Source organism: Pseudomonas sp. NPDC090752, from assembly GCF_055584805.1.
In genome coordinates this window covers 1-55,177 of the sequence record NZ_JBVJLI010000007.1, presented here as the reverse complement: position 1 = coordinate 55,177, position 55,177 = coordinate 1, and the positions used below count along the sequence as shown (strand labels likewise).

Genomic DNA, 55,177 nt, shown 5'->3' with positions numbered 1-55,177 from the left:
GGCGCGCCTGGTGGTACCGCAGGTGCTCGATGGCAACCGCCTGATGCTGGAGGGGCGAGCGCTCGATGTCATGGGGCTGGATGGCCCACAACCTGAGCGCAGCTTTGTCTGGATCCCCTCGATCAAAGCGGTGGTCGGTGGCGTGGTAGTTTCCGAAAACATCCACGTGTGGATGGCCGATACCCAGTCGGCCAAGTCCCATGCCGACTGGTTGGGCACGCTCACGCAGATCGAGCAGTTGGCGCCGCGCACCGTGGTGGCCGGGCACTACCTGGGCCAGAGCAAGCATTCGCTCGATGCCGTGCATTTCACGGCAGGCTACATCCGCGCATTCGATGCTGAAGCGGCCAGGTCCAAGGATGCCAATGCACTGATCCGCGCAATGAAAAAACGTTACCCGGACCTGGCTGACGAAAGCTCGCTGGAGCTCGGTGCGAAGGTCGCCAAGGGCGAGATGAAGTGGTAATTCCATCCAATTGAAGGAGCGTTTCTCATGAGCAAGATTGCAATCATCGGTGCCACTGGCCGTGCCGGCAGCCAGCTGCTGAAAGAAGCCCTGCGTCGGGGGCACAGTGTAGTGGCCATCGCTCGCAACCCTGCAGCCCTGCAAGTGCGCGATGGCGTCACCTTGCAAGCACTCGATGTGAAAGACAGCGACGCGCTGAAACAGGCTGTAGCGGGTGTGGACGCCGTGCTGAGTGCGGCGCATTTCTCGACCATCGAGCCGCACGCGATCATCGAGCCGGTCAAGCGTGCCGGGGTCAAGCGCCTGTTGGTGGTGGGCGGTGCCGGTAGCCTGCTGTTGCCTTCCGGACATCGAGTGATCGACAGCCCGGACTTCCCTGAAGCTTACAAGGCCGAGGCCAGTGCTGGGGTGCGTTTTCTCGATGTGCTGCGCCAGGAGCAGAACCTGGACTGGACCTTCCTGTCGCCATCGGCAGAGTTCGTCGAAGGGCAGCGCACAGGGCGCTACACCTTGGGCAAGGACCATCTGCTGATTGGCGCTGATGGCAAAAGTTGGATTACTTTTGCCGATTTCGCGATTGCCATGCTCGATGAACTGGAAAAACCAGCGCATTCAAGACAGCGGTTTACGGTCGGCTATTAAACCTGTCCTTGTCCAGCACGCCCTTCCAGCCAGTCCATCAGCTCGACCAGCCCCGCTGGCAGGCTCTTGGCCTGGCTGACCAGGTAATAGCCTTTACCGGTGATCACCTTCAAGCCGAACGGCATGCACAAGCGTCCACCGCGCAGGTCATCGCCAATCAGCGCCCAATCGCCAATGGCCACCCCGGTGCCCTGGGAGGCCATGGCCATGGCCATGTCCAGCGTCTCGAAATGCTGCTTCGGCCCTTGCACGTCGACCGCGGCACCGGCTGCCTGCAGCCAGAGCCGCCAATCATGCTCATCCCGCGACGGGTGCAACAGCATGTGGCGCGCCAGGTCTTCGATCTGATTCAACGGCACCGGCCCCGCCAGTAATGATGGCGCACAGACCGGCGTAAGTTGCTCGTCGAACAGTTTGCGCACCCGCAGCCCATGATTGGGCACGCTGCCATAGACCACCGCCGCATCGAACCCTTCACGGCGAAAATCCACGCCGTGCTGCACCGTGGTGGTCAGTTCCACCGGCACATCCGGACGTAATGCCTGCCACTCCATCAACCGCGGCAGCAACCAACGCATCACGCAGGTCGGCGCCTTGAGCTGCAAGGTGGTGCTGCGCCCGCCCACTTCGCGTACGCCTTGTTCGATCAGAGCGAACAGCTGCTGCACGCGCGGCAGCCAGTCCTGCCCCTCGCGGGTCAGGCTCAGGCCTCGGGCCTGGCGCTGAAACAGAGCGTAACCGAGGTGTTCCTCCAACCCAGCGATTTGCCGGCTGACGGCACCTTGGGTGATATGCAACTGCTGCGCAGCACGGGTGAAATTGCAATGCTGAGCGGTGACCAAAAACGTGTGCAGGGCAGGGAGGGGCGGGAGGCGTTTCATCGCAGCAAGCCATGATTACAGGACATGGCTAGTATGTGTTTTTTTGCCTTGTGGCGATAGCCGTGGGTTGGGTCCAATGCGCGTAGATTCCAACAAGATCCAAGGTGAAACCCGATGGCAACCTGCGGCGAAGTATTGGTCAAACTCCTCGAAGGCTATGGTGTAGACCATGTCTTCGGCATCCCCGGCGTGCATACTGTGGAGCTCTACCGCGGACTGGCGGGCTCATCCATCCGTCACATCACGCCTCGCCACGAGCAGGGCGCCGGGTTCATGGCTGACGGCTATGCGCGCACCCGTGGCAAGCCGGGCGTGTGTTTCATCATCACCGGCCCCGGGATGACCAACATCACCACCGCCATGGGCCAGGCCTACGCCGATTCGATCCCGATGCTGGTGATTTCCAGCGTACAGTCGCGCGACCAACTGGGCGGTGGCCGAGGCAAGTTGCACGAGTTACCCAACCAGAGCGCGCTGGTGGCCGGTGTGGCGGCCTTCTCGCAAACGCTGATGAGCGCCGACGACCTGCCTCAGGTGCTGGCCCGTGCCTTTGCCGTGTTCGATGGCGCTCGGCCTCGCCCGGTGCATATCGAGATCCCGCTGGACGTGCTGGTGGAGCCCGCCGATCACCTGCTGCCGGGTCGTGCGGTGCGCAGCAGCCGCGCAGGCGCCGCGCCTCAGGCCGTGGCACTGATGGCCGAACGCCTGGCCAAGGCGCGCAAGCCATTGATCCTGGCAGGCGGCGGTGCGCTGGCTGCAGGTGCTGTGCTGACGCGCCTGGCTGAGCATTTGCAGGCCCCGGTAGCGTTGACCATCAATGCCAAGGGCCTGCTGCCGGCAAAACACCCGCTGCAAATGGGGTCGACTCAATCGTTGGTCGCCACCCGTGAACTGGTGGCCGAGGCCGACGTGGTGCTGGCGATCGGCACCGAGCTGGCCGAGACCGACTATGACGTTACCTTCAAGGGCGGCTTCGAAATCCCCGGTAGCCTGCTGCGCATCGACATCGACCCGGATCAGACCGTGCGCAATTACCTGCCGGAGCTGGCCTTGGTAGCCGACGCCGAACTGGCGGCTCAAGCGCTACTCGACCGTTTGCAGGCGCTGCCGCAGCCGGCCCGTGATGGCAGCTGGGGAGCAACGCGTGTGCAGCGTCTGCGTGAGGTGTTGAACGCTGCCTGGGATGAGCCGACGCTGAGCCAGACCCGCCTGCTGACCAGCATCCTGGAGCGTCTGCCCACTGCCATCCTGGTGGGGGATTCGACCCAGCCGGTGTACACCGGCAACCTGACCCTGGACATGGATCAACCACGCCGCTGGTTCAATGCCTCGACCGGCTACGGCACCCTCGGTTACGCGCTGCCCGCAGCGATGGGCGCCTGGCTGGGCAGCGCCGAGCAACCTGCCGCGCGCGCACCAGTCGTGTGCCTGATTGGCGATGGCGGGCTGCAGTTCACCCTGCCGGAGCTGGCCAGCGCGGTGGAAGCGCAGGTGCCGATGATCGTGCTGCTGTGGAATAACCAGGGTTACGAAGAGATCAAGAAGTACATGGTCAACCGCGCCATCGAGCCGGTCGGGGTGGATATTCATACCCCGGACTTCATCGGCGTCGCCCGGGCCTTGGGGGCAGAAGCCGAAGATGTCGGCGATGTGACGCAACTTCAGGCTGCCCTTGGTCGTGCAGTGGAGCGCAAGGGGCCGACCTTGATCCAGGTCGATCAGAACCAGTGGCAGGCGGCCGTGCCCGGCTGACTTTCAGCCGACACTGGCACGCAAGCGCGCGACATCGCGGATCGGTGGCGCACCATACAGCCGGCTGTATTCGCGGCTGAATTGGGACGGGCTTTCATAGCCCACCCGATAACCCGCCACCGCTGCCTCCAGGCCGTCGTTGAGCATCAACCGGCGCGCCTCCTGCAGGCGCAGCTGCTTCTGGTACTGCAACGGGCTCATGGAGGTCACCGCCTTGAACCGGTGGTGCAGGGTGGAGGTGCTGAGGTTGACCTCCCGTGCCAGGTCCTCGATACGCAGCGGCTGCTGGAAGTTCTGGTTGAGCCAGGTGATGGCCTGGCACACCCGGTGCGTCTGGCTGTTGGCAAGGGCGATTTCGTACAGCCGGTAGCCCTGTGGTCCACGCAGCAGGCGGTAAAGGATTTCCCGGCGGATCAGTGGCGCAAGCATGGCAATGTCACGTGGCGAGTCCAGTAGGCGGATCAGCCGTAGCAGCGCGTCGAGCAGGTGCGGGTCGGTCTTTTCCACAAACAGGCCGCGACCGGACGGCAGGCTGGGTACCAGCATCGGGCCGCTTTCGGCGATCAACTGGCTGATTTCGGCTGGGTCCAGGTCCAGGCGCAGGCCGAGGCACGGGTTCTCCGGGCTGGCATCGAGCTTCGCACCGCTTAGCGGCAGGGCCACCGACACCACCATGTAATGCAGCGGGTCGTAAGCGTATTGTTCGTCGCCGAGGAACAGGCTTTTGCTGCCCTGGGCCAGGATGCACAGGGCGGGTTGCGCCACCGACGGTACGGAACGGACATTCTCGGTGTAGCGCACCAGGTACAGGTCGTCGATGGCTGAGGCCGGGCCGTGGGGGCCGCCACCGTGACGGCTGATCAACTCCGCCAGCTCTTGGCGCTGCACTTCCAGGGTCGGATCGGTGGACGGGGTGGTGGTCATGATGGCTTTCCTCTGCTGACCGACGCAGCATAGGTTTGGGCAATGCCGGGCGCTAGTCGAAAGCTGCATGTCGATTGCCTGATCCTGCCCCGCTGCAGGATCAGGCAATCGACGTGCAGTAATGGCCTAACGCGCGATACGGGGGCAGCCCTAACCTTGGCAGCCTGGTTTTTCTGTCCGCCTGCTTCAAGGAGATCGTGCAATGGCCCTTTCACAACCGGTCACCCACTTGGCTTTCATCCGTGCCAGCAGCGGACGTTCGGCAGAGCTGGGCGCGCGCCTGCGTGACCTGCTCGAACCCTCGCTGAATACGCCAGGCTGCCTGAGTTTTAGCGTGCAGCGCTCACAGGCCGATGCCGACCTGTGGCTGCTCAGTGGCAGTTGGCGGGACCAGCAGGCGATGAGTGGCTATTTCGCCTCGCCGACCCTCCAGCTATTTGGCGAGCTGGTGCAAGCCCAGGTGGTCAGCAGCCTGGACCTGCATACCTTCGATTGAATGCCCCGTCACACAGGTTAGAATGCCGCCTCGATAAACCAGGCGGACAGCAACATGGCACGTAGAGAATTCCCCCATTTCGAAGCGGTTTCGGCGATGGTCCCAGTAGAAGGGGGCGGATACAACGCCGCCATCGCAGTCAAAGCCCTGGGCATGGGCGGCGCGCCGCGTTTCCACAAGGTGCTGGACGGTCAGGTGTTCAAAGGCGCCATGGCGGCCGATGAAGCCGCCTGCACGGAGCTTGAGCGCCTTCAGGGCGTCAGTGAAGACGGCGAGTTGGTCTGGTAAGCAGCCTTTCGATCAGACCTGCGGCCTGCGCATCTGGAACAGGTTGCCCAGCTCGAAGTAATCCGCCGGGCCTCCCCCACGCAAGATCGGTTCGGCGGCGGCCGTGTCGTAGATGCCGTCCTTGAGCAAGTGCTCGGCAATATGCACCGCCACCACTTCGCCAAGAATCAACCAGCTCGGCACCAGCGCCTGGTCGGCGCGCTTGAGCTGGACGATCTGGCTCACCTTGCATTCGAAGGCCACCGGGCTTTCGCCCACGCGCGGCACTTGAACGATGCTCGACGGCGTAGCCGTCAGGCCGCTCAGCTGGAATTCGTCCACTTCCGCCGCCACTGCCGCACAGCTCTGGTTCATCTGCTCGGCCAGCGGGCGGGTGGCCAGGTTCCAGACGAATTCACCGGTCTGCTCGATATTGTTCAGGCTGTCTTTGCGCCCGACGCTGCAGAACCCGATGATCGGCGGAATGTAGTTGAAAGCGTTGAAGAAGCTGTAGGGCGCGAGGTTCAGCTGCCCTTCGCTGCTCTTGGAGGAGATCCAGCCGATCGGGCGCGGGCCGACGATGGCATTGAACGGGTCGTGTGGCAGGCCGTGGCCTTTGGCGGGTTCGTAGTAGTACATCTGCGTCGGGCTTGCTGGCCCTACCTCTGGGGGGACGAGGCGTCTAGTGTGCCAATTCTGCGTGCGCCTGAAAATGATCAAGCCCGGCCGAGGCCGGGCGGGTGGCATGCATCAGTGATCAGCTGAAGCGGTGAGCGTTGGTGCGGTCGAAGCCATTTTCTGCAAAGTGGTGGCCGCCGGTACGGTCAAAGCCGTCTTCGGCGAAGCGCTGTGCGCCAGTGCGGTCGAAGCCGTCTTCAGCAAAGCGCTGAGCACCCGTGCGATCAAAACCATCCTCAGCGTAGGTGGCTGCTTGCGACTGAGCAGCTGCGAAGGAGTGGGCATTGGTACGGTCGAAGCCATCTTCGGCGAATGCGCCGGTAGCGATAAACGAGAGGGCCAGGGTGAGGATCAGTTTGTTTTTCATGGTCGTTGCTCCGTTGAGTTCGAGAGGTTGCTTGTTTCTATGGATCTGATGTTACGCCTATTAAATTGATTAAAAAGCGCAAATATCCGCGCCTAAATATCAGTTAAATAGATTGATAGAGACGTCTATCTTGCTCGTACGCTTGGCATGTAGCAGGCGGCAAAATGGCGTTTTTTCAGTGATGAGGATGAGGGCGCTGAATTAAAGAAGGGTTAAGTAGGTCACCCGATCTCAAAAAAAAGGCGCCCCGTCTCCGGAGCGCCCTGTGTTTACCGCTGGATCAGTTTCAGTCAGTGGTAATCCGCGAATGCTGCTTGGTGTCCTTCATGGTCGCGTACACCAACAGCGAGCAGGCGATGCACGCCGTGACATACCAGTAGAAGCCGCTTTCCATGCCGGCGCTCTTGAACCACAGAGCTACGTATTCTGCGGTGCCGCCGAAGATGGACACAGTCAGGGCGTAAGGCAAGCCAACCCCCAGCGCGCGGATTTCGGTTGGGAACAGCTCGGCTTTGACCACGGCATTGATCGAGGTGTACCCACTGACGATGATCAGCGCCGCCATGATCAGGAAGAACGCGCCCCACCAGCTCTGGATAGTGTGCAGGGTGGTGAGGATCGGCACGGTGAACAGGGTGCCGAGCACACCGAAGGCGATCAGGATCGGGCGACGGCCGATCTTGTCGGACAGCCCGCCGATGATGGGCTGCAGGCACATGAACAGGAACAGCGTGGCCGCCGAGATGGTGGTCGAGTCACTGATGCTCATACCCACGGTGTTGACCAGGTATTTCTGCATGTAGGTGGTGTAGGTATAGAACGCCAGGGTGCCGCCCATGGTCAGGCCGACCACGGTCATCAGCTCCTTGGGGTGGCGCATCAGGGTGCGCATCAGGCTTTCCTTGGCCTTTTCCTTCTTGGTGAACGAGGCGGTTTCTTCCATACCGCGGCGCAGGTACAAGGCAACCACCGCGCACAGCGCGCCGATCACGAAGGGCACACGCCAGCCCCAGGCATACAGTTCCTCGGTAGTCAGCGTCTGCTGCAGGACGATCAGCACCGCCAGGGCGATGAGCTGGCCGGAGATCAGGGTCACGTACTGGAAGCTGGAGAAAAAGCCACGACGCTCCTTGCTGGCCATCTCGCTGAGGTAGGTGGCCGAGGTGCCGTATTCGCCCCCTACCGACAGGCCCTGCATCAGGCGTGCGATGACCAACAGCACCGGCGCGGCGACGCCGATGGTTTCATAGCCAGGGGTCAGGGCGATGACCAGTGAGCCGGCGCACATCAGCAGTACCGAGGCCATCAGCGCGGCCTTGCGTCCCTTGCGGTCGGCGTACAGGCCCATCAGCCAGCCACCGATCGGGCGCATGAGGAAGCCCACGGCGAAGATTGCGGCGGTGTTGAGCAGTTGTGCGGTGGAATCGCCTGCTGGGAAGAAGGCTTTGGCGAAGTACAGCGAGAATGCGGCGTAGACGTACCAGTCGTACCATTCGACCATGTTGCCGATGGAACCACTGAAAATCGATTTGAGGCGGCTGGCGGTGGTTTTTTCTGCGGCCGGCGCGGCGGCCGCCCCGGCTGGCAGGGAGGTGGCGTTATCCATCAGGGATACCTTCTCGTTGTTTTTGTGGAGCGCGCCAGGGGCGCAGCTTGCCAGGGCAATTGCAGAAGGTGTGCCAAATGGGGGCGTGGTGATTCATTTGAGTGCGCGGCGTGCCCTTCGAGGGCAAGCCCGCTCCCACAGGGCCCGTGTAGTTCCTGATGTTGCGCCTTTGATCTGTGGGAGCGGGCTTGCCCCGCGAAGGGCGCGCCTTGAATCTTGAAGGTGAGCGGATTTACGCCCAGGAAGGCTTAGCGGTAGGCGAAATTCCGCTCATTCCCGAACTACGAAATCCTCACGCAGCAACCCATGCCGCTGCATCTTTTCATTCAGTGTGCGTCGCGGTAATTGCAACGCTTCCATCACGCTCTTGATTTCACCTTTATGCATGCGCAGCGCAGCACGCAGGCATTGCGCCTCGAACGCTTCCATCTGCTCGACCAGTGACTGGCCCATAACACTCGACTCAGCGTTTGGCGAGTTCAGCCCCAACGCATGCCGCTCCGCCGCATTGGCCAACTCACGCACGTTACCGGGCCAGTCGTGCGATAGCAGCTGTGCCAGTTGCGTGCCCGACAGTGCTGCAGCACTACGGCCAAGCTTGCCGGCTGCGGCATGGGCGAAATGCTCGAACAATAGCGGGATGTCCTCACGTCGTTCACGCAGGGGCGCCAGGCGCAGCTCGGCGACATTCAAGCGATACGCCAGATCTTCGCGAAAACGCCCGGCGCGGGCTTCTTCGAGCAGATCGGGTTTGGTCGCGGCGATGATCCGCAAGTCAACGCTGATGCTCTGGTTGGCCCCCAGCCGCTCGAGCTTCTGTTCCTGGATCACCCTCAGCAATTTGGCCTGCTGGGCCAGCGGCATGCTTTCGATTTCGTCGAGGAACACCGTACCGCCATTGGCATACTCCAGCTTGCCGACACGCTTGCCCTGGGCCCCGGTAAATGCCCCGCTTTCGTGGCCGAAAAGCTCGGCTTCGAACAGTGCTTCCGGGATCGCTGCGCAGTTGAGTGCGACGAAGGGTTTGCCGGCGCGCGGGCCGAAGTCGTGCAGGCAGCGCGCCACCCGTTCCTTGCCACTGCCAGTTTCGCCACGGATCAGCACATTGACCGGTAGGATGGCCAGGTCGAGCACCTGTCGGCGCAGCTGCTGCAGGCCTTGAGACATGCCCAGCAGGGTAGCTTCCAGGCGTGACTTGAGGTCGGCCTGCTCATGCAGGCGGCGGTTCTCCAGTACCAGCTGGCGTTTCTCCAGGGCGCGCCGCAAGCTGCCCAGCAGGTGCTGCGGGGTGAAGGGCTTTTCGAGGAAATCATAGGCGCCGTTGCGCATGGCTTCGACCGCCATCGGTACATCGCCGTGGCCGGTCAGCAGGATGACTGGCAAGTCCGGGTCATCGCTCTGCAGGCGTTCAAGCAGTTGCAGGCCACCCATGCCCGGCATGCGCACGTCACTGATGACCACACCCGGAAAGTGCTGCGGCAGGTGAGCCAGGCAGTCCTCCGCGCGGGCGAACAATTGCACGCTGAAGCCAGACAGGTTCAGCCATTGCTCGACCGCGCTGCGGATACTTGCTTCATCATCGACGACCATCACTGAATTCAGCATACGGGCTCCGAGTCGCGGGGCAGGGTAAAGCTCAGGCGCGCACCGCCTGGCAGATTGTCGGCCTGCAGCTGTCCGCCGGCTTCGACGATGATGCCATAGGATATCGCCAGGCCCAGGCCAAGGCCTTCACCCACCGGTTTGGTGGTAAAGAACGGGTCGAACACCTTGGCCAGGTCGGTGTCGGCAATCCCCCCGCCAGAGTCGAGGACGCTCAGGCGCCACTGGCCCTGCTCGGGTTCGATGCGGATTTCCAGGCGTTTGTAGCGTTTGTCGGCCATGGCGTCGAGGGCGTTGTGCAGCAGGTTGATCAGCACCTGTTCAAGGCGGATCGCATCGCCGCGCATCCAGGCCGGGCGGGCCAGGTAGAGGGCCACTTCGACCTCATCGTTGCGCATGCGTGTGTCCAGCAGGTGCAGGGCCTGGTCGACGACGGTCGCCAGGTCCAGCCGTTCGCGCAGGCCGACCGGGCTGTTGCGGGCGAAGGTTTTCAAGTGGCTGGTGAGCGCGGCCATGCGTGTGAGCATTTGCTCCAGTGGCTCCAGCGCCTGGCGCGCGTCATCGTAGCGTTTGTGGTCAAGCAGCAGGCGCAGGGTTTCCAGTTGCATGCGCTGAGTGGTCAGCGGCTGGTTGATCTCGTGGGCCATGGCGGCGGACATCTGCCCGAGGGCGGCCAGCTTGGCCGATTGCACCAGTCCCTCCTGGGCAGTGCGCAGTTCGCGGGTGCGTTCCTCGACCTGGCGTTTGAGCTCTTCGCGGCTACGCTGGCGCAGACGGGCCAGGCGCAGGCGCTGGCTGACGAACAGCGCGGCGAACACCAGGCTCAGCCACACGGCGGCCGCGCCCAGCGCCGCGTTGCGGCCAGCGGCTACCACCTGGGGCTTGCGCAGGAGGTGCAAGGTCCAGTCTTCGCTTGCCAGCGGCAGGCTTTCCCACAGGTACTCGGCCGACCCACCGGGACCCTGTACTCGGCTCAGGTGGCTATGCTCGGCGAAGCGTGTCAGCACCTGATGCTGCAGGGGCACCAGTGGCTGTTTGTCGTACTGGCGGGTCTCGGCCAGTTCGGCGCGGTCGGCGCCCCCGAGCGGCTGCAGCTCTCGGTAGCGCCAACCGTCCTGGTTGGCGATGAAGGTGATCCCGCGCGCGTCGCTGACCAGCAGGATATCGCTGCCCTGGCGCCACTCGCGTTCCAGTTCGGGGAACTCCAGCTTGACCACCATGGCACCAAGGAATCGCCCCTGATCGTCGGTGACCGCACTGGACAGGAAGTATCCGGGCACGCCACTGGTCACGCCGACCGCATAGAAACGGCCGCTGCCCTGGCTGCGGGTTTGTTTGAAATAGGGCCGAAAACCGTAGTTGGAGCCTACGTAAGTGGTCGGCAGGCGCCAGTTGCTGGCTGCCACAGCCAACCCGGTGCGGTCCAGCAGCTCCAGAGTGGAGGAATTGGCGGCGCCGTTGATACGTTCGAGCTTGCGGTTCAGGGCGTCCTGAACCTGTTCGCTGACCGGGCCACGCAATGCCTGGATCAACTCCGGATCCAGCGCCAAAACGGCTGGCAGGGCGCGGTAGCGTTCGATCAGGGTATGCAGCGAGGTAGCGTACAGGCCCAGCTGCTGACTGGCGCGGCGAGCATCGTCTTCCATGGCCTGACGCTTGGCCTGGTGTAGAGCCCAGCCGGCGCTGAGCGCGGTGCCCACCAGGATCATCAGGGTGATCAGCCCCAGACGCAGGGCGCGAAAGGATAATGGCATGAGACGGGCCTGGAATATGGAGAGATTTGTTCCGGCCCATTCGCGGGCTTGCCCGCGAAGAGGCCGGGGTTTCCGACCGACTTCTTACAGCAGTTCGAAACTCTGTTGTTGTATGGCCTCGGAATCCAACCCAACCTGGACATTGAACTCACCAGGCTCTGCCACTCGCTGCAGCTGGCCATTGTAGAACTTCAGATCCTCCTCACTGAGGCGGAAGGTCACGGTCCGCGACTCACCGGCCTTGAGCATCAGCTTGTGGAAGTTCTTCAATTCCTTGACCGGGCGGCTCATGGACGCCGAAACATCCTGGAGGTAGAGCTGCACCACGGTTTCGCCGTCAAGCTTGCCGGTGTTCTTCACCGTCACTTTGGCTTCCAGCGTGTCGCCGCGCTTGAGGTCCTTGGCCGACAGGCTCAGCCCCGACAGTTCGAAGTTGCTGTAGCTCAGGCCATAACCGAACGGATACAGCGGTCCATTAGGCTCCTCGAAATATTGAGAGGTGTAGTTGCCTGGCTTGCCCGGCGTGAAAGGGCGGCCGATGCGCGTGTGGTTGTAGAACATCGGAATTTGCCCGACCGAGCGTGGGAAGGTGATGGCCAGCTTGCCCGATGGGTTGTAGTCGCCGAACAAGACGTCAGCGATAGCGTTGCCGCCCTCGGTACCGGCGAACCAGGTTTCCAGGATGGCGTCAGCCTGCTCGCGTTCCCAGGCGATCGACAGTGGGCGGCCGTTCATCAGCACCAGCACCAGGGGTTTACCGGTGGCTTTCAGCGCTTTGATCAGGTCGCGTTGTACCGCCGGGATTTCCAGGGTGGTACGGCTTGAGGATTCGTGCGACATGCCACGGGACTCACCGACCACGGCCACCACCACGTCAGATTGCTGGGCGGCCTTGACCGCCTCATCAATCAATACGGCGGCCGGGCGCGGGTCATCGACGATTTCCGGGGCATCGAAGTTGAGGAAGTTCAGGTAATCGAAGATCGCCTTGTCGCCGGTGACGTTGGAGCCTTTGGCATAGACCAGCTTGGCCTTGCCCTCGACGGCGCGGCGCAAGCCTTCGCGCACGGTGACCGAGTGCATCGGCTTGCCGTCGGCGGCCCAGCTGCCCATCATGTCGATCGGCGCATCGGCCAGCGGGCCGACCAGGGCGATGGTGCCGGCTTTTTTCAATGGCAAGGTCTGCTGGCGGTTTTCCAGCAGCACCAGACTGCGGCGCGCTACGTCGCGGGCGGCGTCGCGGTGCAGGCGGTCCTCGCCGTAGTAATCCTTGAGGTCGGTTTCGGCCTTGCCGATGCGCACGTACGGGTCTTTGAACAAGCCCATTTCGTACTTGGCCCCAAGCACTTCGCGTACGGCTTGATCCAGTTCGGCCTGGGTCACCTCGCCAGACTTGAGCAAGCCTGGCAGCTCTTCGCCATACAGGGTATCGTTCATGCTCATGTCGATGCCGGCCTTGATCGCCAGCTTGGCCGCCTCGCGGCCGTCGCGGGCGACACCATGGCGGATAAGCTCCTGGATGGCGCCGTGGTCGCTGATGGTCACGCCCTTGAAGCCCCACTCCTTGCGCAACAGGTCGTTCATCAGCCAGGTGTTGGAGGTGGCCGGCACGCCATTGATCGAGTTCAGCGCCACCATCACTCCGCCGGCACCGGCGTCGAGCGCGGCGCGGTAGGGCGGCAAGTAGTCGTTGTACATCTTCGGCAGGCTCATATCGACCGTGTTGTAGTCGCGCCCGCCTTCCACCGCGCCATACAGGGCGAAGTGCTTGACGATGGCCATGATGCTGTCGGCGTTGGATGGGCTGCTGCCCTGGAACGAGCGCACCATCACCTGACCAATTTTCGAGGTCAGGTAGGTGTCTTCGCCGAAGCCTTCGCTGGTGCGGCCCCAGCGTGGGTCGCGGGCGATGTCGACCATGGGCGCGAAGGTCATGTCCAGCGCGTCGGCGGAGGCCTCGATGGCCGAGGTGCGGCCGACCTTGGCGATGGCATCCATGTCCCAGGTGGCGGCCAGCCCCAGGCCGATCGGGAAGATGGTGCGTTCGCCGTGGATGGTGTCGTAGGCGAAGAACATCGGGATTTTCAGGCGGCTGCGCATGGCGGCGTCCTGCATCGGCCGGTTCTCGGGTGCGGTGCGCGAGTTGAAGGTACCACCGATACGCCCGGCGGCGATTTCCTCACGGATCTTCGCGTGCGGCATCTCCGGGCCGATGCTGATCAGGCGCAGCTGGCCGATCTTCTCGGCCTCGGTCATCTGGCTGATCAGGTGCTCGATGAACGCCTGCTTGTCTTGCAGGGGCGGGGCGGAGGGGGCGGCAAGGGCCGCCTGACTGGCAAGGCTCATCATGGCCAGGCCCAGCAAAGACAGTTTCATCATGAATTCCGTTGTCGAGGCCTGTGCCGTATCCACGGTGATACGTGCGCGGCCGAAGTTTTCAGGCGGCTATTGTTGTACGATTCACAGGCGTTAATTCCAGCGGCGGATTATGCCTGAATATGTCGTCCGCTGAGGAACACCCGAATGCCGGGACAAGAACAATAAGAACGATCAAGAGACCGAAGGCATGACTCCCCTCAACGAATACGAGCAGCGCCAGATCGCCGAGGCCATTGCCCGTGTGGAACGGCGTACCGATGCCGAGTTGGTGACCGTGTTGGCCCGGCGCGCCGATGACTATGCCTACCTGCCGCTGTTCTGGGCCGCCGTGCTGGCGCTGGCCATACCTGGGCTATTGCACTGGCTGCTGGGCTGGCCGGGTGCACGGGGCGTGCTGGTTGCCAACGTGCTGCTGTTCGTTGGGTTGTGCATGGTATTGCGCCAGCCGCGCATGGCAGCCTGGCTGATCCCTGCCGCCCTGCGCCGCTGGCGGGCATCGCGCCTGGCGCGGCAACAGTTTCGCGAACAGAACCTGCAGCACACGGCGGGTGGCACAGGGGTGCTGATCTTTGTCGCCGAAGCGGAGCGGCATGTGGAAATTCTCGTCGATCAAGGTATCGATCGCCATCTCGATGCACGGGCCCGCGCGATCATCGTTGCCCGTTTTTCCCAGCAGGTGCAGCAAGGCCGGACGTTGCAAGGCTTCGTCGACTGCATCGAGGCCTGCGGTGATCGGCTGAGCGAACACGTACCGCGAACCCATGCGCGCAACGAGCTGCCCAACCGCCTGGTGATCCTCGACTAGGCTCTGTACGAAAAGTCTTGAGACGCAGGTCAGGCAAGGCGAAAACAGCCGAGGAAGCGGCCTCTACTGGAGTACATGAGCATTCCGAGGCTGCTTTCAACGCAGCATGAACAAGTATCAAGGCTTTTCGTACAGAGCCTAGCCACGCCCATCGCGAAAACCTTCGCGTGGGGCAGGCATCGACGTAGAATGCGCGGCATTGCGCAACGCGCTCCCCGCTATCCGAGGCACCTGCTTTCCATGTCCGCCAGTATTCCCGCTACTTCCGCGCCGGATGCGCGCGCCCAGTTTCTCGACGTGCTAAGCGCCGCCTTGCACGGCAACACCCTGGTCAAGCTGGTGCTGGCACGTCCTGTCGGCGCCGACCAGACCTTGCAGCGGATCATCGCCAAGCCGGTGCAGGTGAAAGGGCAACCGAACCTGTCGCTGGTGTACCGCCACCAGACCCGCGACATCACTCGCAATGTGGCGCTGGACCAAGCGCTGGCGCTGGTTGCTGAACTGCTGCCGGACGGCTTTCGCAATGCCCACCTGTTCGATGGCGACGGCGAGCTGCAGCTGTCCTTCAGCAAGAAGGGCAAGCCGATGCTCCAGCGCCACGGTGCCCAGGCGCCCCGCGAGGCCGCCGCCAGCACTGGTCACGACCGCGAGAAGAAGCGCTACCTGGCGTTGTCGCGGCCGTTCCTTCGTGACCTGGGCGTGACCGATGCACAAGGCGCGCTGATCCCGTCCATGTCGCGCAAGTGGAAGCAGATCAACAAGTTCATCGAGGTATTCGAGCACGCTCTGGCCAGTGCTCCGGTGCCTGAGCAACAGGCACTGCGAGTGGCCGACTTCGGCTCGGGCAAGGGCTACCTGACGTTCGCCATGCATGATTTCCTGTGCAACACGCTGGGCCGCGAAGCTCAGGTGACCGGGGTAGAGCTGCGCCAGGACATGGTCGACCTGTGCAATGCCGCCGCGTCGCGGCTGGATCACCCAGGCCTGGAATTCCAGTGCGGCGACGTACGCAGCGTGGTGCCCGAGGCCATCGAGGTGATGATTGCCCTACATGCCTGCGACATCGCCACTGATTACGCGATCCATACCGGCATCCGCTGCAATGCCGCGATCATCATGTGTTCGCCGTGCTGCCACAAGCAGATCCGCCCGCAACTGCACAGCCCTGGGCTGTTGCAGCCGATGCTGCAGTACGGGCTGCACCTGGGCCAGCAGGCTGAAATGCTGACTGACAGCTTGCGCGCGCTGTACCTGGAAGCCTGTGGTTATGAAACCAAGGTGTTCGAGTTCATCTCGCTTGAACACACCAACAAGAACAAGATGATCCTTGCGGTGAAGCGCAAGCAGCCGGTGGAGGCGGGTGCGTTACTGGAGAAGATTGCGCAGCTCAAGGCGTTTTACGGGGTGCAGGAACATTGCCTGGAGACGTTATTGCGCGCGGATGGGTTGATCGCTGGGTAATAAAGCCTGTTGAGCTCAATTCTCGAAAGTGCGTAGGAGGCTTCCCAAACACGCCTTCCAGCCCACTAAAGCGTCCAGCGATCTGTAGTGTAGTGGCCATGGCCTCCTTAAGTTGTCATTTGACAACCAGGAGGTGAAGAGCCCACACTGGAGAAGATGTGATGCCGCGCCCGAGTCACGCCAATAAAGAGGTCGAGCAGGCCTTGAGGCACGCTGAGTCCCAAGGATGGAGAGTCGTTGCGGGTGGTGGGCACTGCTGGGGGAAGTTGTATTGCCCCTTCAACGATGCTGATTGTCGATGCGGGGAACATTGCATCACCAGCATCTGGAGCACCCCAAAGAATCCAGGCAATTTTGCCCGTCAGCTGAGACGCGTCGTGGACAACTGCGCAGGTACGGGCCCTACGGATGCCGCGTTGAAGGCGGGTGAGGAGCAATGACGATGGAATACGAGTTCACCCTCAAGTACCAATTGATCAAAGACGAAGATGTGGATGCGCTCCTCGAGCGCCTGGCCGAATCAGGATGTGAAGATACGTTGGTCGGAATCGGTCAGCCTGGCCGCCTGTCCCTAGAGTTCGTACGAGAGTCGCCCAGTGCCGAGGAGGCGATCAAGAGCGCGCTCAGGGATGTTCGCACTGCGGTACCTGATGCGCGGCTGATCGAGGCATCGCCTGACCTCGTTGGGCTTACCGATGTGGCAGAAATCGTAGGTGTGTCGCGTCAGAACATGCGCAAGTTGATGCTGGCGCATATGCACAGCTTTCCAGCCCCCATGCATGAAGGCAGCACGTCGCTCTGGCATCTCGCCGATGTGCTGGCCTGGCTGCAGGTGAGGGGAGGTTACGCCATCGGGCAGGAGACGCTGGATCTGGCCCGGGTTGCAATGACCGTCAATGTATCAAGCGCACATGCCCGGGTGTTCAACCGGCCGGTGGATTTGGCGTACTGAAGATGTGTCGTTGGGGCAGCCTCAACGGCGTCTAGTGGGCACGTCAATTGCCAACTCCGCGAGCCCCAACGGATGCGTACTCGCATCGAAGAAATGCAGCGCCGTCCCCGCCAGATCACCAAAGCGCTCAACGAAATGCTGCTTCTGATTGATCACCGAAGCCTCGTTCAACGGCCGGATTGCAATCGAAAGATGCGCCGGCCGCGCCTGGCGAATGGCGTCGAGCAGGTGCTGGTCGCTGCTGTCCAGGTGCTGCCCGAACAGGCATAGCCCCTGCCTTTCCTGGGCCAACTGCCCCATGCACCAGCTCAGATAATCCGAGTTGCGGATCGCACGCAGTTTCTCGTCGCTGCGGTCTTCGTTGACGAACAACGGCACTTCGCCTGGAATGTTCACGGCAAAGCCGTCGAGCAATTCAGCGCTTTCGGCACTGCGTTGGCGGGTGGCACCGTCGGGCAGCTTGAGCAGGTGCAGGCCGCCATGTAGGTGCAGCATGCGCGTACCTGCAGCCTGCGTGCGGCGCACATCGAAGAATCCCTGTTCGTCGAACAGCGCAGCGAAGCCTTGTGGATCGTGCTGCACGGCCCACGGCAGGACCAGGTCGTAGTTGCTGGTGTAGACGCTGCGGTAACCGCGCAAGGCCTGGTTGATCGACGCCAGGCTGGCCGCCGGCATCAGTGGCCAGGGGAGGTGCACGGTGCGCACGGCGTGGATCAGCGCTTCTTTGATCGAGTAGTAGCGGTTCAGCGGGGCGGTGGAGTTGATCGCCAGGGCAGCGTTGGCGCGCACCGTATGGTTGAGCGTGCTCAGTACCGGCTCGAACAATTCTGTGCCCAGCGACTTGAACAAGGCTTGGTCGCTGATCGCCAGGCCTTTCTTGCGTCCAGCGCGCTGCGCTTCCTCGAACAACGAGAAATAGCCGAACGGCTTCCACAGTGCACGGCTGGCGCCGTTGCCCAGCAGCAAGGCATCGCACGGATGGCGTTGGGCGAGTTCTTGCCAGGTGGCGAGGTGGGCGTCGAGTGCGGGCATGATGGGTCCATTCGCTGGAGCGGGAAACGGCGGCGACTTTAGCATGTCATGCGAGGTGTGCGAGGGTTGCGGTTCAGCCACCACAAGGTTCGCGGGATGAAAGAGGAATTCAGCATGCGCAAAAGTGTGATCGGGACTCTCGCCTGGGCCGCCCTGGGGGCGGCTTCTGCGGCCTCGGCAACGGATGGCAAGATACTCGCCGCCGCCCAGGGCATTCCTTATCCTGCCGTGATCGCTCATCGTGGCGCCTCCTACGATGCTCCGGAGTCGACCACTCCGGCCTACCTGCTGGCGCGCGAGCTGGGCGCCGATTATCTGGAACTCGACCTGCAGCGCACCCGTGATGGCGTGCTGGTAGTGGTTCATGACGATGAGCTGTCGCGCACCAGTGATGTCGCCGAGCGATTCCCCGAGCGCAAGACCAGCCCGGTCAGCGCCTTCACCCTCGCCGAACTCAAATCGCTGGACGCCGGCAGTTGGTTTAACAGGGCCTATCCAGAGCGTGCCCGAACCTCGTTCAGCAAGTTGTCCATCCTGACGTTGGACGAAGTCATCGACATCGCCGAAGGCAACCCCGAGCGCCAACCCGGCCTTTACATCGAAACCAAGGTGCCCAGCCAGTTCCCCGGCATTGAACGTGAGCTCAAGGCGCGCCTTGAGGCCCGTGGCTGGCTAGACAGGCCTGGGCGCGTGGTGTTGCAGACCTTTGATCGCAACAGCCTCACGTTGCTGCACGACGTCATGCCGCAGATCCCGAAGATTCTCCTGCTGTGGGTGGGCACCAAGGCCATCATGCCCGCCTCAGGTCAGGACTTCGCCGCCTCGGGTGAACGTGACAAGGCCGCGTTCTACGCACGTCAGCAACCGAAGGATCAAGCGGAATTCCTGCGTTGGCTGGACATTGCCAAGCAGGGTGGGGCAATCGGTACCGGCCCTTCGGCCACGCGCAGCAGCCTGGGTGAGCAGAGTTATGCCGACCTGATCCAGCCATGGATGAACCAGGCCAGCCATGAGCGTGGGTTGCTGGTGCATGTCTATACGCTCGATGAGGTTGCGGACTTCGACGTGGCAATGACGGTTGGGGTGGATGGGATCTTTACCAACCGAGCGGGGAGGCTACTGCGCTTTTATCATCGCCCGGCTGAAAGTGAGTCGGGCTTACTGAAAAAATTGGGGTACTGAGCAGTCGACGCAGTCGTTAGTGGGCCAGCGCTATGAGGACATGGTCGGGATCGTTGCGTATGGCCCGTAGCAAAGCTTTAGTCGGTCCAGTGGGCTCCCTGCGTCGCTGTTCCCAGTTTCTCAAGGTGGCGACTTGAACATCGATCATTTCGGCAAAACGTGATTGCGATAAACCTGTGGACTTGCGGATGATTTTGACTTGGAGGGCGTCAATATCGAATGTGCGCGAGGGCTCGAGCGTGCCTTGAACGATGTCGTCTATTTGCTGGACGCTCTGCATCAGCTCTTCGAAAAACTTGCTCATGTGTGCCTCAATCATCCAGCGCTATGACGAAAAGATAACGCTCCATCATCTGAATCAGGGCTTTTCAGGCTAGCGGACACCGCATTGACTAGCCGATCGTCTCCTTCCGACTCCAATGTAGGCTATTTCCTTATCCGGGCAATGTATCCTTGCGACTCCTGTTCCTCCACACCCGATACGCCCGTATCCCCGCCCGCACCGAGCCAAACAGCAGCTTATCCTCCATCTCCCGGGCCATCCCCGAGCGCACCAGCATGCGCAGGAACGTGCCGCGGGCGCGGGCGATGCCGAAGAAGATGCCTTGTGCCGAGAGGGTGTCGCGTACCTCGCGCAGGGCGGCAATGCCACTGACATCGATGCTGCTCACCGCTTCCGCATCGAACAGCACGGCGCGGGGCTGGGCCTGGCTTTGCACGGCTTCGAGCAGGCGCATCTTGAAGTAGTCGGCGTTGAAGAACAGGATTGCATCGTCGAAGCGGTACACCACCAGGCCAGGCACGGTGCGGGCTTGCGGGTGCTTGCGGATGTCGACCTGGCCCTCGGTGCCCGGCAGCCAGCCCAGCACCGCGTCGGTGGGTTGGTAAATGCTGTACAGCAAGCGCAGAATCGCCAGCGTCACGGCAAACACGATCCCCGGCAGAACGCCCAGGCCCAGTACGCCGACCGTGGTTAGCAGGCACAGCCAGAATTCAAAACGGCTCAGGCGGCGGATACGCCCCAGCGATCGGATGTCGATCAACCCCCAGCCGGCCATCAGCAATACGGCACCCAGCGCTGCCTGGGGGATCCAGGCCATCGGCGCGGTGAAGAACAGCAGGATCAAGGCGATCACCAGTGCGGCGATGATGCCGACCAGTTGGCTCTTGCCGCCGACCATGTCGTTGACCGCGGTGCGCGAATCGGCGCCGCTGATGGCAAAGCCCTGGGAAATCCCGGCAGCCAGGTTGCTGAAGCCGAGGGCGACGAATTCATGGTTGGCATTGATCGCATAGCCGTGCCGCGCGGCGAAGCTGCGGGCAGTGAGCATGGCACTGCAGAAGCTGACAGTGGCGATACCCAGAGCATCGCGCAGCAGGCTCTTGGTTTCCGCCAGGTTGCTTTGTGGCCAGGCCAGTTGCGGGATGCCGGCCGGCACCGGGCCGAGGATCGCTACGCCCAGGCGGTCCAGACCAAACAGGCCGGCCAGCAGCGTGAACACGGCCACCGTCACCAGTGCTGCCGGCAGGCGCGGATAGCGCCGTGGCAGCCAGATCAGCAGGGCCAGCCCGGCCAAGCCGATGGCCAGTGTCAGCCAGTGAATTTCGCCCAGGCGCTGTACGAAGTTGATCAGGCTAAGAATGAACCCGTCACCCTCGATCTTGAACCCCACCACTTTGGACAACTGCCCGGCAATCAGGCTCAGTCCGATGCCATTGAGGTAGCCGATCAGGATCGGCCGCGAGAAGAAGCTGGCGATGAAACCGGCACGTGCCAGGCCCGCGGCAATCAGCATGACGCCTACCAGCACGGTGACGATCACCGACAACTCGGCAATGCGCTGCGGGTCGCCCATGGCCAGCGGCGCCACGGCGCCAGCGATCATCGCGCAGGTGGCGGCGTCTGGGCCGACCATCAACTGGCGTGAGCTGCCGATCAGGGCATAGACCATCATTGGCAGCACGCAGGCATACAGGCCGTATTGGGGCGGCAGGCCGACGATCTGCGCGTAGGCGATGGCGATGGGTATCTGGATGGCGGCCACCGACAGGCCAGCCTGCAGGTCGGCGTGAAACCACTCGCGGCGGTAGTGCAGCAGGTTGGCAAGGCCCGGTAGCCAGCGGGAGAGAAACATGCGCAGTCCTTTCGAAATGTTTCGCGAATCCACAGAGCATATGCGCCGCAAGCTGTATTGCTTGCAAGCGGATTCGGGGTATTTTCAGGAAAGGCAGAAACGAAAAAAGGAGCCAAGGCTCCTTTTGACAGCGATGACGTCGTTGGAACGTCATGCGGGAATGCGGTGTGGAGCGGGTAGAGGGAATCGAACCCTCGTCGGAAGCTTGGGAAGCTACTGTTCTACCATTAAACTATACCCGCGTCTGCGATCGACTTTTTACCAGAACCTTCCTCGAATTAGAAGCCCCAGTTATAAACAAGGCCTAAAAAAAGCTGTCGGCGCCCATAGCCTGCGGGTCATGGCTACAGGACGCCGATGCGTTCAGATAGCCCATGCATGCTGCACTTGCGTGTTGTTGAACGGATTGCGTGCACGCGGTTCACGCACCGTCGGCTTGAGGAAGCCAAGCAGGGCGCTGCGGGTATCTTCGCAAGCCGCTTTGTTCTCCATGTCCAGGAAGTGGCCGGCATCGCGAATCACGGTGAAGTGGCTCTTGCCGACATGCTTGCCAAACTGCCGGGCATCTTCGGCGGTGGTGTACTCATCACGGTCGCCGTTGATGAACAGCACCGGGATGTCGATGTTGCGTGCACCTTTCAGCGCCCGGTCCAAGTCATGTTGCAGCACCTGATTGATGTGGAAGTGCATCTGCGCATACTCGTGGGTGTCCAGGCTGCTGACATGCCGATAGTTGAAGCGCTTGAACAGCGACGGCAGGTGCTTGCCGATGGTGTCGTTGACCAGGTTGCCGACCTGGTAGCGATCGCAGGCGGCCAGGTACTGGCAACCACGGTCGAGGTAATCGCGCATCGGTTCGTTGATCACCGGCGAGAACGAACTGACCACGGCCTTTTTCACCAATCGTGGCTGGTGGGCCAACGCCAGCAGGGTGCAGGCACCGCCCCAGGAGAACGACATCACATGGTCGGCCTGGAAGTGCTCGATCAGCTCAAGCAGGATATGCGCCTCATCCTCTTTGCTGATCAGGCGTTCCTGGCGATTGTGTGGCTTGGACTTGCCGGCGTACGGCTGGTCATACAGCACGACGTTGAATTGCGGGTGCAGGTTACGCACCGTTTGAGCAAACGAGGCCGTGGTGGCCAGCGAGCCATTGATCAGGATGATCGTTTTCTCGGCGGCATCGGCGCGATGGAACTCCGTGTAAACCCGATACTGACCTTGGATATCAAGTACAGCGATTTCTGGCCTCATGTCATCGACTCCTGGCGCAAAAAGGGTATTCGCGTCACCTAGGGTGCACGTTGTTTATGACAGGTAGGCATTTGCCTGAAGGAATTACCGGGGGCCCTGTGTCGATCCTTGGCACACGTGTCGACGGTATTGTTTTTAGCGGGCAATTCGCCGTGCCCCAAGGCTTCTAGGCCTTGGGTAGCCGGCAAAAAGTTGTCTTGGATCGCGTTTGTGACTCATGAGTCACGTGCGGACCGACAAGTTAGGAGTCAAGCAGGGTTTGCGGATCCCGCAAGTGCCGTATGGGTGAATTTGTGACTTTTCTCGCCGGGCGGTCGTATGACGTCAGCGCAGTGCCGCGAGCGCTCTAGACCGCGGCAATCTCTTCGGCTGTCAGTGCCCGGAATTCACCCGGCGCCAAGCCTGGGTCGAGGCGGATCGAACCCATGCTTTCCCGGTGCAAGCCCACCACCTTGTTGTCAAAGTGGCCGAACATGCGCTTGACCTGGTGGTAGCGTCCTTCGACGATCGCCAGCCTGGCGCTGCGTGGGCCGAGAATGTCCAGCTGCGCCGGGAGGGTGGTCAGGTCTTCGAAGGCGAAGTAGAAGCCTGCGCGAAACTGGTCGATGTAGTGCGCGCCGATTTCGTCCTCGGTCTGCACCAGGTAGTGCTTGGGCAGCTTGGTCGCGGGTTGGGTCAGGCGCCGTGACCACTGGCCATCATTGGTCAGGATCATCAGCCCAGTGGTGTTGTAGTCAAGCCGCCCGGCAATATGCAGCTCGTCGCGCAGCGCTGCGGGCAGCAGGTCGAGCACGGTGCGGTGCTGCGGGTCGTGGGTGGCGCTGACGCAGCCGGTCGGTTTATACAGCATCAGGTAGCGCGCCGGGCGCCCGGCCTGCAGCAATTGGTCATCCACCTCGATACGGCTGAATTCGCGCACCTCGGTGTGCGGATCGGATACCGCTTGGCCATCCACGCGCACGCGGCGCTGCACCATCAGCAGGCGCACTTGCTGGCGGTTGTAGCAGGGCAGGTTGGCAAGGAAGCGGTCGAGGCGCATGGCGGCAAACGGCGTGGATGAAGAGGGCGCGCAGTCTAGCGCTTTTCACTGTCGATCGGGGCTGGCGCGTTCGCAGGGATGCCTGCTGCACAGCGCGGGCACAGGCAGGACTGGTCGCGCAGTTCTGCAGGCAAAGCCTGAAGCACTGCCGGGTCGATCGCCACGGCAAAACACCAGCAGGCCTCGGTGGCGGTGCGTGGGTCGGCCAAGGTGCATTGGTTGAGGGCGCCGCAGGCGGGGCAGCGCTGGCTGTCATTCATAGGCGAATCCGGGTGTTTCACTGCAGACGCGGTTGCGGCCGGCCTGCTTGGCACGATAGAGGGCGCGGTCAGCGCGGGTCAGCAGGGCGTGCAGGGTGTCATCTGGCTGCAGGCCACTGAGGCCGATGCTGGTGGTCAGGCGCAACGGCTGTTCGTCGTAGCTGAAGGTCAGATGCTCGGTACGCCGGCGGATCTTTTCCGCCACGTCGATGGCTTGCCGGCCTTCGGTTTCCCGTAGCAGCACGATGAATTCCTCGCCGCCCCAGCGGCAGAGTATATCTGACTGGCGCAGGCTGCTCTGCAGCACGTTGGCAAACTGGCGCAGCACTTCGTCGCCGGCCAGGTGGCCGTGTGTATCGTTGAGCGCCTTGAAATGGTCAAGGTCGATCAACATGGCCACCAGCGGTGCGCAATCGCGCTGGGCTTCCTGCAGGGCCTGTGCGGCCAGCAGGTCGAAGCTGCGGCGGTTGGGCAGCCCGGTGAGGCTGTCGAGCGTGGCCAGGGCCTCGATGCTGGCCTGATGGCGCCTGAGCATGGCATGCAGCAGCGACAGCACCACCAGGGTGATCATCGCGCAGATCGCCAAATTCAGATACAGCGAGTGGCGAACGCGGTCCAGGGCACCGGTTTCGCGCTTGTCCACCAGCAGGAACCAGTCCAGCTCGGGCAGGTGCCGTACGTTGAGGAAGTGGCTGTGGCCTTCGCTGTCCTTGTATTCGTGACTGCCTTCGCTGGGGACTGGCTGTTGCACCAACAATGCGTTCAGTTCGGGATTGTCGTGTAGCGTTTGGCCAACCCGCAAACCGTGAGGGCCGCCATCGGAGCCGGTGAGCAGGACCTTGCCCTGGGCGTCGGTGAAGTACACCGAACGCTGGTAACGGCGCTGGTAGGTGTCGATCAGCTTGACCACCGCGTCCACACTCAGGCCTACCCCGGTTGCGCCGATGAATCGCTGCTGGTAGTCCAGCACCCGGTGGTTGATGAACACGGTGAGGCTGTCCTGGTTGGCCATGTCCAGGTCGACGTTGATTTCGTAAGGCACCTGGCGTTCGCGCAGGCGGAAATACCAGGCGTCACGCCAGGCACCCGGCTCGACATGTTTGAGCACGCCCTTGGCCTGGTAATAAGTGAGGCTGTGGTCGGAGACGAAAAAGGACGTGAAGGTGTCCTGCTTGCCCATCACTTCACCGAGGAAGCGGGTAATGCGCTGGGTATCCTGTTCGCCAGCGAGTACCCAGTCGCGCAGGAAGGTGTCCTGGGCCATCATTGAGGCGATCAGCACGGGGCGGATGAGGTCTTTCTGGATTTCCGAATAGACCGTGTCGGACGTCAGCGGCAGTTCGGTATTGATGATGCCATCGCGGATCGCGCTGCGTGAGGCGAAGTAGCTGAGCAGCGAGGTGGCGAGGAAGCCGCAGGCCAACAGCACCAGCAGGGCGAGGATCAACGAGCGCTGCGAAAACAATGCGGAGCGTGTAGGCATGATCGTCCCCTGATATGTGCCGAGGCGCTCATTCTAGTGAGATGACCGAAAAAAGACTGCAGGTTTTTTGCGGGTATCCGAGCTGTTTCAAATTGTTGCGGAAATGGCACTGCACATCGGCTGCAATGTCTTATTCAGTGTCGACCCACGCATTGCCGTCGATGCTCGCCAGCGCCGCTGTTCGGGCACCCCAGCGGTCCAGGAGGCCGCCATGTCCTATCGAATCCTGTTGATCGCCCTGTTGGGTCTGATGACGACCGCCTGCGTGCCTTATTACGAAGGCGGCAGTTACTACCGTTCGGATTACTACACCACCGATCGCTACGTCGCGCCGGGGTACTACCGCCACGACCGCTACTATGTTGCGCCGCAACCGCGCTACTACTACCAGCCTGCTCCACGTTATTACCGCCCTGCGCCGGTGCCGCAATATCGGCCACATCCGCAGCCTGGCATGAAGCAGTGGCATGGCAACCCGCGCTATGACTACGGCAATCGCCAGCGCTATGACTATGGACGTGATCGCGATCGGCATGACTACCGCAACGACAGTCGGCGTTATCAGAATGATCGTTGGCATTCCAATGGCCGGGGTGATCGTGACCGCCGGCCGGATGGCGGTCGCGGCGGCGATCGCAACTGGCAACGTTAAGGACTGACAGGGCCGCAATGCGGCCCATTCGCGGGGCAAGCCCGCTCCCACAGGAGTCGCGCAAAGTCCCAGACCAGCGCTGTACCTGTGGGAGCGGGCTTGTCCCGCGAATGGGCTGCAGAGCAGCCCCATCAAGCCAGATCAATCAAAGGGTGCCGCCCCTCCCACACCTTCACGAAATGCGCCTCGACCACCGCTGCCGGCACCTGCGCCACATCCGGCCAGTGCCAGCGCGGCTGGTTGTCCTTGTCCAGCAAGCGCGCCCGTACGCCTTCGCTGAACTCCGGATGACGGCAGCAGTTGAGGCTCATGCTGTATTCCATCTGGAACACCTGGGCCAATGACAAATGCCGAGCCCGGCGGATTTGCTCCCAGACCAGGTGCGCCGTCAGCGGGCAGCCTTCGTGCAAGCGCTGGCCTGCTTCGGCCAATAGAGGATCGGCATGGTGTTTCAATCCCTCAAGTGCCCGCCATGCAGCTGCGGGGTCGGCGACATCGAGCAGTGCGTCGATCGCCTGGCGCCGCGGTAGCCACTGAGCCTCGGGCAACTCGGCGAAGGCACGATGCTGTTCTGCCTTGAGCAGGCTGTTGAGTTGCAGGTCGGTCTGTTCCTGCCAGTTCATTTGCAACAGCTCGTCCAACAGGCCCTCTTGCTGGTGCTCGCCAAAGAATCGGTCAGCCAAGCCAAGGTCGAGGGCGTCGCGGGCATTGATGGGGGCTCCGGTCAGCCCCAGGAACAACCCCAACTTGCCAGGCAGGCGGGCGAGGAACCAACTGGCGCCGACATCGGGGTAAAGGCCGATGCTGATTTCCGGCATCGCCAGCCGGCTACTCGGCGTGACGATGCGCACCCCGGCGCCCTGCAGCAGCCCCATGCCGCCACCCAGCACATGGCCATGGCCCCAGCACAGCAGCGGCTTGGGGTAGGTATGAATGAGGTAGTCGAGGCGATATTCGGCGGCAAAGAACGTCGCCGCCAGTGGCGGTACGCTGCCGGGGTGATCACGGCAGGCCTGGGCCAGCGCCCTGACGTCGCCCCCGGCGCAGAACGATTTGGCGCCATTGCCGCGCAATAGTACGCAGACCACCGCTGGGTCCTGCGCCCACGTGTGCAGTTGTTCGCCGAGCACCTCGATCATCGGCAGGTTCAGGGCATTGAGCGCCTTGGGCGCATCCAGGGTGGCAATGCCGATGCGGGCGCCGTCGGCGCCAGTGAGTACCTCGCAGTGAATGGCCATGGACTACCTCGCTCAAGTCATCACCCTAGTATGGCCTGCCTGGCCGATCACGCCGGTCCTCGGTCGGACCGATTGACAAGGGGGGACGGCTTACCTAGTGTCGCGCCATTGTTTACGGATGGCCCCATGACTGACGACGATCGCATCAAACTCGAACCCAGCTGGAAAGACGCACTGCGTGCCGAGTTCGACCAGCCCTACATGCACCAGCTGCGTGAGTTCTTGCGCCAGGAACATGCCGCCGGCAAGGAAATCTACCCGCCCGGGCCGCTGATCTTCAATGCACTCAACTCCACGCCGCTGACGCAGGTGAAAGTGGTTATTCTCGGCCAGGATCCGTACCACGGCCCGGGTCAAGCCCATGGCCTGTGCTTCTCGGTGCAGCCGGGCGTGCCGACGCCGCCGTCGCTGGTGAACATCTACAAGGAAATGCAGCGCGACCTGAACATCCCGATTGCCAGCCACGGCTACCTGCAGAGCTGGGCCGAGCAAGGCGTGCTGCTGCTCAATACGACCATGACCGTCGAGCGCGCCAATGCTGCTTCGCATGCCAAGAAAGGGTGGGAGTTCTTCACTGACCGGATCATTCAGGTGGTCAGCGAGCAGTGTCCGAACGTGGTGTTTCTGCTGTGGGGCGCGCATGCCCAGAGCAAGCAGAAACTGATCGACGGCACCAAGCACCTGGTGCTGAAGTCGGTGCACCCGTCGCCACTGTCAGCTTATCGGGGGTTCCTCGGCTGCGGGCATTTCAGCCGGGCCAACGGTTTTCTCGAGCAGCGTGGGCTGGCGCCGATCAACTGGGCGTTGCCGCCGCTTTAACATCAGCGGCTTCGCGATTGCCGCTGGTCAGCGTTCCACAACCTGAACAGCGGCTCCGCCAGAAACAGCACGAACAACAGCCTCATCACCTGCAGCGCCGTCACCAACGGTACCGATAGCTGCAGGGTCTCCGCCGTCAGGCTCATCTCGGCAATGCCGCCAGGCATCATCCCCAGGGTCAGCGAGCGCAGGTCCAGCGCCGTCATCACGCTCAAGCAGCACGCCGCACTGCCGGCAATCAGCATGCACAGCGCCGTGGCCAGCAGCGTACGCCCTAAAAATGAAGGGGCGCGGCGGAAAAACGCACGATTGAAATGACAAGCCAGGCCGCTGCCGATCAGCCACTGGCCGATCTGACTGGCGCCGTTGGGCAGGGCGATCTGCAGGTTACCCGCCAGACTAATCGTTGCCGCCACCAGCAATGGCCCGAACAGCCAAGGGTTAGGCTGGCGCAACCGCTGCCAGATGAAACCGACCGCCACACCCAGCGGTGCGATCAATGCCAGCCAGCCCCAGCTCACACTGCCGGCGTGATTGAGCGGCACACCATCACCGATCAGGAACTTGAACAGCGCGGGGACGCACAGCACCACTGCCAGCACGCGTAGGCTCTGCGCCGCCGCCACCTGGCTGAGCACCGCGCCGTTGCGCGCGCCCAGGTTGACCATCTCCCCCGAACCGCCAGGCATACTGGCGAAAAACGCCGTGGCGCGGTCCTCGCCGGTGCGCCGCAGTAACCACACACCCACCACGCTGGAAAGGGTAGTGAACAGCGCGGCGAAGAAGATCAGCAGGAAATGGCTGGCCACCTGTTCGATCACCGCCGGGGTGAAGTGCAGGCCGATGCCCAGGCCGATGATGCATTGCCCGCATTTGCGGCCATTGGGGATTTCCGAAAGCTGCCAGGGCGTCAGGCAGCGCACCAGGATGATCGCCAGCAACGAGCCGACCATCCATGGCAAAGGCCAGCCGACCTGGCTGGCGAGAAACCCGCCCGCCAGGCCGACCAGCCCGGTTGCCCAGAACAGCGGCAACGACCGATCAGGCATCGGCCATCGCCCGGCGCTGCAGGCTGCGCTTGCGCCAGATCCGCAGCAGTGGCAGGCACAGCATGCACGCCACCAGGGCCCACACGCCCATGCTGATCGGGCTGGACCAGAGGATGCCCAGCTCACCGTTGGAGATCGACAGCGCACGGCGCAGGTTCTGCTCCATCAGGCCGCCGAGGATGAACCCGAGCAGGATTGGCGACAGCGGGAAGTCCAGCTTGCGCAGGATGTAGCCCATGATGCCGATACCGACCATCAGGAACAGGTCGAAGGTAGTGGCATGCACGGCATATACGCCGATCGCGGTGATGATCGCGATCACCGGTACCAAGGCCCAGTTCGGTACAGCCAGGATGCGGGTGAAGATGCGGATCATCGGGATGTTGAGGATCACCAGCATGATGTTGGCGATGAACAGCGAGGCGATCAGGCCCCAGACGATGTCCGGTTGCTGTTCGAACAGCAGCGGGCCGGGGGTGATGTTGTACAGGGTCAGCGCGCCGATCATCACCGCGGTGGTACCCGAGCCTGGAACACCCAGCGTCAGCATTGGCACCAGGGCGCCACAGCAGGACGCGCCGATGGCGGTTTCCGGTGCAGCCAGGCCGCGGGCATCGCCCTTGCCGAAGGTGCCGCTTTCGCCGGCGATGCGCTTCTCGGTCATGTAGGCCACGGCGCTGGCCAGCGTCGCGCCAGCACCCGGCAGCACGCCCATGATGAAGCCGAGCAAGCCACAACGGATGTTGACTACGAACACCGAGGCGGCTTCCTTGAAGTTGAACAGCATGCGCCCAGTGGCCTTGACCGCCTGGTGGCCGTGGTGGGTCTTTTCCAGCAGCAGGAGAATCTCGCTGATCGAGAACAGGCCAAGCACCAGCACCACGAACTGAATGCCATCGGCCAAGTGCACGCTGTCACCAGTGAAGCGGTACACGCCGCTGTTGGCGTCGATACCGACCGCTGACAGGAACAAGCCGATCAGCGCCGCGATAAAGGTCTTCAGTGGTTTGTCACCGGCCATGCCGCCTAGCGCGACGATGGCGAACACCATCAGCACGAAGTACTCCGCGGGGCCGAAGGCAATCGCCCATTTCGCCAGCAGCGGCGCGAACAGCACCATGCCGCAGGTGGCGATGAAGGCACCGATGAACGAACTCCACGCCGACAGCGATAGCGCCACGCCGGCCAAGCCTTTGCGGGCCATCGGGTAGCCGTCGAGGGTGGTCATCACGGTCGACGCTTCGCCAGGGATGTTCAGCAGGATCGAGCTGATTCGCCCGCCGTATTCACAGCCCAGGTACACCGCCGCCAGCAGGATCAGCGCCGACTCAGGTGGCAGGCCGAGGGCGAAGGCAATCGGAATCAGCAGCGCCACACCGTTGATCGGGCCCAGGCCCGGCAGCAGGCCGACCACGGTGCCGATCAGCGTGCCGGAAAGGGCGGTGACCAGGTTGTACGGGCTCAAGGCGACGCCGAAGCCCTGGCCCAGGTAGCTCAAGGTATCCATGTGTCAGTTCTCCAGTACGCTCAGCAGGCCAAGGGGCAGTGGGACATCCATCACGCGGTCGAACAGCCAGTAGAGGAACAGGCTCATGCCCACCACCACGATGGCGCTGTGCAACCAGCGGCCGCCATACAGCCGGGCCATGGGCAGGCCGACCAGGATCGCGCTGAGGATGAAGCCCAGGGCTTCGAAGGTGCTGGCGAAGACAATGAGCAAGCCGACGCAGGCGGCGATCTTGGTCAGGGTTTCGCGGTCCAGCGCCGGCTCGTCGTCTTTGTGCACGATGGGCGTAGGGCGGATCGCAAGGTAGAGCAGGCCCAGGCCCATCAGGCCGAGCATCAGCAACGGGAAGGCGCGGGGGCCGACCGGTTCGTAGGAAAACGCTGCCTGGTAAGGCCAGGCCATCACGGCCAGGGCGGCGCACACCGCCAGCAGGACCAGGGCGAAAAGGCGTTGCAGGATCATTGGGGAATCCTCGGTGGTATTTTCGACTCGCCACGGAACCTGTGGGAGCGGGCTAGCCCGCGAAAGCTTCAGCACGAGCCATGCTGTTGCCTGATCTGACGCATTCGCGGGCAAGCCCGCTCCCACAGGTGTCGTGGAGGGCTGGAATACTTATTGAATCAAGCCAAATTCCTTGGCCAGCGCCTTGTAGTCCGCCACCTGTTTCTTCACATAGCCATCCAGCTCGTCACCGGTCATGGCGAACGGGAACAGCTCGCGCTGGTCGCGCAGCTTGGCGAAGTCTTCGGAGGCGAGCATCTTGTCGAAGGACTCTTTCCACCAGGCGTAGTCCTCATCGCTCACTTTCGGCCCCAGGTAGAAGCCACGCACCACCGGCCAGACGATGTCGTAGCCCTGCTCTTTGGCGGTGGGGATATTTTTCATCTCCGGCTCGTCCAGGCGGTTTTCCGAGAACACGGCGAGGATGCGCATGTTGCCGCTCTGGATGTGCGGCATGGAGTCGGAAATGTCAGTGGAGCCGACCTGAATGTGGCCACCCAGCAGCGCGGTGGCAATTTCACCGCCACCTTCAAGGGCCACATAGCGCAAGTCGCGCGGGTTGATGCCGGCCGCCTTGGCGATAAGGGCGGTCTGCATCCAGTCCTGGCTGCCGACGGTGCCACCGGAGCCGATCACTACCTTGCTCGGGTCTTTTTTCAGCGCTGCGACCAGGTCATCGAGCGTCTTGTAAGGCGAATCGCTTTTCACGGCGATGGCGCCGTAGCTGGTGCCGACCGCTGCCAGCCATTTCACGGCGTTTTCGTCGAAGCGGCCAAACTTGCCCTGGGCCAGGTTCAGCAAGGAGCCGCTGGACCACGCCACCAGCGTGCCGGCATCGCCCGGACGCTGGGCGACCACGGCGTTGTAGGCCACCGCGCCGACACCGCCAGGCATATAGGTGACACGCATCGGTTTGCTGAGGATCTTCTCCTGCACCAGGGCGCTCTGCACCAGCTTGCAGGTCAGGTCGAAACCGCCGCCGGGCGAGGCCGGGGCGATGCATTCAGGGCGTTTCGGTTCAGCAGCGAGGGCATTGCCGGCCAACAGCAGGCAACCGGTGGCCAGGACGAGGCGGCGCAGTGAAAAGGTCATCGTCTATCTCCGTGAGCATTGTTGTTATAGGGGTTACCACAGGGCGACGCTGTAGCTCACCAGCAGCCGCACTTCATCGGCATCGCGGGCGAAGTTGGAGCGGAAGGTGGCGTTGCGCAGGCGCACGGCGACGTTTTTCAACGGGCCGCTTTGTACCACGTACTTGAACTCGGTATCGCGTTCCCACTCCTTGCCCTCGCCACTTGCGGCGCGGCTGACGTTGTCGCCGTTGATGTAGCGGGTCATGAAGGTCAGGCCAGGAATTCCCAAGGCGGCGAAGTTGTAGTCGTAGCGCGCCTGCCAGGAGCGCTCGTCGGCACCGGCGAAGTCGTTGATCTGGACGAAGTTGACCAGGTACGGGTCGGCGCCATCGATGTAGGGGAAGGCGCTGTCGCCGGACAGCTGCTGCCAGGCGCCACTGACCTTGTGCCCGCCGAGGCTGTAGCTGAGCATGCCGTTGAAGGTGGTGTTGTCGATGCGCCCGGCCTTGGCCGCACCGGCATCGTCACTGATCGCCAGGCGCAGGTCGGCGCCGAAGGTGCCAGGGCCCCAGGGTTGGGTGGCGAGCAGGCCGATGAAGTGCTGGCGGTAGATGTCGTCGAGCTGGGCGAAATGGTAACTGCCGGTGATGCGGTCGGTGAACTTGTAGTCCAGGCCGGCGAGGTCGAGGTTGTCGGCGCTGAAGGTGCCCCCGAAGCGGCCATTCTTGTTGTTGAGGGCCAGGTCTTCCCAGTTGGTGTCGTTGCGGTCCTTGGCCTTGTCCAGGCGCCCGCCGGTGAAGGTCAGGCCTTTGATTTCTTGCGAGGTCAGCAGGCCGCCTTCGAAGGTTTGCGGCAGGATACGGCCATCGTTGGGCTGCAGGGTCGGCAGTTCGGGGATCAGCGTGCCGACCTTCAGTTCGGTCTTCGACACTTTCACTTTGCCGGTCAGGCCGAGCTTGGAATATTCATCGGCCGCCTTGCCATCATCGTGGGTCGGCAGCAGGCCAGTGTCGGTACGGTCTGGGCTGGAGTCGAGCTTGATGCCGAGCATGCCCAGCGCGTCCAGGCCAAAGCCCACGGTGCCATCGGTGTAGCCGGACTCGAAGTTGAGCATGAAGCCCTGGGCCCATTCGTCACGCTTGGATTGTTGTGCGCTGGTGCCGTCGCGGAAGTCACGGTTGAAGTACATGTTGCGGGTTTCGACGGTCGCCGTGCTGTCTTCGAAGAAGGCGGCCTGGCTCATCGGGGCGACGCCGGCAAGCGCAAGGGCGCTGGCAATGGCGGATGGGCGTGCGGACAGGGAACGGGTAGGCGCGAACGCCTGCGGCTGCGATGACAGCATCGAGGATGGCTCCGTTTATTGTTCTTATTCGTTGCACCTTGCTGGTGCTTTTTTCGGCGCGCGGGGCAACCGTGGTGCGATGCTAGGTAACGAACCTTTCGCTAACCTTTCAGCTTGAAAGGTTTATTACTAGGGGCTTCACAGCGCGGGCCACAGCGGTACACTCCGCGCCACCGCCCACCCGAGCAGGGAGAATCCGATGCGTGTGCTGCTGGTCGAAGACCATCTGCAACTGGCCGAAAGCGTGGCCCAGGCCCTCAAGAGCCATGGCTTGACCGTGGATGTATTGCACGATGGCGTGGCTGCCGACCTGGCGCTGGCCAGCGAGGAATACGCCGTTGCCGTGCTCGACGTGGGCTTGCCGCGCATGGATGGCTTTGAAGTGCTGGCGCGCCTGCGTGGCCGCGGCAAGACCCTGCCCGTGCTGATGCTGACCGCGCGCAGCGATGTGAAAGATCGGGTGCACGGGTTGAATCTGGGGGCCGACGATTACCTGGCCAAACCTTTCGAGCTGACCGAGCTTGAAGCTCGGGTGAAGGCCCTGCTGCGGCGCAGCGTGCTCGGTGGCGAACGCCAGCAGCGCTGCGGGCCGCTGGTGTACGACCTCGATACCCGGCGCTTCAGCCTCGGTGATGACAACCTGACCCTGACCTCTCGTGAGCAAAGCGTGCTCGAAGCGCTGATCGCGCGCCCAGGCCGGGTGATGAGCAAGGAGCAGCTGGCTGCCCAGGTATTTGGCCTGGACGAGGAGGCCAGCGCTGACGCCATCGAAATCTACATCCACCGCCTGCGCAAGAAACTCGATGGCCAGTCGGTGGCCATCGTCACCTTCCGCGGCCTGGGCTACCTGCTAGAGCACCGCGATGCGTGACAATGGCAGCCTGCGCGGGCGGTTGTTGGGCAACCTGGCGCTGCTACTGGTGGTGCTGATGCTGGCCAGCGGGCTGAGCGCCTACTGGAATGGGCGCGAAGCGGCCGACACGGCCTACGACCGCACACTGCTCGCCTCGGCGAGAACCATCGCCGCCGGACTTTCGCAGCGCGACGGCACGCTCAGCGCAGACGTGCCCTACGTGGCCCTCGACACCTTCGCCTACGACAGCGCCGGGCGCATCTATTACCAGGTGCTGGACATCAACCAGAAGCTGATCTCGGGCTACGAAAACCTGCCGCCCCCACCGCCTGGCACACCGCGCACCGACGATTACCCAGCGCTGGCGCGGTTCTACAACGCAACTTACCTGGGCCAGGACGTGCGTGTGGTCAGCCTGTTGAAGGCGGTGAGCGAGCCGAACATGAATGGCATGGCCGAAATTCGCGTGGCCGAGACCGAAGAGGCACGGGTGGCCATGGCCCGCGGGCTGATGGCCGACACCCTGTTGCGCCTGGGGATGCTGGCGCTGGGCGCATTGGTGATGGTCTGGTTCGCGGTGAGCGCGGCGCTGCGCCCGCTGGAGCGTCTGCGTACGGCGGTGGAGGAGCGCCAGCCGGACGACCTGCGCGCACTGCCGCTGGTGCAAGTACAGCGCGAATTGAGCCCGCTGGTGCGTGCCCTGAACCACTTCACCGAGCGATTGCGCGGTCAGTTTGAGCGCCAGGCTCAATTCATCGCCGAGGCCGCCCACGAACTGCGCACGCCGCTGGCCGCGCTCAAGGCGCGGGTCGAGCTCGGTTTGCGCTCGCAGCAGCCCGAGGAATGGCGGCAGACCCTGGAGTCAGCCGCGCAGGGCACTGATCGCCTGACCCATCTGGCGAACCAATTGCTGTCGCTGGCGCGGGTGGAGAACGGTGCCCGGGCAATCGCCGAAGGTGGCGCACAGCGCCTGGACCTGAGCCAGCTGGCCCGCGAGCTGGGCATGGCCATGGCACCACTGGCGCACAATCGGGGTGTGGCACTGGCACTGGAGGCTGAAGCGCCGGTGTGGCTCAGAGGCGAACCTACGCTGCTCAATGAATTATTGAGCAACTTGGTGGATAACGCGCTGGCGCACACCCCGCCGGGTGGCAATGTGATCTTGCGGGTGCTGGAGCCAGCGGTGCTGGAAATCGAGGATGATGGGCCCGGGATTCCAGAAGATGAGCGTGACCGGGTGTTCGAACGCTTCTATCGGCGCAGTGCCCAGGGGAGCGGGCTGGGCCTGGCGATTGTCGGCGAGATCTGTCGCGCGCACCTGGCTCAGATCAGCCTGCACGATGGCGAAAACGGCGGGTTGAAAGTCAGGGTGAGCTTCATTGCCGACTGAGGCGTTGGCGGGTCAGCGCAGCATGCTCCGCGCTTCCAGCAGCTCGTCTACTTCAAGCTCCGTGCCGTATGGCAAGCCGAGATGCCGATACGCCGGCAAGGCCGCCAGAGGCCGGCTACGGCCGCGCTGGCTGATGCAGCGGGCAATCTGCACCACGTCGATGTAGTCGACTTTTTCGGTTTGCCGGTCCAGGTCCTGTACCTGGCTCGGCAGGTTGACCAATTGCTCGGGAAACTCCCATGACGAAAGTATCTTGTCACCCAGCACCGGTTGGATCTGCTCGATCACATAGTGCAGGCAGACCGGGTCGGAAAGTAGTTCGTTATGTTCCTCGGCGTAAATCAGCACCGGCAGTGCGCCGATCTGATGGACCAGGCCGCCGAGGGTGGCCTGGTCGGGTTTCAGCTGTGTGTAGCGGCGGCACAGTTCATAGCTGATACCCGCCACTTCCAGGCTGTTGGCCCAGATATCCCTGAGTTTTTGTTCCACTGCCGAAGAGCGGGCATGGAAGATCTGTTCGATCACCAGGCCAATGGCCAGGTTGCAGCTGTAGTTGATACCCAGGCGGGTTATGGCCGTATGCAGGTCGGTCACCTCGACCGCCGCGCGCAACAGCGGGCTGTTGACCACCTTGATCAGGCGTGCGGAGAGGGCGGCATCGCGGCCGATCACCTTGCTCAGGGCGGCAACGCTGATCTCGGTGTTCTCGGCGGCCTCGCGGATGCTCAGGGCGACTTCCGGAAGGGTCGGCAGGACCAGGTCATCGTTGGCGATGGCAGCGAGCAACTGTGCTTGAACCATCTCGGCCAGCTTGTTCATGTACTTCTCTAGCGCAGGGGTGGCGGGCTGGTCAGCGCTGGATTTCCCGGTCGCGGTCCAGTTCGTAAGGCAGGCTCGACACCTCAAGGCGTGGGCCTTGCGGGCTGCCCAAGTGCAGGTTGTCATCTTCCACCGCGTCGGCCGTCAGCACCGCCAGCAGTTCGCAACCCTGGCCCGTACTGGCCGCAAGGACGACCTCGCCGACCGACGAACCATGGGTAGGCGAGAAGATTTCGCTGCCGGGTGCTGGGACCTCCAGCTGATCGAGCAACAGGCGGTACTGGCGGCGCTTGAGCTTGCCCAGGTACTGCATGCGGGCGACGATCTCCTGGCCGGTATAACAACCTTTCTTGAAGCTCACGCCATCGACCGCCTGCAGATTGATCATCTGCGGGATGAACAGCTCGCGAGTCGGGCCCATGACCTGGCCGATACCGGCGCGGATCTGCCCCAGCAGCCAGTCGTTGAGGCTGCCTTCGGGCAGCGCGGCGGCGAGCTTCTCGCGAACGCTCGCAGCAGCGTCTGCGGGTACCCACAGTTCCACGCGTCCTGCAGACGCGGCAATGGCGATCAGGCCTTCATGGCGCACCGTGGCGCCTGTGCTGGCCGGCACGCTCAAACCCAGCGCCTGCAGCGCCGCATCACCGCCCTGCAGGCCGAAACGTACCCAGGCGGCGCTTTCGTCGGCAAGCGTGGCCTTGGAGAACACCGCATACTTCTTCAGGTCGACCATCTGCGCGTCGAGCAGTTCGCTGGCCATCGCCAGCAGGTAACCATTGCCTTCTGGCAGGATACGGAAACTGGACTGCATACGCCCTTTGACCATGCAGCGGGCGCCAAGGCTGGCGTGCTCAAGGCTGAGGTAGTTGATGTTGCAGGTCAGCTGGCCCTGCAGAAACTTGCCGGCGTCGGAGCCGCGGACGGCAAGGATGCCCTCGTGGGACAGGGGGCTGAAGAAAGCGGAATCGGCCATGGGGGATCGCGGTGGCTAAAGACTGGCGGCCATCATAGAACGCCAGTAACAAAATAGGTAGGTGACTAGACCAACGCCTCGTGCCGCTTACTGCGCCTGGCTGTATACTGGCGGCCCATTTGAGGAGGGCCCCATGGTCGAACAAACTGAACTCAACCGGCTTTTCTGGCACAGCCGTCGCGGCATGCTGGAACTCGACGTGCTGCTGGTGCCTTTCACCCAGGAAGTCTACGCGACCCTGAGCGAAGCTGACCGCGAACTCTATGTGCGCCTGTTGAGCTGCGAGGATCAGGACATGTTCGGCTGGTTCATGGAGCGCACCGAGTCAGAAGATCCGGAGCTGCAACGCATGGTCCGCATCATCCTGGATCGTGTCCAGCCCAAGTGAGTGTTTCGAGTGCCGCTGGCAGGGCTCACGCCTGTTGCTGGCGGCCTACCTGATTTGCCTGGGGCTTGCTCAGTTTGCCTTGTGGCTGAGTGCCTTGCCCTGGTGGCTTTGCCTTCCTGTTGCAGGCGCATGTCTGGCTCATGCCTGCTGGGTAATTCCCCGACGTATCATCCTGACCGATGCCCAAGCCGTCACCGGCCTGCGCCGCGATGCGCTTGGTTGGTGGCTGTTCAGCCGTGCCGACGGGTGGCAGGCGGTGCGCTTGTGTCGGGACAGCGTGGCGCTGCCCGGGGTGGTGGTATTGCGGTTTGTACGCCCAAGGCGCTGGTTTGGCGAAAGCCAATGCATCGTCAGGGATGCCCTTGGGGCTGATCAGCATCGGCGTCTGCGGGTGAGGCTGAAGTTCAGTCGGCGCAGGTGGGCTGAGGTGGTTGGGCATTAGGCTTGCCCCGCGAAGAAGGCGACGCCGATCCTCAGCGCGGGCTGAGGATCGTGTCCTTTGCCTCAGGCAGCATCCCCGGATAATCCAGTGTGTAATGCAACCCTCGGCTTTCCTTGCGCTGCATCGCCGAGCGAATCATCAGCTCCGCCACCTGGGCCAGATTGCGCAGTTCGATCAGGTCGCGGCTGACTTTGTAGTTGCTGTAGAACTCGTCAATCTCGTCCAGCAGCAGGCGGACGCGATGCTCGGCGCGTTGCAGGCGCTTGCTGGTGCGCACGATGCCTACGTAGTCCCACATGAAACGCCGCAGCTCGTCCCAGTTGTGCGCAATGATCACATCCTCGTCCGAGTCGGTGACCTGGCTGGCGTCCCAGCAGGGCAGGGACTTCGGCATGGCAATCTGCTCCAGGTGCGACTGGATGTCGGCAGCAGCGGAGCGGCCGTAGACAAAGCACTCCAGCAATGAATTGCTGGCCATGCGGTTGGCGCCATGCAGGCCGGTGAAGCTGGTTTCGCCAATGGCGTACAGGCCGGGTACATCGGTGTGGCCGCGATCATCGACCACCACACCACCGCAGGTGTAGTGGGCGGCGGGGACGACCGGGATGGGTTGACGGGTAATGTCGATGCCAAAGGTCAGGCAGCGTTCGTAGACGGTCGGAAAATGGCTCTTGATGAAGTCGGCGGGCTTGTGGGTGATGTCGAGGTACACGCAGTCTACGCCCAGGCGTTTCATCTCGTGGTCTATGGCGCGGGCCACGATGTCGCGTGGAGCCAGCTCTTCGCGGGGGTCGAAGCGCGGCATGAAGCGTTCGCCATTGGGCAGGCGCAACAGGGCGCCCTCGCCACGCAAGGCTTCGGTGATGAGGAAACTCTTGGCCTGCGGGTGATACAGGCAGGTCGGGTGGAACTGGTTGAATTCCAGATTGGCTACACGGCAGCCGGCGCGCCAGGCCATGGCGATGCCGTCACCGCACGCGCCGTCAGGGTTGCTGGTGTACAGATAGACCTTGGCTGCGCCGCCCGTGGCCAGCACGGTAAAGCGTGCGCCGAAGGTGTCCACTTCGCCGCTGTTGCGGTTCAGTACATAGGCACCCAGGCAACGATCGCCCGCCATCCCTAGGCGGCGCTCGGTAATCAGGTCGACCGCCACACGCTGCTCCAGCAGTTGGATGTTCGGGCGCTTGCGGGCCTGTTCCAGGAGCGTGGTGAAAATGGCTGCGCCCGTTGCATCGGCGGCATGGATGATGCGCCGATGGCTGTGGCCGCCTTCGCGGGTCAGGTGAAACTCGAAGCCCCCGTCGTCAACGCTGTAATGTTCGTCCCGGGTAAACGGTACGCCTTGTTCGATCAGCCATTGAATGGCTTCGCGGCTGTGCTCGACAGTGAAGCGTACTGCTGCTTCGTCGCACAGGCCGCCGCCGGCGTTGAGGGTGTCCTCGACATGTGACTGGACGGTATCGGTGTCGTCCAGTACCGCAGCGACACCGCCTTGGGCCCAGAAGGTGGACCCATTGCTCAGGTCACCTTTGCTCAGCACGGCAATGCGCAAGTGGCTGGGCAGGTTGAGTGCCAGGCTGAGACCGGCAGCGCCGCTGCCGATCACCAGGACATCATGTTGGAATTGTTGGCTCATGTCGGGACACTAGTAATCTTTGGGAGGGGCACGGCACAATAGTCACGCGCAGATGGCATTGTGAAACTATCGTGAATGCAGGCCGGGTTGCCTTTATAGCAGCCTGCGGTGGCCTATTTCCATGCCACCTACGACGTTACGGCGATCTTCATGGGAACTTTCCTACGTAGCTGGAAATCCTATGAAGGCTGCCCGTGCGCCATAATTTAGCGCGGCGACGCGTGGCGGCAGCTCTATCCGGGCTGACACCTGCGTATCCGAAACCTGATTATCGACGCAGCCGGCCGTGCCCGCGCCGCGTCTTCCGTGCGAGCCGACCAAGGGCCGCAGGAAACTTGCTTGGAGGAGAGAACTTTTGCGAAAAGCCCGAGTCTATGTTTGCAAGCCTGAACGATGGCTTTTGCAACGCTCCTTCAAGTTTACTGAGGAGTGTTCATGCTAACCCAGGAAGAGGATCAGCAGCTTGTCGAGCGTGTTCAGCGCGGCGACAGGCGAGCGTTCGATCTGTTGGTGCTGAAGTATCAGCACAAGATTCTCGGGTTGATCGTGCGGTTCGTACACGACACCCACGAGGCCCAGGATGTGGCGCAGGAAGCCTTTATCAAGGCCTATCGTGCGCTTGGCAATTTCCGCGGAGACAGTGCGTTTTATACCTGGCTGTACCGCATCGCCATCAACACGGCGAAGAACTACCTGGTGTCCCGTGGAAGACGGCCACCAGACAGCGATGTGAGCTCCGAGGATGCGGAGTTTTACGACGGCGATCATGGTCTCAAGGATCTCGAGTCCCCAGAACGCTCCCTGTTGCGGGATGAAATCGAAGGCACTGTCCATCGCACCATCCAGCAACTGCCCGAAGATTTGCGCACGGCTTTGACGCTGCGCGAGTTCGACGGGTTGAGTTACGAAGACATTGCCAGTGTCATGCAATGTCCGGTGGGTACCGTGCGCTCTCGAATCTTCCGCGCTCGGGAGGCCATAGACAAAGCCCTGCAGCCGTTGTTGCAGGATTCCTGAGACAGCGGCGACAGCCAAGAGAGGAACCGCCATGAGTCGTGAAGCTTTGCAAGAATCGCTGTCCGCGGTAATGGACAACGAAGCGGACGAACTGGAATTGCGACGTGTGTTGAGCGCCGTCGATGATGCCGAAACCCGTGCCACCTGGTCGCGTTACCAGGTTGCCCGAGCAGCTATGCACAAGGAGTTGCTGCTGCCTAAACTGGATATTGCCTCGGCGGTGTCTGCCGCACTGGCTGACGAAGCCGTGCCTGCCAAGGTCAAGCAGGGTCCGTGGCGCAGTATTGGCCGCCTGGCCGTTGCTGCTTCGGTTACTGTCGCGGTACTGGCTGGCGTACGTATGTACAACCAGGACGAAATCACCGGCGCTGAGCTGGCTTCGCAGCAGCCTGCCCAACAAGGCCTGAGCATGCCACAAACTCAGGGTCCGGCCGTTTTGGCAGGCTATAGTGAAAGCAGTGAGCAACCGACCGGGCCGATGGCCAACGGCGTGCTGCAGAACCAGGCCGGCTGGGACCAGCGTCTACCGGGCTATCTGCGCCAGCATGCGCAGGAATCCGCGCTCAAGGGCACCGAAACCGCCCTGCCGTATGCCCGCGCCGCCAGCCTGGAAAACCGCTAAGTAAGGAGGATCATGCGCGCGCTACCTCTCCTGTCGCTGCTGTTTGGCAGCTGCATGACGGTGCCAGCGTTGGCAGCCAACTCCTCGCCTGAGGCGAGTGAATGGTTGAACAAGCTGGCACAAGCCGAGCAAAAGCAGAGTTATCAGGGCTCTTTCGTCTACGAACGAAATGGCAGCTTTTCTTCCCACGATATCTGGCATCGCGTCCAGGACGGCAAGGTCAGCGAGCGGCTACTGCAACTCGATGGCGCCGCCCAGGAAATCGTGCGCGTGGATGGCAAGGTGCAGTGCGTCAGCGGTGCCCTGGCCAGTGGAGTAAGTAACCTGCCCGACGCTGCGCCGCGCATGCTCGATCCCCTGAAACTGATGGGCTGGTATGACTTGGGTGTGGCGGGCAAGGCGCGGGTCGCCGGGCGTGATGCGGTGATCGTCACGCTGACCCCGCGCGATCAGCACCGCTACGCTTTCGAGCTGCATCTGGACCGCAAGACCGGACTGCCGCTGCGCTCGTTGATGCTCAACGACAAGGGGCAGTTGCTCGAACGCTTCCAGATGACCCGCCTCGATACTGACGACCTGCCTACCGATGCCGATCTCCAGGCCAGTGCAACCTGCAAGCAGGTAGAGCATAAGGTCTCTGCCCAGAGCGAGGCCGTTGCAGGCTGGCGATCGGACTGGCTGCCCGCAGGTTTTGAACTGATCAACAGCTCGGTGCGCCGTGACGCCTCCCGCGACAGCACTATCAGCAGCCTGATGTATGACGACGGCCTGGCGCGCTTCTCGGTTTTTCTCGAGCCGGTCAAAGAAGATGCCAGCGCCGACGTGCGGACCCAGCTGGGGCCTACCTCGGCCGTTTCGCGACGCCTGAATACGCCCAAGGGTAAGGTGATGGTGACTGTGGTTGGCGAAATTCCGCTGGGCACAGCGGAGCGTGTGGCGCTCTCGATGCGGCCCCAGGATGCTCAGGCGCGCCAGTGATGGCGCGTTTTCTTTGGGCCATTCCAAGGCATGCGGACATGCGGCTGAAATGAAATTAAAGCATTGTCATTTGCAATCCATCTCTAAATTTTCTATAGGTCAGGCTTCTTGGAGTCTGGCCTTTCCTGCTTCTGCAGGGGTCTTATGCTAACTACGCTCGTTGTGACGGGAGCCGTATGTCAACACCACGCTTGAAATCCTACCTATCGATGTTCGCCGCCGTGCTCATGCTCGGGCAGGTGCTCACCGCCCAGGCGCAGGAAGCCCTTCCGGACTTCACGACCCTGGTCGAGCAGGCCTCGCCGGCCGTGGTCAACATCAGTACTAAGCAAAAGCTGCCAGATCGCCGCATGGCCGCCGGGCAAATGCCAGACCTCGAAGGCCTGCCGCCAATGTTCCGCGAATTCTTCGAGCGCAATATTCCGCAACAGCCGCGGTCGCCCCGGGGTGATCGTCAGCGTGAGGCCCAGTCGCTGGGTTCTGGATTCATCATCTCCAGTGATGGGTATGTGCTGACCAACAACCACGTGGTCGCCGATGCTGACGAAATCATCGTCCGCCTGTCGGACCGCAGTGAGTTGCAGGCCAAGCTGGTCGGCACCGACCCGCGCACCGATGTGGCGCTGCTCAAGGTCGAAGGCAAGAACCTGCCGACCGTCAAGCTGGGCGATTCCGAGAAGCTCAAGGTGGGTGAGTGGGTGTTGGCCATCGGTTCGCCGTTCGGCTTCGACCACTCGGTGACCAAAGGTATCGTCAGCGCCAAGGGGCGAACCCTGCCCAATGACACCTACGTGCCGTTCATTCAGACCGACGTGGCCATCAATCCGGGCAACTCCGGTGGCCCGCTGTTCAACATGAGCGGCGAAGTGGTGGGTATCAACTCGCAGATCTTCACCCGCTCGGGCGGTTTCATGGGCCTGTCGTTCGCCATCCCGATCGATGTCGCGATCGATGTCTCCGACCAGTTGAAGAAAGACGGCAAGGTCAGTCGCGGCTGGTTGGGTGTGGTGATTCAGGAGGTCAACAAGGACTTGGCTGAATCCTTCGGCCTCGACAAACCGGCCGGTGCCCTGGTGGCCCAGGTGCTGGAAGAGGGTCCGGCAGCCAAGAGCGGCTTGCAGGTGGGCGACGTGATCTTGAGCATGAACGGCCAGCCGATCGTCATGTCGGCCGACCTGCCGCACCTGGTCGGTACCCTGAAGGATGGCGCCAAGGCCAAGCTCGAGATCATCCGCAATGGCAAGCGCCAGAACCTGGATGTGACCATTGGCGCGATGCCTGATGACGATGCCGATATCGCCACCGGCACCGGTGCCGACGGCAGCGCCGAGCGCAGCAGCAACCGCCTGGGTGTGTCGGTCTCCGACCTGACTGCCGAGCAGAAAAAGTCGCTGGAGCTCAAGGGTGGCGTGGTCATCAAGGAAGTTCAGGATGGGCCGGCAGCGATGATCGGCCTGCGTCCGGGTGATGTCATCAGCCACCTGAACAACCAGGCGATCGCTTCGGCCAAGCAATTCACCGAAATCGCCAAGGACCTGCCGAAGAACCGTTCGGTGTCGATGCGTGTGCTGCGTCAGGGGCGTGCCAGCTTCATCACGTTCAAGTTGGCGGAATAAGCCGCTTTGCAAGACGCAAAGGGCAGCTTCGGCTGCCCTTTTTCATGAGCGTTCACAATTATTTAGCGGAATTGGCGGGTAAGGTGCGACAGAGGAATCTCCCATATCCCTGCTGGTTAAGGTACAATTCCCGGCTATTTTTCGGCGGGCGTCCGGCTCGCAGCCTTTTCCGAGTGTTGACCCGTGAGTGATTTGAGTCATATCCGCAATTTCTCCATCATCGCCCACATCGACCATGGCAAGTCGACGCTGGCCGACCGTTTCATCCAGATGTGCGGTGGCCTGTCGGCACGCGAAATGGAAGCCCAGGTCCTCGACTCCATGGACCTGGAGCGCGAGCGCGGGATCACCATCAAGGCCCACAGCGTAACGCTTCACTACAAGGCGCAGGACGGCAAGACCTACCAGCTGAACTTCATCGATACGCCCGGCCACGTCGACTTCACCTATGAAGTTTCGCGCTCGCTGGCTGCCTGTGAGGGTGCGTTGCTGGTGGTGGATGCCGGCCAGGGCGTTGAAGCCCAGTCCGTCGCCAACTGTTACACCGCCATCGAGCAAGGCCTCGAAGTGATGCCGGTGCTGAACAAGATGGACCTGCCCCAGGCCGACCCGGATCGCGTCAAGGACGAGATCGAGAAGATCATCGGCATCGACGCCACCGACGCCGTGGCCTGCAGCGCCAAGAGCGGCATGGGCGTCGACGAAGTGCTCGAGCGCCTGGTGCACACCATTCCCGCGCCCGAAGGCGAGATCGATGCCCCGCTGCAGGCGCTGATCATCGACTCCTGGTTCGACAACTACCTGGGCGTAGTCTCGTTGGTGCGCGTGCGCCAAGGGCGCGTCAAGAAGGGCGACAAGATCCTGGTCAAGTCCACCGGCAAGGTGCACCTGGTCGACAGCGTCGGTGTGTTCACCCCGAAACACACCCAGACCGCTGATCTGAAAGCCGGTGAAGTAGGCTTCATCATCGCCAGCATCAAAGACATCCACGGTGCACCGGTCGGTGACACCCTGACGTTGTCCTCGACCCCCGAGGTCGAAGTGCTGGCAGGCTTCAAGAAGATCCAGCCTCAGGTCTACGCCGGCCTGTTCCCGGTCAGCTCCGACGATTTCGAGGACTTCCGCGATGCACTGCAGAAGCTGACCCTCAACGATTCGTCGCTGCAATACATGCCGGAAAGCTCCGATGCACTGGGTTTTGGCTTCCGTTGCGGCTTCCTCGGCATGCTGCACATGGAGATCATTCAGGAGCGCCTGGAGCGCGAATACGACCTGGACCTGATCACCACCGCGCCGAGCGTGATCTACGAGCTCGAACTCAAGACTGGCGAAACCATCATCGTCGACAACCCGTCGAAGCTGCCTGACGTTTCGTCGGTCACCGACTTCCGCGAACCGATCGTCACCGCGACCATCCTGGTGCCGCAGGAGCACCTCGGTAACGTCATCACCCTGTGCATCGAGAAGCGTGGCGTGCAGCGTGACATGCAGTTCCTCGGCAGCCAGGTGCAGGTGCGCTACGACATGCCGATGAACGAGGTGGTGCTGGACTTCTTCGACCGCCTCAAGTCCACCAGCCGCGGCTATGCTTCGCTGGACTATCATTTCGATCGCTACCAGTCGGCCAACCTGGTCAAGCTGGATGTACTGATCAACGGCGACAAGGTCGATGCCCTGGCATTGATCGTGCACCGCGACAACGCGGCCTACAAAGGTCGTGCGTTGACCGAGAAGATGAAGGAACTGATCCCTCGGCAGATGTTCGATGTGGCGATCCAGGCAGCCATCGGCGGCCAGATCATCGCGCGGACTACCGTCAAGGCGCTCAGAAAGAACGTACTGGCCAAGTGCTATGGCGGTGACGTCAGCCGTAAGAAAAAGCTGCTGGAGAAGCAGAAGGCCGGTAAGAAACGCATGAAACAGGTTGGCAACGTGGAAATTCCACAAGAAGCCTTCCTCGCCGTGCTCAGGTTGGATAGCTAGGTCCTATGTCGCTAAATTTCCCGCTGTTGCTAGTCATCGCCGTCGCCGTTTGCGGTCTGTTGGGCTTGATCGACCTGCTGTTCCTGGCCCCGCGCCGGCGGGCAGCGATCGCCAACTATCAGGGTAGCGTCACCCAGCCAGAAATGGCTGTAGTGGAGCGTCTGAACAAGGAACCGCTGCTGGTCGAATACGGCAAGTCGTTCTTTCCGGTACTGTTCATCGTACTGGTGTTGCGTTCGTTCCTGGTCGAGCCGTTCCAGATCCCTTCGGGGTCGATGAAGCCGACCCTGGAAGTGGGCGACTTCATCCTGGTGAACAAGTTCTCCTACGGCATTCGCCTGCCGGTGATCGACAAGAAGGTCATCGAGGTCGGTGACCCGCAACGCGGAGATGTCATGGTGTTCCGCTACCCGAGCGACCCGAACGTCAACTACATCAAGCGCGTGGTTGGCCTGCCGGGCGATCAGATCCGCTACACCAGTGACAAGCGGTTGTTCGTCAATGGCCAGCCGATTGCCGAGCAACTGGTCGGCGCTGAACCGGGTACCTTGGGTAGCGCCGAGCTGTACAAGGAAAAACTGGGCGAGGCCGAGCACCTGATTCGCAAGGAAATGACCCGTTATCGCATGCCGCCGGACCAGCAATGGACCGTGCCGGCTGGTCATTACTTCATGATGGGCGACAACCGCGACAACTCCAACGACAGCCGTTACTGGGATGACCCGAACATTCCCAAGGAACTGCACGGCATGGTCCCGGACCGCAACATCGTTGGCAAGGCCTTCGCGGTCTGGATGAGCTGGCCAGAGCCAAAGCTCAGCCATATGCCCAACTTGTCGCGGGTCGGCCTGATCCATTGATACCCTTCGGCGCTGTCCACAGACAGCGCCGAATGCATTTCTGACATAGGCTGTGTTCTCAGGGATCGAGAGTTTCGTTGCTCGCCGCAACGGACCACAGCCAAACAGTCTTTCAGGAAGTTGATTTGAACAACGCGTTGAACAACCAACGGGTGGCTGCATGAGTGCTTCCCTTGCCCGTCTCGAGCGCAAGCTCGGCTACACCTTCAAGGATCAGGACCAGATGGTGCTGGCCTTGACTCACCGCAGCTACGCCGGGCGCAACAACGAGCGCCTGGAGTTTCTCGGTGATGCCATTCTCAACTTCGTCGCCGGCGAAGCGCTGTTCGAGCGCTTCCCGCAGGCCCGCGAAGGCCAGCTGTCGCGCCTGCGCGCGCGCCTGGTCAAGGGCGAGACCCTGGCCCGTCTGGCCCGTGGTTTCGACCTGGGCGAGTACCTGCGCCTGGGCTCCGGTGAGCTCAAGAGTGGCGGTTTTCGTCGTGAGTCGATCCTGGCCGATGCCCTCGAAGCCCTGATCGGTGCCATTTACCTGGACGCCGACATGCAGACCGCCCGCGAGCGCGTGCTGGCCTGGCTGACCGACGAGTTCGAAAGCCTGACCCTTGTCGACACCAACAAAGACCCGAAAACCCGCCTGCAGGAGTTTCTGCAGTCGCGTAGCTGTGAGCTGCCTCGTTACGAGGTGGTCGACATCCAGGGCGAACCGCACTGCCGTACCTTCTTCGTCGAATGCGAAGTGGTGCTGCTGAACAACAAGAGCCGTGGCCAGGGCGTGAGCCGGCGTATTGCCGAGCAAGTCGCCGCCGCTGCTGCATTGATCGCCCTGGGCGTGGAGAATGGCAATGACTGAGAACAATCCGACCCGCTGCGGTTACGTAGCCATCGTCGGCCGCCCGAACGTGGGCAAGTCGACCTTGCTCAACCACATCCTCGGGCAGAAGCTGGCGATTACTTCGCGCAAGCCGCAGACCACTCGCCACAACATGCTCGGCATCAAGACCGAGGGTGATGTGCAGGCGATCTATGTCGATACCCCCGGCATGCACAAGGCCAACGACAAGGCCTTGAACCGGTACATGAACCGCAATGCCTCGGCGGCCCTGAAGGACGTCGATGTGGTGATCTTCGTGGTCGACCGCACGCGTTGGACCGACGAGGACCAGCTTGTCCTTGAGCGAGTCCAGTATGTAACCGGCCCGCTGATCATCGCGGTCAACAAGACTGACCGCATGGACGAGAAGGCCGACCTGATCCCGCACTTGCAATGGCTGCAGGAGCAACTGCCGAATGCCGAAGTGGTGCCGATTTCCGCCCAACAGGGGCACAACCTCGAATCACTCGAGGGCTTGATCGCCAAGCACCTGCCGGAAAACGACCATTTCTTCCCGGAAGATCAGATCACTGACCGCAGCAGCCGCTTCCTCGCCGCTGAGTTGGTGCGCGAGAAGATCATGCGCCAGCTCGGTGCTGAGCTTCCGTACCAGATCACCGTGGAAATCGAAGAGTTCAAGCAGCAGGGCCATGTGCTGCACATCCATGCGTTGATCCTGGTCGAGCGTGACGGCCAGAAGAAGATCATTATCGGTGACAAGGGCGAGCGCATCAAACGCATCGGCTCCGACGCACGCAAGGACATGGAAACCCTGTTCGACGCCAAGGTCATGCTCAACCTCTGGGTCAAGGTCAAAGGCGGTTGGTCCGACGACGAGCGCGCGCTGCGCTCGCTGGGCTACGGCGACCTGTAACAGTCCCGAGCAATTGGCATACCCTGTGGGAGCGGGCTTGCTCGCGAATGCGATAGTGAATTCACTGGCGCTTTCGCGGGCAAGCCCGCTCCCACAGGTACATCTGGCTCCCAGAGAATGCGCATGGATCAACCCGCCCCTCAGCCGGCCTACGTGCTACACAGCCGTGCCTACAAGGAAACCAGCGCGCTGGTGGATTTCTTCACGCCGCAGGGCCGCTTGCGCGCAGTCTTGCGCCGCGCACGCGGCAAAGGTGGCAGCCTGGTGCGGCCGTTTGTGCCGCTGGAAGTGGAGTTGCGCGGGCGCGGCGAGCTGAAAAACGTCGGGCGCATGGACAGCGTTGGTATTGCGGCCTGGCTGCACGGCGATGCGCTGTTCAGTGGGTTGTACCTCAACGAACTGCTAATGCGCCTGCTGCCCGCCGAAGCACCGCAGCCCGAGCTCTTCGAGCATTACGCCCTGACACTGCAAGCCCTGGCGGCCGGGCGCCCGCTCGAGCCGCTGCTGCGCTCATTCGAGTGGCGCCTGCTGGAAGACCTGGGGTACGCCTTCGCGCTGGACCATGACGTCAATGACCAGCCCGTCGAAGCCGATGGCCTGTACCGCTTGCGGGTCGATGCCGGCCTTGAGCGTGTCTACCTGGTGCAACCAGGCCTGTTCAACGGTACCGAACTGTTGGCCCTGGCCAAGGCCGAGTGGGAGGCGCCCGGCGCTCTGCTCGCAGCCAAGCGCCTGATGCGCCAGGCGCTCGCGGTGCACCTGGGGCCAAAACCCCTGGTCAGCCGGGAACTGTTTCGCAAGCGCTGAGCACGTCGTATGCTGTGGGGCTAAATCTTCAGGAGAGCCTTCCGTGACTCACAGCAACCGCATGCTTCTCGGCGTCAACATCGACCACGTGGCGACCCTGCGCCAGGCCCGCGGCACTCGCTATCCGGACCCTGTCAAAGCGGCGCTGGACGCCGAGGAAGCGGGTGCCGATGGCATCACCGTGCACCTGCGCGAAGACCGTCGACACATTCAGGAACGTGATGTGGTGGTGCTCAAGGACGTGCTGCAAACGCGCATGAACTTCGAAATGGGCGTTACCGAAGAGATGATGGTCTTCGCCGAGAAGATCCGCCCGGCGCATATCTGCCTGGTGCCGGAAACGCGCCAGGAACTGACCACCGAGGGCGGCCTCGATGTGGCGGGGCAGGAGGCGCGGATCAAGGCTGCGGTGGAGCGCCTGTCGCGTACTGGCGCTGAAGTATCGCTGTTCATCGACGCAGATGAACGACAGATCGAAGCCTCGCGCCGTGTCGGTGCGCCGGCCATCGAGTTGCATACAGGCCGCTATGCCGACGCCGAAACCCCCACTGAAGTGGCCGAAGAGCTCAAGCGCATCGTCGATGGCGTTGCTTTCGGCATCGGCCAAGGGCTGATCGTCAATGCCGGTCATGGCCTGCACTACCATAACGTCGAGGCAGTGGCGGCAATCAAAGGCATCAATGAGCTCAACATTGGCCATGCGCTGGTGGCCCATGCGCTGTTCGTCGGCTTCAAGGCGGCGGTGGCCGAGATGAAGGCGCTGATCGTCGCTGCTTCGCGCTGATCGAACGCCCCTTATTCAGCCTGGAAAACCAGGCTGAATCGGGTTGGCCCAGCGGAACTGCTGCTGACCTCGACACGCCCGCCATGCAGCTGCATGATCGACTTCACGATCGCCAACCCCAGCCCGGTCCCGCCTTCCAGCCGGGAACGTCCCGACCCGGCCCGGTAGAACCGTTCGAACAACTGCGGCAGATGGTCTTCGGCGACTCCCGGCCCCTGGTTGGCCACCCATAGCCAGACCTCGTTGCCATGACGTTCGATGCCCACGCTGACCACCTGGTCGTCCGGACTGTGCCGGATGGCATTGCTCAACAAGTTCGACAGCGCACGCTGGAACATCAGCCTGTCCGCCAACGCCGTGCTCCAACCCTGTAACCGAAGTGTCAGCCCTTTGTGCTCGGCACTGAAAGCAAACCACTCCATCACCTGCTCGGCCTCATCCGCCAACCCCAGCGGCTTGAGTGCCACCTGCGCCTGCGGCTGGCTGACCTGGGCAAGGAACAACATGTCGTTGATGATGCGGTTGAGCCGGGTCAGTTCCTCGATGCTGTCTTCCAGCACTTCGCGGTAATTTTCGCTCTCCCGCTCGCGGGCCAGGGTCACCTGGGCCTTGCCCATCAGATTGCTCAACGGCGTGCGTAGCTCATGGGCGAGGTCGTCGGAAAACTGCGAGAGCTGACGTACACCCTGGTCCAGTCGGTCAAGCATCACGTTGATGCTATGCGCCAACTCGGCGAGCTCCAGGGGCAGCCCAGTGTCGGGCAGGCGGTGCTGCAGGTCCTGCGCCGACACTCTCCCGGCGATGCGCCGAAAGTGTCGCAGTGGCTTGAGGCCACGGTGCATCAGCCACCATGCGCCTGCGCCAATCAATACCAGCAGCAGCGGCAGGGCGAGCAACGTCGAGCGCAAGTAAGCCTGGAGCAGGGCGCTGTCGTCGGCACGGTCGAGCGACATCATCACCCGCACCGGGGTGTCGTCACGCAGAAGCATCAGGCGTGTCGCAGTGAGGATCTGCTTGCCAGCGCCGTCACGCCATTCGTGGTAGCCCAGACCCGCCTCGGTGCGCAGCGCGGCCACCTGCGATTCCAGCGGCGGGCCGAGGCTGAGCAGGTGCGGGTGGCGGCCTTCGAGTGCCAACACGGTGAGGCTGAGGTTGTCGTGGCCCATTACCAGGTCGAGCAGCGGGTGGGCGCGGGTGCCCAGGTCTTCAGTGCGCAGGTCGACCCGCAGATTGTGCTCCACCTGCAACATCTTGCGGGCCAGGTCCTTGCGCGCGCGGCTGTCCAGCTCATGGTCGAGGGCGACTACCGCCAAGCAGGCCAACAGCAGTACCAGCGCGGCGCCCATCAGGGTCACGCTCAGGCCCAGGCGTACGGACAGGCTGGCCTGGTTCACGCGCGCGCTTCCAGCACGTAGCCAACGCCGCGCAAGGTGTGGATGAGTTTGTCTTCGAAAGGATCGTCGATCTTCGCGCGCAGGCGACGAATCGATACCTCGACCACGTTGGTGTCGCAATCGAAGTTCATGTCCCACACCAGCGAAATGATCTGGGTACGCGACAGGACTTCACCGCTTTGACGCATCAGCAGGTGCAGCAGGGCGAATTCCTTGGCGGTCAGGTCGATGCGTTGCCCGGCGCGGTAGGCGCGGTGGCGGCCCGGGTCCAGTTCCAGGTCGGCGACGCGCAGGGTGCTGGGCTGCAGCTGCTGGTCGTTGCGCCGCAGCAGGCTGCGAATGCGCGCCAGCAGCTCGGGAAATTCGAATGGCTTGAGCAGGTAGTCATCGGCACCCAGGTCCAGCCCCTTGACCCGGTCGGCCAGGCGGCCGTGGGCGGTGAGCATCATGATGCGCGTGGCCGACTCGGCGCGCAGCCGTTGCAGCACGGCCCAGCCATCGAGTTCGGGCAGGTTGACGTCGAGGATCACCAGGTCATAAGGCTGCTGGCGAGCCAGGTGCAGGCCATCGGTACCGGTGTGGGCGCAGTCGACCACGTAGCCGTTCTCGCGCAGGCCCTGCTGCAGGTAGTCGGCGGTACGCAGTTCGTCCTCGATGATCAATAGGCGCATGGGGGGCTCGGGATGTTGAAAAGGGGCGATTCTCGACCCTGTAGTGGTGTCAGGGTCAAGCGGCAGGATGTTACTGGATGAGGAAACCTGAGCGGGGCAGATAACGGATTTGTAATTCTGGTGTCATCGGGCTGTTCATACGGGCCTCTTCGCGGGCAAGCCCGCTCCCACAGGTACTCCGCTGGAGCAGGATCAGCGCATTACCTGTGGGCGCGGGCTTGCCCGCGAAAGGAAGTATTAAGGCGCCCAGACGGGCACTTTTTTATTTGCGCGCCAGCAGCGTGGCGCGGCGCGGGGCGGGGAGGCCTTCGACGGTCTTGCTTGGGTCGTTCGGGTCGAGGAAGTCGCCCAGCGACTGGTAGCGCATCCACTCGGTGCTGCGCTGCTCTTCGAGGCTGGTGACGCTGACGTCAACGCAGCGCACCTCGCTGAAGCCTGCGCGGCGCAGCCAGCGTTCGAGCGCGGGGACCGAGGGCAGATACCAGACGTTACGCATCTGTGCGTATCGGTCTTCCGGCACCAGCACCTGGTTTTCGTCGCCTTCGATGACCAAGGTCTCCAACACCAGTTCGCCGCCTTTGACCAGGCAGTCCTTGAGCGCCAGCAGGTGCTCGATGGGCGAGCGACGGTGGTAGAACACGCCCATGGAAAACACCGTGTCGAAGCCTTCGAGGTTGGCTGGTAAGTCTTCCAGCGCAAACGGCAGGTGCCAGGCGGGCAGGTCGGGCAAGTACTGCTGCACCGCCTGGAACTGGCAGAAGAACAGCCAGTTGGGGTCGACGCCGATCACCATGTCGGCGCCGGCACCGAGCATCCGCCACTGGTAGTAACCGTTGCCGCAACCGACGTCGAGCACGCGCTTGCCCTTGAGGTCCAGGTGCGGGCCGACCCGCGACCATTTCCAGTCCGAGCGCCATTCGGTGTCCACGTGTACGCCGAACAAATCGAATGGCCCCTTGCGCCAGGGTGACAGGCCCATCAGCGCTTCGCGCATCTGCACACGGGTGGCGTCGTCGCATTCACAGTCAAGGCGCAAGCCGTCGACCAGATCGATCTCGCTGGGTTGCAAAGCCGGCAGGGCATCGAGGGCGCCGCGCCAGCGATCGAGGTCGCCGTGGCCTTTTTCCAGCTTGGCATCCAGTTGTGCTTGCAGGCCTTGCGACCAGGAAGAGAGGGGCGTGCCCGCCAGGCGGCGGACGAGTGGGGACAGATCGATCATGGCAGGGCTATCAGCGAGGTGAAATTAAGGCATTGGAACCACGGCACCACCTTGCTGAAACCCGCGGCGCGCAGGCGCTCGGTGTGGGCTTGCAGGGTGTCTGGCTTCATGACGTTCTCGATGGCGCTGCGCTTCTGGGCGATCTCCAGTTCGCTGTAGCCATTGGCCCGTTTGAAGTCCAGGTGCAGTTCGTTGAGCAGGGTCTGCTCCTCGTCATCGGCAAAACGCAGTTTCTCCGAAAGGATCAGCGCGCCACCGGGCAGCAGGGCTTGGCGGATGCGGCCGAGCAGCGCCAGGCGTTGCTCGGGGGCGATGAACTGCAAGGTGAAGTTCATCGCCACCACCGAGGCGGGTTCGAAGGGCAGGGTGAGGATGTCGGCTTCCAGCACCTGAACCGGCAGCAGCTCCTGGAACATCGAGTCCTGAGCGTTGAGATACTGTCGGCAGCGCTCGACCATGGCGGCGGAGTTGTCCACGGCGATTACCCGACAGCCATCGCTGCGCACATGCCGTCGCAACGACTGGGTGACGGCGCCCAGCGAGGCGCCGAGGTCGTACAGCGCGGTGTTGGGCTGGGCGAAGCGTGCCGCGAGCACGCCGAGGTTCTCGACGATGGTTGGGTAACCGGGCACCGAGCGCTTGATCATGTCCGGGAACACGCGCACGACGTCTTCGTTGAACACGAAGTCGGGGACTTGCTCCAGAGGCTGGGCGAAAAGGCGGTCGGGTTGTTTGCTCACGGTGAATCCAGGCGGCTGACAAAAGGCAGGGCCGGCATTCTAGCCAAACCGCGGCAAGGATGCATGATTGGCTGACCAGCGCTTTGCGCTCATTCAACCCGCACAGCGCAATCGAAGGTCTGCACCGGACGTACTTCCGGGGCCCAGGGCTGTTGGTAGACCAGCACCAGGTGCCCTTCGCCGGCCGCACGTCCCTCGAAACGCCAGGTGGAGATGCCCGCGCTACCGACGATACCCGCGTCCTCCGGAGCGCTGTACACCTCGGGGCCGAGGCTGCGCAGGACGTTCGATGCGGGGTTCTGCACCAGCCAGCGATAGCCGGTGGTGGGGTTGCTGGGCAGGGTCAGGGTGAGCGGCTGGCCAACCTGCAGGCGCTTCGGGCATTCGCTTTCGGCATCCAGTTCGAGGGTTTCACGCGGGTGCTGGGCGCAGGCGGTGAGCAGGGCGAGGGTCAGGGGAACGAGCAGACGAGGGGCAGTCATGGTGGCTCCAGAGGCGGGCGATGGCCTGAGGATAACCGAAGAAGTTGGGTTTTGGGTGGTCAGTGCCGGCCCTTTCGCGGGTGTACGACCGGAGACATCGTTTACATAGTAAACCGGGGACATGGTTTACACATTTGAGGCTTGGACGCGGTTTTCGCCT

General features: G+C 62.4%; 55 protein-coding genes and 1 tRNA gene (1 of these 56 cut by a window edge). 26 read left to right on the top strand and 30 right to left on the bottom strand.

What is annotated here, in order from left to right; translation table 11 throughout:
• Positions 1-466 carry the 3' portion of an MBL fold metallo-hydrolase gene (locus tag ACZ6YA_RS11620; RefSeq protein WP_465897259.1) on the top strand. Its footprint begins 410 nt before the window's first position, so the window shows 466 of its 876 coding nt (coding positions 411-876); its start codon lies beyond the left edge, outside the window; it ends in the stop codon at positions 464-466.
• Positions 467-493: 27 nt separating this feature from the next.
• Positions 494-1,108 carry an NAD(P)-dependent oxidoreductase gene (locus ACZ6YA_RS11615; protein ID WP_465897258.1) on the top strand — a complete coding sequence of 205 codons (615 nt, stop codon included), beginning with the start codon at positions 494-496 and terminating at the stop codon, positions 1,106-1,108.
• Here ACZ6YA_RS11615 and ACZ6YA_RS11610 read toward each other — a convergent pair.
• Positions 1,105-1,989: a LysR substrate-binding domain-containing protein gene (locus ACZ6YA_RS11610; protein WP_465897257.1), complete on the bottom strand. Its 885-nt coding sequence runs from the start codon at positions 1,987-1,989 to the stop codon at positions 1,105-1,107. The genes ACZ6YA_RS11615 and ACZ6YA_RS11610 overlap by 4 nt on opposite strands.
• A 114-nt stretch (positions 1,990-2,103) precedes the next feature.
• On the opposite strand from ACZ6YA_RS11610, the gene ACZ6YA_RS11605 reads away from it, so the two are divergent.
• Positions 2,104-3,741: a 5-guanidino-2-oxopentanoate decarboxylase gene (locus ACZ6YA_RS11605; RefSeq protein ID WP_465897256.1), complete on the top strand. Its 1,638-nt coding sequence runs from the start codon at positions 2,104-2,106 to the stop codon at positions 3,739-3,741.
• A 3-nt stretch (positions 3,742-3,744) separates the two neighbouring features.
• Here ACZ6YA_RS11605 and ACZ6YA_RS11600 read toward each other — a convergent pair whose 3' ends face one another.
• Complete coding sequence (locus ACZ6YA_RS11600) at positions 3,745-4,665, bottom strand: AraC family transcriptional regulator (RefSeq protein WP_465897255.1); 921 nt, start codon at positions 4,663-4,665, stop codon at positions 3,745-3,747.
• 202 nt (positions 4,666-4,867) lie between these two features.
• On the opposite strand from ACZ6YA_RS11600, the gene ACZ6YA_RS11595 reads away from it, so the two are divergent.
• Both ACZ6YA_RS11595 and ACZ6YA_RS11590 read left to right on the top strand, forming a co-directional pair.
• Positions 4,868-5,161, top strand: a complete 294-nt coding sequence (locus ACZ6YA_RS11595) for a putative quinol monooxygenase (protein ID WP_465897254.1) — start codon at positions 4,868-4,870, stop codon at positions 5,159-5,161.
• Positions 5,162-5,215: 54 nt separating this feature from the next.
• Positions 5,216-5,449: a hypothetical protein gene (locus ACZ6YA_RS11590; protein ID WP_400800235.1), complete on the top strand. Its 234-nt coding sequence runs from the start codon at positions 5,216-5,218 to the stop codon at positions 5,447-5,449.
• A gap of 12 nt (positions 5,450-5,461) precedes the next feature.
• Here the strand turns inward: ACZ6YA_RS11590 and ACZ6YA_RS11585 are convergent, their stop codons facing one another.
• The 6 genes from ACZ6YA_RS11585 to bglX all read right to left on the bottom strand — a co-directional run bounded on the left by ACZ6YA_RS11585 (position 5,462) and on the right by bglX (position 13,814).
• Complete coding sequence (locus ACZ6YA_RS11585; protein WP_465897253.1) at positions 5,462-6,067, bottom strand: flavin reductase family protein; 606 nt, start codon at positions 6,065-6,067, stop codon at positions 5,462-5,464.
• A gap of 118 nt (positions 6,068-6,185) precedes the next feature.
• Positions 6,186-6,473, bottom strand: coding sequence for a hypothetical protein (locus ACZ6YA_RS11580; RefSeq protein WP_465897252.1), 288 nt, complete (start codon positions 6,471-6,473; stop codon positions 6,186-6,188).
• Positions 6,474-6,759: 286 nt separating this feature from the next.
• Complete coding sequence (locus ACZ6YA_RS11575; protein ID WP_465897251.1) at positions 6,760-8,079, bottom strand: MFS transporter; 1,320 nt, start codon at positions 8,077-8,079, stop codon at positions 6,760-6,762.
• A gap of 270 nt (positions 8,080-8,349) precedes the next feature.
• Positions 8,350-9,684, bottom strand: coding sequence for a sigma-54-dependent transcriptional regulator (locus tag ACZ6YA_RS11570; protein WP_465897249.1), 1,335 nt, complete (start codon positions 9,682-9,684; stop codon positions 8,350-8,352).
• Positions 9,678-11,435 (bottom strand): ATP-binding protein, encoded by a 1,758-nt coding sequence (locus ACZ6YA_RS11565; protein ID WP_465897248.1) that lies wholly within the window; start codon positions 11,433-11,435, stop codon positions 9,678-9,680. Before ACZ6YA_RS11565 ends, ACZ6YA_RS11570 begins: the two co-directional genes overlap by 7 nt.
• Positions 11,436-11,519: 84 nt before the next feature.
• Positions 11,520-13,814: a beta-glucosidase BglX gene (bglX, locus tag ACZ6YA_RS11560; protein ID WP_465897247.1), complete on the bottom strand. Its 2,295-nt coding sequence runs from the start codon at positions 13,812-13,814 to the stop codon at positions 11,520-11,522.
• Between the two features lie 187 nt (positions 13,815-14,001).
• Here bglX and ACZ6YA_RS11555 point away from each other — a divergent pair, with 187 nt between their 5' ends.
• The 4 genes from ACZ6YA_RS11555 (at position 14,002) to ACZ6YA_RS11540 (ending at position 17,032) form a co-directional block, all read left to right on the top strand.
• A complete protein-coding gene (locus ACZ6YA_RS11555) occupies positions 14,002-14,619 on the top strand; it encodes a TPM domain-containing protein (protein ID WP_465897246.1) in 618 nt (205 codons plus the stop codon).
• A 240-nt stretch (positions 14,620-14,859) separates the two neighbouring features.
• Entirely contained in the window at positions 14,860-16,080 is a 1,221-nt protein-coding gene (locus ACZ6YA_RS11550) for a class I SAM-dependent methyltransferase (RefSeq protein ID WP_465897245.1), read from the top strand.
• 161 nt (positions 16,081-16,241) lie between these two features.
• Positions 16,242-16,520 carry a hypothetical protein gene (locus ACZ6YA_RS11545; protein ID WP_465897244.1) on the top strand — a complete coding sequence of 93 codons (279 nt, stop codon included), beginning with the start codon at positions 16,242-16,244 and terminating at the stop codon, positions 16,518-16,520.
• A gap of 2 nt (positions 16,521-16,522) precedes the next feature.
• Complete coding sequence (locus tag ACZ6YA_RS11540) at positions 16,523-17,032, top strand: helix-turn-helix transcriptional regulator (RefSeq protein ID WP_465897243.1); 510 nt, start codon at positions 16,523-16,525, stop codon at positions 17,030-17,032.
• Between the two features lie 21 nt (positions 17,033-17,053).
• Here the strand turns inward: ACZ6YA_RS11540 and ACZ6YA_RS11535 are convergent, their stop codons facing one another.
• Positions 17,054-18,064 carry a DUF4917 family protein gene (locus ACZ6YA_RS11535; RefSeq protein WP_465897242.1) on the bottom strand — a complete coding sequence of 337 codons (1,011 nt, stop codon included), beginning with the start codon at positions 18,062-18,064 and terminating at the stop codon, positions 17,054-17,056.
• Between the two features lie 114 nt (positions 18,065-18,178).
• On the opposite strand from ACZ6YA_RS11535, the gene ACZ6YA_RS11530 reads away from it, so the two are divergent.
• Positions 18,179-19,246, top strand: coding sequence for a glycerophosphodiester phosphodiesterase (locus ACZ6YA_RS11530; RefSeq protein ID WP_465897241.1), 1,068 nt, complete (start codon positions 18,179-18,181; stop codon positions 19,244-19,246).
• Positions 19,247-19,262: 16 nt separating this feature from the next.
• Here ACZ6YA_RS11530 and nadS read toward each other — a convergent pair whose 3' ends face one another.
• The 7 genes from nadS to ACZ6YA_RS11495 all read right to left on the bottom strand — a co-directional run bounded on the left by nadS (position 19,263) and on the right by ACZ6YA_RS11495 (position 25,417).
• Entirely contained in the window at positions 19,263-19,550 is a 288-nt protein-coding gene (gene nadS / locus ACZ6YA_RS11525; RefSeq protein ID WP_465897240.1) for a NadS family protein, read from the bottom strand.
• Positions 19,551-19,680: 130 nt separating this feature from the next.
• Positions 19,681-21,381, bottom strand: a complete 1,701-nt coding sequence (locus ACZ6YA_RS11520; RefSeq protein WP_465897239.1) for a SulP family inorganic anion transporter — start codon at positions 21,379-21,381, stop codon at positions 19,681-19,683.
• 168 nt (positions 21,382-21,549) lie between these two features.
• Positions 21,550-21,623, bottom strand: a tRNA-Gly gene (locus ACZ6YA_RS11515).
• A gap of 121 nt (positions 21,624-21,744) precedes the next feature.
• The gene (locus ACZ6YA_RS11510) at positions 21,745-22,635 is read right to left on the bottom strand and encodes an alpha/beta fold hydrolase (protein WP_465897238.1); all 891 of its coding nucleotides are present in this window, start codon (positions 22,633-22,635) and stop codon (positions 21,745-21,747) included.
• A 346-nt stretch (positions 22,636-22,981) separates the two neighbouring features.
• On the bottom strand, positions 22,982-23,674 hold the full coding sequence (locus ACZ6YA_RS11505) for a pseudouridine synthase (protein WP_465897237.1): 693 nt from the start codon (positions 23,672-23,674) through the stop codon (positions 22,982-22,984).
• 35 nt (positions 23,675-23,709) lie between these two features.
• Entirely contained in the window at positions 23,710-23,934 is a 225-nt protein-coding gene (locus ACZ6YA_RS11500; protein ID WP_465897236.1) for a cysteine-rich CWC family protein, read from the bottom strand.
• Complete coding sequence (locus ACZ6YA_RS11495) at positions 23,927-25,417, bottom strand: sensor domain-containing diguanylate cyclase (protein WP_465897235.1); 1,491 nt, start codon at positions 25,415-25,417, stop codon at positions 23,927-23,929. The genes ACZ6YA_RS11500 and ACZ6YA_RS11495 overlap by 8 nt, the downstream gene beginning before the upstream one ends.
• A gap of 211 nt (positions 25,418-25,628) precedes the next feature.
• Here ACZ6YA_RS11495 and ACZ6YA_RS11490 point away from each other — a divergent pair, with 211 nt between their 5' ends.
• Positions 25,629-26,069, top strand: coding sequence for a hypothetical protein (locus tag ACZ6YA_RS11490; RefSeq protein ID WP_465897233.1), 441 nt, complete (start codon positions 25,629-25,631; stop codon positions 26,067-26,069).
• A 131-nt stretch (positions 26,070-26,200) separates the two neighbouring features.
• Here ACZ6YA_RS11490 and ACZ6YA_RS11485 read toward each other — a convergent pair whose 3' ends face one another.
• On the bottom strand, positions 26,201-27,307 hold the full coding sequence (locus ACZ6YA_RS11485; protein WP_465897232.1) for an enoyl-CoA hydratase/isomerase family protein: 1,107 nt from the start codon (positions 27,305-27,307) through the stop codon (positions 26,201-26,203).
• Between the two features lie 126 nt (positions 27,308-27,433).
• Between ACZ6YA_RS11485 and ung the strand changes: the two genes are divergently transcribed.
• Positions 27,434-28,126 carry a uracil-DNA glycosylase gene (gene ung / locus ACZ6YA_RS11480; protein WP_465897231.1) on the top strand — a complete coding sequence of 231 codons (693 nt, stop codon included), beginning with the start codon at positions 27,434-27,436 and terminating at the stop codon, positions 28,124-28,126.
• Between the two features lie 2 nt (positions 28,127-28,128).
• On the opposite strand, the gene ACZ6YA_RS11475 is transcribed toward ung, so the two are convergent.
• The 5 genes from ACZ6YA_RS11475 to ACZ6YA_RS11455 form a co-directional block, all read right to left on the bottom strand.
• A complete protein-coding gene (locus ACZ6YA_RS11475; protein ID WP_465897230.1) occupies positions 28,129-29,175 on the bottom strand; it encodes an AbrB family transcriptional regulator in 1,047 nt (348 codons plus the stop codon).
• Positions 29,168-30,682 (bottom strand): tripartite tricarboxylate transporter permease, encoded by a 1,515-nt coding sequence (locus ACZ6YA_RS11470; RefSeq protein ID WP_465897229.1) that lies wholly within the window; start codon positions 30,680-30,682, stop codon positions 29,168-29,170. Before ACZ6YA_RS11470 ends, ACZ6YA_RS11475 begins: the two co-directional genes overlap by 8 nt.
• A gap of 3 nt (positions 30,683-30,685) precedes the next feature.
• The gene (locus ACZ6YA_RS11465; protein WP_465897228.1) at positions 30,686-31,144 is read right to left on the bottom strand and encodes a tripartite tricarboxylate transporter TctB family protein; all 459 of its coding nucleotides are present in this window, start codon (positions 31,142-31,144) and stop codon (positions 30,686-30,688) included.
• 150 nt (positions 31,145-31,294) lie between these two features.
• Positions 31,295-32,275, bottom strand: coding sequence for a Bug family tripartite tricarboxylate transporter substrate binding protein (locus ACZ6YA_RS11460; RefSeq protein WP_465897227.1), 981 nt, complete (start codon positions 32,273-32,275; stop codon positions 31,295-31,297).
• Between the two features lie 33 nt (positions 32,276-32,308).
• Positions 32,309-33,598 (bottom strand): OprD family porin, encoded by a 1,290-nt coding sequence (locus ACZ6YA_RS11455; RefSeq protein ID WP_465897226.1) that lies wholly within the window; start codon positions 33,596-33,598, stop codon positions 32,309-32,311.
• 199 nt (positions 33,599-33,797) lie between these two features.
• Between ACZ6YA_RS11455 and ACZ6YA_RS11450 the strand changes: the two genes are divergently transcribed.
• Together ACZ6YA_RS11450 and ACZ6YA_RS11445 are read left to right on the top strand one after the other, a co-directional pair.
• Positions 33,798-34,469: a response regulator gene (locus ACZ6YA_RS11450; protein WP_465897225.1), complete on the top strand. Its 672-nt coding sequence runs from the start codon at positions 33,798-33,800 to the stop codon at positions 34,467-34,469.
• On the top strand, positions 34,462-35,841 hold the full coding sequence (locus ACZ6YA_RS11445) for a sensor histidine kinase (protein ID WP_465897223.1): 1,380 nt from the start codon (positions 34,462-34,464) through the stop codon (positions 35,839-35,841). The genes ACZ6YA_RS11450 and ACZ6YA_RS11445 overlap by 8 nt, the downstream gene beginning before the upstream one ends.
• A 12-nt stretch (positions 35,842-35,853) precedes the next feature.
• Here the strand turns inward: ACZ6YA_RS11445 and ACZ6YA_RS11440 are convergent, their stop codons facing one another.
• The gene (locus ACZ6YA_RS11440; protein ID WP_403135068.1) at positions 35,854-36,660 is read right to left on the bottom strand and encodes an HDOD domain-containing protein; all 807 of its coding nucleotides are present in this window, start codon (positions 36,658-36,660) and stop codon (positions 35,854-35,856) included.
• Positions 36,661-36,691: 31 nt separating this feature from the next.
• The gene (gene ygfZ, locus ACZ6YA_RS11435) at positions 36,692-37,633 is read right to left on the bottom strand and encodes a CAF17-like 4Fe-4S cluster assembly/insertion protein YgfZ (protein WP_465897222.1); all 942 of its coding nucleotides are present in this window, start codon (positions 37,631-37,633) and stop codon (positions 36,692-36,694) included.
• Positions 37,634-37,766: 133 nt separating this feature from the next.
• On the opposite strand from ygfZ, the gene ACZ6YA_RS11430 reads away from it, so the two are divergent.
• Both ACZ6YA_RS11430 and ACZ6YA_RS11425 read left to right on the top strand, forming a co-directional pair.
• A complete protein-coding gene (locus ACZ6YA_RS11430) occupies positions 37,767-38,021 on the top strand; it encodes an FAD assembly factor SdhE (protein WP_401080052.1) in 255 nt (84 codons plus the stop codon).
• Entirely contained in the window at positions 38,005-38,463 is a 459-nt protein-coding gene (locus ACZ6YA_RS11425) for a protein YgfX (RefSeq protein ID WP_465897221.1), read from the top strand. The genes ACZ6YA_RS11430 and ACZ6YA_RS11425 overlap by 17 nt, the downstream gene beginning before the upstream one ends.
• Positions 38,464-38,494: 31 nt before the next feature.
• Here ACZ6YA_RS11425 and nadB read toward each other — a convergent pair whose 3' ends face one another.
• Positions 38,495-40,099, bottom strand: coding sequence for an L-aspartate oxidase (gene nadB / locus ACZ6YA_RS11420; protein ID WP_465897220.1), 1,605 nt, complete (start codon positions 40,097-40,099; stop codon positions 38,495-38,497).
• Positions 40,100-40,534: 435 nt separating this feature from the next.
• Here nadB and rpoE point away from each other — a divergent pair, with 435 nt between their 5' ends.
• From rpoE to pdxJ, 10 genes are all read left to right on the top strand, one after another.
• Positions 40,535-41,116, top strand: coding sequence for an RNA polymerase sigma factor RpoE/AlgU (gene rpoE / locus ACZ6YA_RS11415; RefSeq protein WP_312933718.1), 582 nt, complete (start codon positions 40,535-40,537; stop codon positions 41,114-41,116).
• A 31-nt stretch (positions 41,117-41,147) separates the two neighbouring features.
• The gene (locus tag ACZ6YA_RS11410; RefSeq protein WP_403135078.1) at positions 41,148-41,738 is read left to right on the top strand and encodes a sigma-E factor negative regulatory protein; all 591 of its coding nucleotides are present in this window, start codon (positions 41,148-41,150) and stop codon (positions 41,736-41,738) included.
• Between the two features lie 12 nt (positions 41,739-41,750).
• Positions 41,751-42,716 (top strand): MucB/RseB C-terminal domain-containing protein, encoded by a 966-nt coding sequence (locus ACZ6YA_RS11405; RefSeq protein ID WP_465897219.1) that lies wholly within the window; start codon positions 41,751-41,753, stop codon positions 42,714-42,716.
• 209 nt (positions 42,717-42,925) lie between these two features.
• The gene (locus ACZ6YA_RS11400) at positions 42,926-44,332 is read left to right on the top strand and encodes a DegQ family serine endoprotease (RefSeq protein WP_465897456.1); all 1,407 of its coding nucleotides are present in this window, start codon (positions 42,926-42,928) and stop codon (positions 44,330-44,332) included.
• Positions 44,333-44,515: 183 nt separating this feature from the next.
• Entirely contained in the window at positions 44,516-46,315 is a 1,800-nt protein-coding gene (gene lepA / locus ACZ6YA_RS11395) for a translation elongation factor 4 (protein ID WP_024717450.1), read from the top strand.
• Positions 46,316-46,320: 5 nt separating this feature from the next.
• Entirely contained in the window at positions 46,321-47,175 is an 855-nt protein-coding gene (gene lepB, locus ACZ6YA_RS11390) for a signal peptidase I (RefSeq protein WP_465897218.1), read from the top strand.
• A gap of 160 nt (positions 47,176-47,335) precedes the next feature.
• Positions 47,336-48,025, top strand: a complete 690-nt coding sequence (rnc, locus tag ACZ6YA_RS11385) for a ribonuclease III (RefSeq protein ID WP_012312992.1) — start codon at positions 47,336-47,338, stop codon at positions 48,023-48,025.
• Positions 48,018-48,920: a GTPase Era gene (era, locus tag ACZ6YA_RS11380; protein ID WP_346614471.1), complete on the top strand. Its 903-nt coding sequence runs from the start codon at positions 48,018-48,020 to the stop codon at positions 48,918-48,920. Before rnc ends, era begins: the two co-directional genes overlap by 8 nt.
• 123 nt (positions 48,921-49,043) lie before the next feature.
• Entirely contained in the window at positions 49,044-49,727 is a 684-nt protein-coding gene (gene recO / locus ACZ6YA_RS11375; protein ID WP_465897217.1) for a DNA repair protein RecO, read from the top strand.
• A 61-nt stretch (positions 49,728-49,788) separates the two neighbouring features.
• On the top strand, positions 49,789-50,511 hold the full coding sequence (pdxJ, locus tag ACZ6YA_RS11370; protein ID WP_465897455.1) for a pyridoxine 5'-phosphate synthase: 723 nt from the start codon (positions 49,789-49,791) through the stop codon (positions 50,509-50,511).
• Positions 50,512-50,522: 11 nt separating this feature from the next.
• Here pdxJ and ACZ6YA_RS11365 read toward each other — a convergent pair whose 3' ends face one another.
• The 5 genes from ACZ6YA_RS11365 to ACZ6YA_RS11345 form a co-directional block, all read right to left on the bottom strand.
• Positions 50,523-51,905, bottom strand: coding sequence for a heavy metal sensor histidine kinase (locus ACZ6YA_RS11365; RefSeq protein WP_465897216.1), 1,383 nt, complete (start codon positions 51,903-51,905; stop codon positions 50,523-50,525).
• Positions 51,902-52,576 (bottom strand): heavy metal response regulator transcription factor, encoded by a 675-nt coding sequence (locus ACZ6YA_RS11360; protein ID WP_465897215.1) that lies wholly within the window; start codon positions 52,574-52,576, stop codon positions 51,902-51,904. Before ACZ6YA_RS11360 ends, ACZ6YA_RS11365 begins: the two co-directional genes overlap by 4 nt.
• A 262-nt stretch (positions 52,577-52,838) precedes the next feature.
• Positions 52,839-53,795, bottom strand: coding sequence for a tRNA 5-methoxyuridine(34)/uridine 5-oxyacetic acid(34) synthase CmoB (gene cmoB / locus ACZ6YA_RS11355; protein ID WP_465897214.1), 957 nt, complete (start codon positions 53,793-53,795; stop codon positions 52,839-52,841).
• Positions 53,792-54,535 carry a carboxy-S-adenosyl-L-methionine synthase CmoA gene (gene cmoA / locus ACZ6YA_RS11350; protein ID WP_400800356.1) on the bottom strand — a complete coding sequence of 248 codons (744 nt, stop codon included), beginning with the start codon at positions 54,533-54,535 and terminating at the stop codon, positions 53,792-53,794. Before cmoA ends, cmoB begins: the two co-directional genes overlap by 4 nt.
• An 89-nt stretch (positions 54,536-54,624) precedes the next feature.
• Positions 54,625-55,017 (bottom strand): protease inhibitor I42 family protein, encoded by a 393-nt coding sequence (locus tag ACZ6YA_RS11345; protein WP_465897213.1) that lies wholly within the window; start codon positions 55,015-55,017, stop codon positions 54,625-54,627.
• Positions 55,018-55,177: the final 160 nt, after the last annotated feature.

Bases quoted from the DNA above. Each gene is read 5' to 3' on its own strand.
- ACZ6YA_RS11445 (WP_465897223.1), top strand. From the start codon at position 34,462: ATGCGTGACAATGGCAGCCTGCGCGGGCGGTTGTTGGGCAACCTGGCG.
- ACZ6YA_RS11410 (WP_403135078.1), top strand. From the start codon at position 41,148: ATGAGTCGTGAAGCTTTGCAAGAATCGCTGTCCGCGGTAATGGACAAC.
- ACZ6YA_RS11535 (WP_465897242.1), bottom strand. From the start codon at position 18,064: ATGCCCGCACTCGACGCCCACCTCGCCACCTGGCAAGAACTCGCCCAA.
- ACZ6YA_RS11530 (WP_465897241.1), top strand. From the start codon at position 18,179: ATGCGCAAAAGTGTGATCGGGACTCTCGCCTGGGCCGCCCTGGGGGCG.
- ACZ6YA_RS11550 (WP_465897245.1), top strand. From the start codon at position 14,860: ATGTCCGCCAGTATTCCCGCTACTTCCGCGCCGGATGCGCGCGCCCAG.
- ung (WP_465897231.1), top strand. From the start codon at position 27,434: ATGACTGACGACGATCGCATCAAACTCGAACCCAGCTGGAAAGACGCA.
- ACZ6YA_RS11430 (WP_401080052.1), top strand. From the start codon at position 37,767: ATGGTCGAACAAACTGAACTCAACCGGCTTTTCTGGCACAGCCGTCGC.
- recO (WP_465897217.1), top strand. From the start codon at position 49,044: ATGGATCAACCCGCCCCTCAGCCGGCCTACGTGCTACACAGCCGTGCC.
- era (WP_346614471.1), top strand. From the start codon at position 48,018: ATGACTGAGAACAATCCGACCCGCTGCGGTTACGTAGCCATCGTCGGC.
- ACZ6YA_RS11615 (WP_465897258.1), top strand. From the start codon at position 494: ATGAGCAAGATTGCAATCATCGGTGCCACTGGCCGTGCCGGCAGCCAG.
- ACZ6YA_RS11405 (WP_465897219.1), top strand. From the start codon at position 41,751: ATGCGCGCGCTACCTCTCCTGTCGCTGCTGTTTGGCAGCTGCATGACG.
- cmoB (WP_465897214.1), bottom strand. From the start codon at position 53,795: ATGATCGATCTGTCCCCACTCGTCCGCCGCCTGGCGGGCACGCCCCTC.
- ACZ6YA_RS11505 (WP_465897237.1), bottom strand. From the start codon at position 23,674: ATGCGCCTCGACCGCTTCCTTGCCAACCTGCCCTGCTACAACCGCCAG.
- rpoE (WP_312933718.1), top strand. From the start codon at position 40,535: ATGCTAACCCAGGAAGAGGATCAGCAGCTTGTCGAGCGTGTTCAGCGC.
- ACZ6YA_RS11590 (WP_400800235.1), top strand. From the start codon at position 5,216: ATGGCACGTAGAGAATTCCCCCATTTCGAAGCGGTTTCGGCGATGGTC.
- ACZ6YA_RS11600 (WP_465897255.1), bottom strand. From the start codon at position 4,665: ATGACCACCACCCCGTCCACCGATCCGACCCTGGAAGTGCAGCGCCAA.
- ACZ6YA_RS11610 (WP_465897257.1), bottom strand. From the start codon at position 1,989: ATGAAACGCCTCCCGCCCCTCCCTGCCCTGCACACGTTTTTGGTCACC.
- ygfZ (WP_465897222.1), bottom strand. From the start codon at position 37,633: ATGGCCGATTCCGCTTTCTTCAGCCCCCTGTCCCACGAGGGCATCCTT.
- ACZ6YA_RS11360 (WP_465897215.1), bottom strand. From the start codon at position 52,576: ATGCGCCTATTGATCATCGAGGACGAACTGCGTACCGCCGACTACCTG.
- ACZ6YA_RS11605 (WP_465897256.1), top strand. From the start codon at position 2,104: ATGGCAACCTGCGGCGAAGTATTGGTCAAACTCCTCGAAGGCTATGGT.
- lepB (WP_465897218.1), top strand. From the start codon at position 46,321: ATGTCGCTAAATTTCCCGCTGTTGCTAGTCATCGCCGTCGCCGTTTGC.
- ACZ6YA_RS11400 (WP_465897456.1), top strand. From the start codon at position 42,926: ATGTTCGCCGCCGTGCTCATGCTCGGGCAGGTGCTCACCGCCCAGGCG.
- ACZ6YA_RS11455 (WP_465897226.1), bottom strand. From the start codon at position 33,598: ATGCTGTCATCGCAGCCGCAGGCGTTCGCGCCTACCCGTTCCCTGTCC.
- ACZ6YA_RS11565 (WP_465897248.1), bottom strand. From the start codon at position 11,435: ATGCCATTATCCTTTCGCGCCCTGCGTCTGGGGCTGATCACCCTGATG.
- ACZ6YA_RS11575 (WP_465897251.1), bottom strand. From the start codon at position 8,079: ATGGATAACGCCACCTCCCTGCCAGCCGGGGCGGCCGCCGCGCCGGCC.
- ACZ6YA_RS11555 (WP_465897246.1), top strand. From the start codon at position 14,002: ATGACTCCCCTCAACGAATACGAGCAGCGCCAGATCGCCGAGGCCATT.
- ACZ6YA_RS11495 (WP_465897235.1), bottom strand. From the start codon at position 25,417: ATGCCTACACGCTCCGCATTGTTTTCGCAGCGCTCGTTGATCCTCGCC.
- ACZ6YA_RS11465 (WP_465897228.1), bottom strand. From the start codon at position 31,144: ATGATCCTGCAACGCCTTTTCGCCCTGGTCCTGCTGGCGGTGTGCGCC.
- ACZ6YA_RS11500 (WP_465897236.1), bottom strand. From the start codon at position 23,934: ATGAATGACAGCCAGCGCTGCCCCGCCTGCGGCGCCCTCAACCAATGC.
- ACZ6YA_RS11585 (WP_465897253.1), bottom strand. From the start codon at position 6,067: ATGTACTACTACGAACCCGCCAAAGGCCACGGCCTGCCACACGACCCG.
- ACZ6YA_RS11510 (WP_465897238.1), bottom strand. From the start codon at position 22,635: ATGAGGCCAGAAATCGCTGTACTTGATATCCAAGGTCAGTATCGGGTT.
- ACZ6YA_RS11485 (WP_465897232.1), bottom strand. From the start codon at position 27,307: ATGGCCATTCACTGCGAGGTACTCACTGGCGCCGACGGCGCCCGCATC.
- ACZ6YA_RS11540 (WP_465897243.1), top strand. From the start codon at position 16,523: ATGGAATACGAGTTCACCCTCAAGTACCAATTGATCAAAGACGAAGAT.
- rnc (WP_012312992.1), top strand. From the start codon at position 47,336: ATGAGTGCTTCCCTTGCCCGTCTCGAGCGCAAGCTCGGCTACACCTTC.
- ACZ6YA_RS11450 (WP_465897225.1), top strand. From the start codon at position 33,798: ATGCGTGTGCTGCTGGTCGAAGACCATCTGCAACTGGCCGAAAGCGTG.
- nadS (WP_465897240.1), bottom strand. From the start codon at position 19,550: ATGAGCAAGTTTTTCGAAGAGCTGATGCAGAGCGTCCAGCAAATAGAC.
- ACZ6YA_RS11470 (WP_465897229.1), bottom strand. From the start codon at position 30,682: ATGGATACCTTGAGCTACCTGGGCCAGGGCTTCGGCGTCGCCTTGAGC.
- ACZ6YA_RS11570 (WP_465897249.1), bottom strand. From the start codon at position 9,684: ATGCTGAATTCAGTGATGGTCGTCGATGATGAAGCAAGTATCCGCAGC.
- ACZ6YA_RS11440 (WP_403135068.1), bottom strand. From the start codon at position 36,660: ATGAACAAGCTGGCCGAGATGGTTCAAGCACAGTTGCTCGCTGCCATC.
- bglX (WP_465897247.1), bottom strand. From the start codon at position 13,814: ATGATGAAACTGTCTTTGCTGGGCCTGGCCATGATGAGCCTTGCCAGT.
- ACZ6YA_RS11490 (WP_465897233.1), top strand. From the start codon at position 25,629: ATGTCCTATCGAATCCTGTTGATCGCCCTGTTGGGTCTGATGACGACC.
- ACZ6YA_RS11475 (WP_465897230.1), bottom strand. From the start codon at position 29,175: ATGCCTGATCGGTCGTTGCCGCTGTTCTGGGCAACCGGGCTGGTCGGC.
- pdxJ (WP_465897455.1), top strand. From the start codon at position 49,789: ATGCTTCTCGGCGTCAACATCGACCACGTGGCGACCCTGCGCCAGGCC.
- ACZ6YA_RS11520 (WP_465897239.1), bottom strand. From the start codon at position 21,381: ATGTTTCTCTCCCGCTGGCTACCGGGCCTTGCCAACCTGCTGCACTAC.
- nadB (WP_465897220.1), bottom strand. From the start codon at position 40,099: ATGAGCCAACAATTCCAACATGATGTCCTGGTGATCGGCAGCGGCGCT.
- ACZ6YA_RS11595 (WP_465897254.1), top strand. From the start codon at position 4,868: ATGGCCCTTTCACAACCGGTCACCCACTTGGCTTTCATCCGTGCCAGC.
- ACZ6YA_RS11345 (WP_465897213.1), bottom strand. From the start codon at position 55,017: ATGACTGCCCCTCGTCTGCTCGTTCCCCTGACCCTCGCCCTGCTCACC.
- ACZ6YA_RS11545 (WP_465897244.1), top strand. From the start codon at position 16,242: ATGCCGCGCCCGAGTCACGCCAATAAAGAGGTCGAGCAGGCCTTGAGG.
- ACZ6YA_RS11460 (WP_465897227.1), bottom strand. From the start codon at position 32,275: ATGACCTTTTCACTGCGCCGCCTCGTCCTGGCCACCGGTTGCCTGCTG.
- ACZ6YA_RS11580 (WP_465897252.1), bottom strand. From the start codon at position 6,473: ATGAAAAACAAACTGATCCTCACCCTGGCCCTCTCGTTTATCGCTACC.